This is a genomic window from Acinetobacter sp. UBA2581 (assembly GCF_002339435.1).
Taxonomy (GTDB): Bacteria; Pseudomonadota; Gammaproteobacteria; order Pseudomonadales; family Moraxellaceae; genus Acinetobacter; species Acinetobacter variabilis.
On record NZ_DDLD01000040.1, the window covers coordinates 1 to 57,671 of the forward strand.

The 57,671-nt window shown below is 41.9% G+C and carries 47 protein-coding genes and 1 tRNA gene (1 of these 48 running past the window's edge); 23 read left to right on the top strand and 25 right to left on the bottom strand.

The genetic code is table 11. The annotated features are described in order from the left end of the window. Both B3Q46_RS04410 and B3Q46_RS04415 read left to right on the top strand, forming a co-directional pair. Nucleotides 1-468: hypothetical protein (locus B3Q46_RS04410; protein ID WP_286713674.1), on the top strand; the 468-nt coding region annotated here is incomplete at its 5' end. Nucleotides 469-518: 50 nt separating this feature from the next. After that, on the top strand, nucleotides 519-2,150 hold the full coding sequence (locus tag B3Q46_RS04415) for a flotillin family protein (RefSeq protein ID WP_286713709.1): 1,632 nt from the start codon (nucleotides 519-521) through the stop codon (nucleotides 2,148-2,150). 101 nt (nucleotides 2,151-2,251) lie between these two features. Here the strand turns inward: B3Q46_RS04415 and sucD are convergent, their stop codons facing one another. The 9 genes from sucD to sdhC form a co-directional block, all read right to left on the bottom strand. Next, nucleotides 2,252-3,142, bottom strand: coding sequence for a succinate--CoA ligase subunit alpha (sucD, locus tag B3Q46_RS04420; RefSeq protein ID WP_005234623.1), 891 nt, complete (start codon nucleotides 3,140-3,142; stop codon nucleotides 2,252-2,254). 11 nt (nucleotides 3,143-3,153) lie between these two features. Beyond that, complete coding sequence (gene sucC, locus B3Q46_RS04425; protein WP_175967079.1) at nucleotides 3,154-4,320, bottom strand: ADP-forming succinate--CoA ligase subunit beta; 1,167 nt, start codon at nucleotides 4,318-4,320, stop codon at nucleotides 3,154-3,156. 184 nt (nucleotides 4,321-4,504) lie between these two features. Then, nucleotides 4,505-5,938 (bottom strand): dihydrolipoyl dehydrogenase, encoded by a 1,434-nt coding sequence (gene lpdA / locus B3Q46_RS04430; protein ID WP_004782973.1) that lies wholly within the window; start codon nucleotides 5,936-5,938, stop codon nucleotides 4,505-4,507. A gap of 60 nt (nucleotides 5,939-5,998) precedes the next feature. After that, nucleotides 5,999-7,219, bottom strand: a complete 1,221-nt coding sequence (gene odhB / locus B3Q46_RS04435) for a 2-oxoglutarate dehydrogenase complex dihydrolipoyllysine-residue succinyltransferase (RefSeq protein WP_005234619.1) — start codon at nucleotides 7,217-7,219, stop codon at nucleotides 5,999-6,001. Nucleotides 7,220-7,237: 18 nt separating this feature from the next. Next, complete coding sequence (locus tag B3Q46_RS04440) at nucleotides 7,238-10,060, bottom strand: 2-oxoglutarate dehydrogenase E1 component (RefSeq protein WP_262736158.1); 2,823 nt, start codon at nucleotides 10,058-10,060, stop codon at nucleotides 7,238-7,240. Between the two features lie 822 nt (nucleotides 10,061-10,882). Further along, nucleotides 10,883-11,593 (bottom strand): succinate dehydrogenase iron-sulfur subunit, encoded by a 711-nt coding sequence (locus B3Q46_RS04445; RefSeq protein ID WP_175967077.1) that lies wholly within the window; start codon nucleotides 11,591-11,593, stop codon nucleotides 10,883-10,885. 14 nt (nucleotides 11,594-11,607) lie between these two features. Continuing rightward, entirely contained in the window at nucleotides 11,608-13,506 is a 1,899-nt protein-coding gene (locus B3Q46_RS04450; protein WP_175967075.1) for an FAD-binding protein, read from the bottom strand. 12 nt (nucleotides 13,507-13,518) lie between these two features. Beyond that, entirely contained in the window at nucleotides 13,519-13,884 is a 366-nt protein-coding gene (sdhD, locus tag B3Q46_RS04455; protein ID WP_004782980.1) for a succinate dehydrogenase, hydrophobic membrane anchor protein, read from the bottom strand. Then, complete coding sequence (gene sdhC / locus B3Q46_RS04460; protein WP_034705238.1) at nucleotides 13,884-14,282, bottom strand: succinate dehydrogenase, cytochrome b556 subunit; 399 nt, start codon at nucleotides 14,280-14,282, stop codon at nucleotides 13,884-13,886. Before sdhC ends, sdhD begins: the two co-directional genes overlap by 1 nt. Before the next feature lie 1,004 nt (nucleotides 14,283-15,286). Here sdhC and gltA point away from each other — a divergent pair. The 3 genes from gltA (at nucleotide 15,287) to B3Q46_RS04475 (ending at nucleotide 19,234) form a co-directional block, all read left to right on the top strand. Continuing rightward, nucleotides 15,287-16,561, top strand: coding sequence for a citrate synthase (gltA, locus tag B3Q46_RS04465; protein WP_004782984.1), 1,275 nt, complete (start codon nucleotides 15,287-15,289; stop codon nucleotides 16,559-16,561). A 170-nt stretch (nucleotides 16,562-16,731) separates the two neighbouring features. Further along, nucleotides 16,732-17,235, top strand: a complete 504-nt coding sequence (locus B3Q46_RS04470; RefSeq protein ID WP_175967073.1) for a hypothetical protein — start codon at nucleotides 16,732-16,734, stop codon at nucleotides 17,233-17,235. Nucleotides 17,236-17,608: 373 nt separating this feature from the next. After that, entirely contained in the window at nucleotides 17,609-19,234 is a 1,626-nt protein-coding gene (locus B3Q46_RS04475; RefSeq protein WP_175967071.1) for an NAD+ synthase, read from the top strand. 204 nt (nucleotides 19,235-19,438) lie between these two features. On the opposite strand, the gene B3Q46_RS04480 is transcribed toward B3Q46_RS04475, so the two are convergent. Then, a tRNA-Met gene (locus tag B3Q46_RS04480) sits at nucleotides 19,439-19,515 on the bottom strand. Between the two features lie 325 nt (nucleotides 19,516-19,840). Between B3Q46_RS04480 and B3Q46_RS04485 the strand changes: the two genes are divergently transcribed. Then, nucleotides 19,841-20,254, top strand: a complete 414-nt coding sequence (locus B3Q46_RS04485) for a hypothetical protein (RefSeq protein WP_175967069.1) — start codon at nucleotides 19,841-19,843, stop codon at nucleotides 20,252-20,254. A 417-nt stretch (nucleotides 20,255-20,671) separates the two neighbouring features. Further along, entirely contained in the window at nucleotides 20,672-21,112 is a 441-nt protein-coding gene (locus tag B3Q46_RS04490) for a universal stress protein (RefSeq protein WP_005234607.1), read from the top strand. A 16-nt stretch (nucleotides 21,113-21,128) separates the two neighbouring features. On the opposite strand, the gene B3Q46_RS04495 is transcribed toward B3Q46_RS04490, so the two are convergent. Next, nucleotides 21,129-21,449, bottom strand: coding sequence for an MGMT family protein (locus tag B3Q46_RS04495; protein WP_175968183.1), 321 nt, complete (start codon nucleotides 21,447-21,449; stop codon nucleotides 21,129-21,131). A gap of 65 nt (nucleotides 21,450-21,514) precedes the next feature. Further along, entirely contained in the window at nucleotides 21,515-23,014 is a 1,500-nt protein-coding gene (locus tag B3Q46_RS04500) for a cation:proton antiporter (protein ID WP_034170445.1), read from the bottom strand. 217 nt (nucleotides 23,015-23,231) lie between these two features. On the opposite strand from B3Q46_RS04500, the gene B3Q46_RS04505 reads away from it, so the two are divergent. Beyond that, nucleotides 23,232-23,786 carry a hypothetical protein gene (locus tag B3Q46_RS04505; RefSeq protein WP_175967067.1) on the top strand — a complete coding sequence of 185 codons (555 nt, stop codon included), beginning with the start codon at nucleotides 23,232-23,234 and terminating at the stop codon, nucleotides 23,784-23,786. 49 nt (nucleotides 23,787-23,835) lie between these two features. On the opposite strand, the gene B3Q46_RS04510 is transcribed toward B3Q46_RS04505, so the two are convergent. Together B3Q46_RS04510 and B3Q46_RS04515 are read right to left on the bottom strand one after the other, a co-directional pair. Beyond that, nucleotides 23,836-24,738, bottom strand: a complete 903-nt coding sequence (locus tag B3Q46_RS04510; protein WP_175967065.1) for a KPN_02809 family neutral zinc metallopeptidase — start codon at nucleotides 24,736-24,738, stop codon at nucleotides 23,836-23,838. A 48-nt stretch (nucleotides 24,739-24,786) separates the two neighbouring features. Then, on the bottom strand, nucleotides 24,787-25,713 hold the full coding sequence (locus tag B3Q46_RS04515; protein WP_175967063.1) for a DUF808 domain-containing protein: 927 nt from the start codon (nucleotides 25,711-25,713) through the stop codon (nucleotides 24,787-24,789). Nucleotides 25,714-25,902: 189 nt separating this feature from the next. On the opposite strand from B3Q46_RS04515, the gene trpS reads away from it, so the two are divergent. Further along, nucleotides 25,903-26,916 (top strand): tryptophan--tRNA ligase, encoded by a 1,014-nt coding sequence (trpS, locus tag B3Q46_RS04520; RefSeq protein WP_104426456.1) that lies wholly within the window; start codon nucleotides 25,903-25,905, stop codon nucleotides 26,914-26,916. A 351-nt stretch (nucleotides 26,917-27,267) separates the two neighbouring features. On the opposite strand, the gene B3Q46_RS04525 is transcribed toward trpS, so the two are convergent. Continuing rightward, nucleotides 27,268-28,719, bottom strand: coding sequence for a capsule assembly Wzi family protein (locus B3Q46_RS04525; protein WP_175967061.1), 1,452 nt, complete (start codon nucleotides 28,717-28,719; stop codon nucleotides 27,268-27,270). A 271-nt stretch (nucleotides 28,720-28,990) separates the two neighbouring features. Then, a complete protein-coding gene (gene lysS, locus B3Q46_RS04530; protein ID WP_175967059.1) occupies nucleotides 28,991-30,517 on the bottom strand; it encodes a lysine--tRNA ligase in 1,527 nt (508 codons plus the stop codon). Nucleotides 30,518-30,905: 388 nt separating this feature from the next. Between lysS and B3Q46_RS04535 the strand changes: the two genes are divergently transcribed. Further along, nucleotides 30,906-31,400 (top strand): YqiA/YcfP family alpha/beta fold hydrolase, encoded by a 495-nt coding sequence (locus B3Q46_RS04535; RefSeq protein ID WP_175967057.1) that lies wholly within the window; start codon nucleotides 30,906-30,908, stop codon nucleotides 31,398-31,400. A gap of 39 nt (nucleotides 31,401-31,439) precedes the next feature. On the opposite strand, the gene B3Q46_RS04540 is transcribed toward B3Q46_RS04535, so the two are convergent. Next, entirely contained in the window at nucleotides 31,440-31,982 is a 543-nt protein-coding gene (locus B3Q46_RS04540) for an adenine phosphoribosyltransferase (protein WP_005234592.1), read from the bottom strand. A gap of 478 nt (nucleotides 31,983-32,460) precedes the next feature. Between B3Q46_RS04540 and rubA the strand changes: the two genes are divergently transcribed. The 5 genes from rubA to B3Q46_RS04565 all read left to right on the top strand — a co-directional run bounded on the left by rubA (nucleotide 32,461) and on the right by B3Q46_RS04565 (nucleotide 36,638). Beyond that, a complete protein-coding gene (gene rubA / locus B3Q46_RS04545) occupies nucleotides 32,461-32,625 on the top strand; it encodes a rubredoxin RubA (protein ID WP_004783011.1) in 165 nt (54 codons plus the stop codon). A gap of 88 nt (nucleotides 32,626-32,713) precedes the next feature. Further along, nucleotides 32,714-33,892, top strand: coding sequence for a rubredoxin reductase RubB (gene rubB / locus B3Q46_RS04550; protein ID WP_175967056.1), 1,179 nt, complete (start codon nucleotides 32,714-32,716; stop codon nucleotides 33,890-33,892). 57 nt (nucleotides 33,893-33,949) lie between these two features. Then, nucleotides 33,950-34,888 (top strand): esterase EstB, encoded by a 939-nt coding sequence (gene estB, locus B3Q46_RS04555; RefSeq protein WP_004783015.1) that lies wholly within the window; start codon nucleotides 33,950-33,952, stop codon nucleotides 34,886-34,888. Between the two features lie 13 nt (nucleotides 34,889-34,901). After that, complete coding sequence (gene oxyR / locus B3Q46_RS04560; RefSeq protein ID WP_005234587.1) at nucleotides 34,902-35,810, top strand: LysR family transcriptional regulator OxyR; 909 nt, start codon at nucleotides 34,902-34,904, stop codon at nucleotides 35,808-35,810. Nucleotides 35,811-36,041: 231 nt separating this feature from the next. After that, nucleotides 36,042-36,638 carry a response regulator transcription factor gene (locus B3Q46_RS04565; RefSeq protein ID WP_104426461.1) on the top strand — a complete coding sequence of 199 codons (597 nt, stop codon included), beginning with the start codon at nucleotides 36,042-36,044 and terminating at the stop codon, nucleotides 36,636-36,638. Nucleotides 36,639-36,686: 48 nt separating this feature from the next. On the opposite strand, the gene ppk1 is transcribed toward B3Q46_RS04565, so the two are convergent. Then, entirely contained in the window at nucleotides 36,687-38,768 is a 2,082-nt protein-coding gene (gene ppk1, locus B3Q46_RS04570) for a polyphosphate kinase 1 (RefSeq protein ID WP_104426462.1), read from the bottom strand. A 111-nt stretch (nucleotides 38,769-38,879) separates the two neighbouring features. Next, nucleotides 38,880-39,554 (bottom strand): monofunctional biosynthetic peptidoglycan transglycosylase, encoded by a 675-nt coding sequence (gene mtgA, locus B3Q46_RS04575; RefSeq protein ID WP_175967054.1) that lies wholly within the window; start codon nucleotides 39,552-39,554, stop codon nucleotides 38,880-38,882. 77 nt (nucleotides 39,555-39,631) lie between these two features. Here mtgA and B3Q46_RS04580 point away from each other — a divergent pair, with 77 nt between their 5' ends. Beyond that, nucleotides 39,632-40,462, top strand: a complete 831-nt coding sequence (locus B3Q46_RS04580) for a rhomboid family intramembrane serine protease (RefSeq protein WP_175967052.1) — start codon at nucleotides 39,632-39,634, stop codon at nucleotides 40,460-40,462. A 3-nt stretch (nucleotides 40,463-40,465) separates the two neighbouring features. Here B3Q46_RS04580 and B3Q46_RS04585 read toward each other — a convergent pair whose 3' ends face one another. Both B3Q46_RS04585 and B3Q46_RS04590 read right to left on the bottom strand, forming a co-directional pair. After that, complete coding sequence (locus tag B3Q46_RS04585) at nucleotides 40,466-42,961, bottom strand: ABC transporter permease (RefSeq protein WP_175967050.1); 2,496 nt, start codon at nucleotides 42,959-42,961, stop codon at nucleotides 40,466-40,468. Between the two features lies 1 nt (nucleotide 42,962). Further along, a complete protein-coding gene (locus B3Q46_RS04590; RefSeq protein ID WP_175967048.1) occupies nucleotides 42,963-43,688 on the bottom strand; it encodes an ABC transporter ATP-binding protein in 726 nt (241 codons plus the stop codon). 11 nt (nucleotides 43,689-43,699) lie between these two features. Between B3Q46_RS04590 and B3Q46_RS04595 the strand changes: the two genes are divergently transcribed. Further along, nucleotides 43,700-44,329 carry an arylesterase gene (locus B3Q46_RS04595; RefSeq protein WP_175967046.1) on the top strand — a complete coding sequence of 210 codons (630 nt, stop codon included), beginning with the start codon at nucleotides 43,700-43,702 and terminating at the stop codon, nucleotides 44,327-44,329. Nucleotides 44,330-44,363: 34 nt separating this feature from the next. Here B3Q46_RS04595 and B3Q46_RS04600 read toward each other — a convergent pair whose 3' ends face one another. Then, complete coding sequence (locus tag B3Q46_RS04600) at nucleotides 44,364-44,978, bottom strand: carbonic anhydrase (RefSeq protein WP_175967045.1); 615 nt, start codon at nucleotides 44,976-44,978, stop codon at nucleotides 44,364-44,366. Between the two features lie 309 nt (nucleotides 44,979-45,287). Between B3Q46_RS04600 and B3Q46_RS04605 the strand changes: the two genes are divergently transcribed. Both B3Q46_RS04605 and B3Q46_RS04610 read left to right on the top strand, forming a co-directional pair. After that, on the top strand, nucleotides 45,288-46,325 hold the full coding sequence (locus tag B3Q46_RS04605; protein WP_175967043.1) for an alpha/beta fold hydrolase: 1,038 nt from the start codon (nucleotides 45,288-45,290) through the stop codon (nucleotides 46,323-46,325). 14 nt (nucleotides 46,326-46,339) lie between these two features. Further along, nucleotides 46,340-47,347: a hypothetical protein gene (locus B3Q46_RS04610; protein ID WP_175967041.1), complete on the top strand. Its 1,008-nt coding sequence runs from the start codon at nucleotides 46,340-46,342 to the stop codon at nucleotides 47,345-47,347. Nucleotides 47,348-47,385: 38 nt separating this feature from the next. On the opposite strand, the gene B3Q46_RS04615 is transcribed toward B3Q46_RS04610, so the two are convergent. Together B3Q46_RS04615 and nfuA are read right to left on the bottom strand one after the other, a co-directional pair. Further along, nucleotides 47,386-49,455: a TonB-dependent receptor domain-containing protein gene (locus B3Q46_RS04615; protein ID WP_175967039.1), complete on the bottom strand. Its 2,070-nt coding sequence runs from the start codon at nucleotides 49,453-49,455 to the stop codon at nucleotides 47,386-47,388. Nucleotides 49,456-49,632: 177 nt separating this feature from the next. Next, a complete protein-coding gene (gene nfuA / locus B3Q46_RS04620; RefSeq protein ID WP_004783039.1) occupies nucleotides 49,633-50,271 on the bottom strand; it encodes a Fe-S biogenesis protein NfuA in 639 nt (212 codons plus the stop codon). A 158-nt stretch (nucleotides 50,272-50,429) separates the two neighbouring features. On the opposite strand from nfuA, the gene B3Q46_RS04625 reads away from it, so the two are divergent. The 3 genes from B3Q46_RS04625 to B3Q46_RS04635 all read left to right on the top strand — a co-directional run bounded on the left by B3Q46_RS04625 (nucleotide 50,430) and on the right by B3Q46_RS04635 (nucleotide 53,814). Next, on the top strand, nucleotides 50,430-51,047 hold the full coding sequence (locus B3Q46_RS04625; RefSeq protein WP_004783040.1) for a rhomboid family intramembrane serine protease: 618 nt from the start codon (nucleotides 50,430-50,432) through the stop codon (nucleotides 51,045-51,047). A 113-nt stretch (nucleotides 51,048-51,160) separates the two neighbouring features. Further along, nucleotides 51,161-52,105: an ABC transporter substrate-binding protein gene (locus B3Q46_RS04630; RefSeq protein ID WP_175967037.1), complete on the top strand. Its 945-nt coding sequence runs from the start codon at nucleotides 51,161-51,163 to the stop codon at nucleotides 52,103-52,105. A 167-nt stretch (nucleotides 52,106-52,272) separates the two neighbouring features. Next, on the top strand, nucleotides 52,273-53,814 hold the full coding sequence (locus B3Q46_RS04635) for a hypothetical protein (protein ID WP_175967035.1): 1,542 nt from the start codon (nucleotides 52,273-52,275) through the stop codon (nucleotides 53,812-53,814). 451 nt (nucleotides 53,815-54,265) lie between these two features. Here the strand turns inward: B3Q46_RS04635 and B3Q46_RS04640 are convergent, their stop codons facing one another. Further along, entirely contained in the window at nucleotides 54,266-55,885 is a 1,620-nt protein-coding gene (locus B3Q46_RS04640) for an inorganic phosphate transporter (RefSeq protein WP_104426473.1), read from the bottom strand. Between the two features lie 516 nt (nucleotides 55,886-56,401). Between B3Q46_RS04640 and metH the strand changes: the two genes are divergently transcribed. Continuing rightward, nucleotides 56,402-57,671 carry the start of a methionine synthase gene (gene metH, locus B3Q46_RS04645; protein ID WP_175967033.1) on the top strand. Its footprint extends 2,417 nt past the window's final position, so only the first 1,270 of its 3,687 coding nucleotides appear in the window; its start codon is at nucleotides 56,402-56,404; its stop codon lies beyond the right edge, outside the window.

Below are 57,671 nucleotides of genomic sequence, written 5' to 3' on the forward strand. Positions count from 1 at the left end.
CAATGTTCAACACGCCCTAATAAAGATTTTATTAAGAACAGAAATAACGATATCCCTTTTTATTGTATTCACATAAAAGCAAGTTCTCAACTAAAACGTATCTTTGGATATATTGAATATTTTGGAGCATTTAGAGTTGTACTTTCTCTTGCTAGTAACTATGAAGGAGACTCAAAGGAACAAACTTATATCATTGACCCAATTAACAATCAATGCATTGATTTAGAAGTAGAAGTTGATACTAATGATGATGAAATTCAACAAATATATAATTATGAAATTTATGATTTAAAGGTATATGAAGAAGTGATAGGAAGCCTTTTAAGTAAAGTAGTAAAAAAATCTCAAGAAAATAATGTAATAAACAGAATGAATGAAGTAATCAAAAGATGGGATGAAAAGAAAACGTATGATCAAAATATGGCAGAAGCATTGACATATTTGAAACCTTTTTTTAATAACTCTTAGCCTAATTTTTCTAAAAAATGTTAAAAAATTTGTTAAATTGCACATTTTCAATATTATTCAATAAAAACAAATCATTAACATTAATACTAACAAAACGATATGACATTAAAGTCGTTTTAGGCGGCGGAGCTTTGGTGCTACCGGTACTACATGAAATCATTCCAGTGAATATGAATACCCTACGTCTGGAAGTCCGTCGTGCCGATGATCAGGCGCTGATTACCCGTGATCGCATGCGTGTCGATGTGATGGCTGAATTCTATGTGCGCGTAAAGCCAACTGCCGATTCGATTGCTACGGCAGCACAAACTCTTGGCCAAAAGACAATGTCACCAAATGAACTGAAAAATCTTGTGGAAGGTAAATTTGTCGACTCTTTACGTGCGGTTGCTGCTGAAATGGCGATGGAAGAGTTACATGAAAAGCGAGTCGACTTCGTACAAAAAGTACAGCAAGTGGTATCTGAAGATCTGCACAAAAATGGTCTGGAACTGGAAACTGTTTCTTTAACTGGCTTAGATCAAACTGGCTTTAAATACTTCAAGCCACAAAATGCGTTCGATGCTGAAGGTTTGACCAAACTCACTGAAACGATTGAAGATCGTCGCCGTAAGCGTAATCATATTGAACAGGATACGGATCTGGCCATTAAAGCCAAAAATCTGGAAGCCGAGCAAGCGCGTCTACAAATTATCCGTGAAGAAGAATATGCCAAATTGCAACAGGAACGTGAAATTTCGATTCGCCGTGCTGAACAGTTAGCTGAAATTGCAGCTCAGGAAGCTGCAAAAAAACGTGAAGCGGAAGAAGCCCGTATTGCTGCTGAACGTGAAGTAGAACTGAAACGCATTCTGGCAGCTCGTGATGTCGAAAATGAAAACATTCAGAAAGCTCAGCTTATTCAAAAAGCCCAAGTTGAACAGAAGAAAACGATTGAACTAGCTGAACAGGATCGTGCGATTGCAATTGCAGAAAAATCCCGTGCTGAATCTGAAGCCAAAGCTTTAGCTGATCAGGCACGTGCTCAAGCGGTTAAAGCGGAAGAAGAAGTCATCACTGTCCGTCAGATCCAGCAAGCTGAACGTCAAAAAGCGGTTGAACTGGTGGCAGCGAAAGAACAGGCTGAGAAAGATGCAATTGCCATTACCGTTGCAGCAGAGGCTGGCAAACAGGCAGCAGCCGACGATGCAGAAGCGGTTCGTATAGCCGCTGAAGCCGAAGCTGAAAAAGTTCGCCTAAAAGCTAAAGGTGAAGCGGATGCCAAAGTATTACTTGCTCAAGCAATGGAGAAACAGTATCAGGTCGATGCTGAAGGTACCCGTGCAGTGAATGAAGCAAATAATGTACTGTCATCTGAACAGGTGGAAATGCAAATCCGCCTAGCAATGCTGAAATACCTGCCTGAAATCATTCGTGAAAGTGTTAAGCCTATGGAAAACATTGATGACATCAAGATTTTGCAAGTCAATGGTTTACATGGCACACATGCGGGTTCTTGTCAGGCAGATGCCCATCATGAAGGCAGCAATGTTGCCCTCTCCGATCAGGTGGTGAATAGTGCTTTACGTTATCGTAGCCAGGCACCTTTAATTGATAGTCTGATGAATGAATTAGGCATTCAGGGCGGTGACATCAATGGGCTGACCCAAAGCCTGAAAGCTAAAGCTGGTGTAGATAGCTAAATACTCAATTTTCGAATTATCATTTAGTTAGACTTTAATTTTCTTTTACAGCAATTATAAAAAAGCCCTCAAGAGTGAGGGCTTTTTATCAGCTTAATAAATTAAGCTAAACCTTTTTCTTTCAAGACCTGAAGCATGGTTGAACCCAGCTCAGCAGGACTACGTGTATACGCCATTCCCGCGCGTTCAAAGGCTGCAAACTTCTCTTCAGCAGTTCCTTTACCGCCAGAAATGATGGCACCTGCGTGACCCATACGCTTACCTTTCGGCGCTGTGACACCGGCGATATAACCTACCACTGGCTTGGTCACATGTGACTGAATATACTCAGCTGCTTCTTCCTCAGCAGTACCGCCAATTTCACCAATCATGATAATGGCTTCAGTTTGTGGATCTTCCTGGAACAGTTTCAAGCAATCAATCTGGTTCATGCCTGGAATCGGATCACCACCGATCCCGATACATGTAGACTGTCCAAGACCTAATTTAGTGGTTTGTGCAACCGCTTCATAAGTCAAAGTACCTGAACGTGAGATAATGCCGATCTTACCTGGCTGGTGAATATGACCCGGCATAATCCCGATCTTACACTCGCCTGGCGTAATGATACCCGGACAGTTTGGACCAATCAGACGCGTGCCATTACCATTGGTTTCCAAATAACGTTTGGCTTTCAGCATATCCAGTGTTGGTACACCTTCAGTAATCACAACGATCAGCTCAATACCTGAGTCAACAGCTTCTACAATAGAATCAAGTACAAAAGGTGCAGGCACATAAATCACAGAAGCATCAGCTTGAGTTTCTTGCACCGCTTCACGCATAGTATTAAATACTGGCAGATCCAGATGTGATTGACCACCTTTACCCGGTGTTACTCCACCAACAACTTTAGTGCCGTAGGCAATAGCCTGTTCAGAGTGGAATGTACCGTTCTTGCCTGTAAAGCCTTGGACTAAAACTTTGGTGTCTTTATTAATTAATACGCTCATTGTGATACTCCTTAAGCTTTTACTGCAGCAACAATTTTTTCTGCAGCATCGGCCAAGCCATTTGCAGAAATCAATTTCAAACCAGATTCATCCAGTAACTTGGCACCAAGCTCTGCATTATTCCCTTCAAGACGAACAACTACAGGCACAGTGACATTTACTTCCTGAACCGCTGCAATAATTGCCTCAGCAATCATGTCACAACGTACAATTCCACCAAAAATATTAATCAAAACACCTTGTACAGAAGAATCTGCCAAGATAATTTTAAACGCTTCAATTACTCGCTCTTTGGTCGCACCACCGCCCACATCGAGGAAGTTAGCTGGTTGACCACCATAAAGCTTGATAATGTCCATGGTTGCCATCGCAAGACCGGCACCATTGACCATACAACCAATATTGCCCTCTAAAGCAACATAGTTCAGGTCAAATTCAGACGCTTTTAGCTCACGCTCATTTTCTTGTGATTTATCACGTAAAGCTGCGACTTCAGGCAGGCGGTACAGTGCATTCGAATCAATGCCGACTTTGGCATCGACACACAGAATATCTCCATTTTCACGAACAGAGAGCGGATTAATTTCAAACAGTGCAAAATCATTTTCGACAAAAGCTTGGTAAGCAGCTGTCATGACTTTGACAAATTGATTGATCTGGTTATCTTTTAACTTAAGTGCAAACGCCACTTCACGCGCCTGAAATGGCAATAATCCCACTAAAGGATCAACTTCCACTTTAATGATTTTTTCAGGCGTTTCTTCTGCCACTTTTTCAATTTCGACACCGCCTTCAGTCGATGCCATAAAGGTAATGCGGCGAGTTGAACGGTCTACCACAGCACCCAGATAAAGTTCACGCTCTACCGGATAAACATCTTCAGAGACCAGAATACTGTTGACTGGCTGACCATTGGCATCGGTTTGATAGGTCACTAAACGTGAACCAATAATCTGATTGGCATATTCAGCTGCTTCTTCAGCCGACTTTACCACTTTTACCCCACCCGCTTTGCCACGACCACCTGCGTGAACCTGCGCTTTTAATACTGCAAACTTCCCACCAAGCTGCTCAAAAGCATGTACTGTTTCTTCAGCATTAGTAGCAAGAATACCTTCTTGTACAGGCATCCCATATTTTTTTAATAACGCTTTTGCTTGATATTCATGTAAATTCATTGATTAACCTTTTACTACTTATTTGACTTTGTTATTACACGTATTCCCAATATTTCTTGGTTCACATCAATCAATATTGGTATTTTTGGATCTTAAATTTTACTTATCTTTATTTTTAGATGATTATTCATTCAAAAACAACCACCAAATGTAAAAAGAGCGGCCGAAGCCGCTCTTTGAAGAATTACTTACGCTTGCGTTGGATCGCGTGAATCGCACGACCATCAACTGCAAGAGCAGCTTCATGTACGACTTCAGAGAACGTTGGGTGACCAAACGTCATCAACTGTAGATCTTCAACTGAAGATACAAATTCAAGTGCAATCATACCTTGGTGAACGATATCAGACGCAGCAGGTCCAATCACGTGCATACCAAGTAGACGGTCAGTTTTTGCATCAGCAACAAACTTCACGAAACCAGCACCTTCACCAGCAGCCAAAGCACGACCATTTACAGCAAAACCGAATTGACCAGTTTTCACTTCATGACCTTTTTCTTTGGCTTGCTCTTCTGTTAAACCTACCCAAGCCGCTTCCGGATGAGTGTAGATGACAGAAATGATGGTGTCGTAGTTCACTTGAGCAGCATGACCGTGGATACGTTCAACAGCCATTACGCCTTCTTCCATTGCTTTATGTGCAAGCATTGGACCACGTACCAAGTCACCGATTGCGTATACGCCTTCAACAGAAGTTGCACACCAGTCGTTTACTTCAACCAGACCACGCTCAGTCAGTTTGATACCTGAATCTTCAGCCAATAGGCCTTCAGCATAAGCACGACGACCCACACAAACGATCAGCTTATCGAAAGTTTGTTCTTTGTCTTCGCCGCCTTGGCTGTATTTAACAGTCACTTCACGACCATTAACTTCAGTACCAGAAACTTTTGCACCGATACGGATATCAAGGCCTTGTTTAGTCAACAGTTTTTGGTAGTCTTTTGCTAATGCTTTGTCAGCCATTGGCAAGAATGCGTCCATTGCTTCAAATACAACAACTTCCGCACCTAGACGACGCCATACTGAACCAAGTTCAAGACCGATTACACCAGCACCGATCACACCAAGACGTTTAGGCACTTCTGGGAATTCAAGCGCACCAGTTGAGTCCACGATCAGGTCTTGATCTACAGGAGCAACAGGAATATTTACTGGTACAGAACCAGATGCAAGAATGACATATTTAGGCTCTAAAACCTGAGTTTCGCCTTCATGCGGTACGAACTCAACTTTTTTACCAGCAAGTAATTTACCAGTACCCTGTAACCATTCGATGCCATTACCTTTAAGTAACTGTGCAACGCCACCAGTCAATTGCTCAACGACTTTGTCTTTACGCGCCAGCATTTTAGACAAATCGAAAGCAACTTCACCCGTTGTAATACCGTGGTCATCTAAATGCTTAACAGTATCTTCATAACGGTGAGAAGAATCTAGAAGTGCTTTAGAAGGAATACAACCGACGTTTAAGCAAGTACCGCCTAAAGAAGGTTTACCTTTATGAATACGTTTTTCGATACATGCAACTTTAAAACCAAGCTGTGCAGCACGAATTGCAGCTTCGTAGCCACCTGGGCCACCACCAATTACAACTAAATCGAATTGTTGAGACATTATTCTCTCCAAAAATGGGCCTAGAGGATCACCCTAAACCCATGGATTTATTCTTTAGAATTAAAGATCAAGGATCAGACGAGCTGGTTCTTCTAACAATTCTTTGATTGTTACAAGGAAACCTACAGCTTCTTTACCATCAATGAGACGGTGGTCATAAGAAAGCGCTAGGTACATCATTGGCAAGATTTCAACCTGACCATTCACTGCCATAGGACGTTCCTGGATTTTATGCATACCCAAGATCGCAGTTTGTGGAGTGTTCAAGATTGGAGTTGAAAGTAATGAACCGAAAGTACCACCGTTGGTAATAGTGAAAGTACCACCAGTCATGTCTTCGATTGCAAGTTTACCTTCACGCGCTTTACCAGCGTATGCACGGATGCCGTTTTCAACTTCAGCATAGTTCATGCGGTCTGTATCACGAAGAACAGGAACCACTAGACCACGGTCAGAAGAAACCGCTACACCAATGTCATAGTAACCATGGTAAACAATGTCGTCGCCATCGATCGATGCATTCACTGCTGGATAGCGTTTCAGTGCTTCAGTCGCAGCTTTAACGAAGAATGACATGAAGCCTAGACGCGCACCATGACGTTTTTCAAACGCTTCTTTGTACTGGTTACGCATTTCCATGATTGGTTTCATGTTAACTTCGTTGAACGTAGTCAACATTGCAGTTTCTTGAGTTGCAGCAAGCAGACGTTCAGCAACACGTTTACGCAGACGAGTCATTGGAACGCGTTTTTCGATACGTTCACCAACCGCAACGCTTAACGGTGCAGCAGCAGGCGCTGCAGGTTTAGACTGATGGTTCGCAACATCTTCTTTAGTGATGCGACCGCCACGACCTGTACCAGATACGTCAGCAGCATTGATACCAGATTCGGTTAATGCTTTACGTACTGCTGGAGCTTGGTCTTGAACCTGTTGACGCTCAACGATCGGTGCATTACCCGCTTCAGTTTTTGCAGCAGCTTGCTCTACTGATGCTTCAGTTTCAGATTGAACTGCTTGAGTTTGAGTTGCGCCAGATACAGCACCTTCTTCAAACTGTGCAATCACTTCAGCAGAAAGCACTGTATCGCCTTCATTTTTAACGATTGATGCAATTGTACCGTCTGCAGGAGCAACAACTTCTAAAACAACTTTATCAGTTTCAATATCACAGATCACTTCATCACGTGATACTGCTTCACCTGGTTGTTTGTGCCAAGTTGCGATCGTACCGTCCGCAACTGACTCTGGAAATACCGGTGCTTTAATTTCGGTTGCCATTATTTAGAATCTCCTGGATTATTCAGCATCGATCGCTAGAGCGTCGTTAACGAGCTGAGCTTGTTGTTTTGCATGCAAGTATGGTGAACCACACGCCGGTGCAGCTGAAGCTTCACGGCCTGCGTAACTAATACGGATTTGTTTGCCCGCTTTCATCACATCGTCATATAAACGAGGCGCGATGAACAACCAAGCACCTTGGTTTTTCGGTTCTTCTTGTGCCCAAATCAGTTCTTTCACGTTTGGATACTGAGCAAGAACTTCTGCAAGACGTGCTTCTGGGTACGGATACAATTGTTCAATACGTACAATTGCAGTGTTGTTCAATTCTTTTTCACGACGTTTTTCAACCAGATCGTAGTAAACCTTACCACCACACAATACCAGACGGGTTACGTCTGCTTTGTTAATGTTATCTACTTCGTCGATCACAGTCTGGAATGTACCGTTAGCCAGTTCTTCCAGATTAGACACCGCTAATTTATGACGAAGCAATGATTTAGGTGACATGATGATCATTGGTTTACGGATCGGGCGGATTGCCTGACGACGTAACGCGTGGAAGATCTGTGCAGGTGTAGTTGGAGTCATCACTTGCATGTTATCTTCAGCACATAGTTGCAAGAAACGTTCCAGACGTGCAGATGAGTGCTCAGGGCCTTGGCCTTCGAAACCGTGTGGCAGAAGCATAGTCAGACCACATACACGTTCCCATTTGGTTTCACCAGATGAGATGAACTGGTCAATCACCACCTGCGCACAGTTTGCAAAGTCACCGAACTGAGCTTCCCAGATGATCAGACTCTTAGGAAGAGTCGTCGCATAACCATATTCAAATGCCAGTACTGCCATTTCAGACAATAAAGAGTCATAGATCGCAACGCGCGGTTGGTTCTCTTTGATGTGGCAAAGTGGAATATAAGTTGAGCCATCTACCTGGTTATGCAGTTTTGCATGACGGTGTGAGAATGTACCACGACCCACGTCTTCACCAGTTAAACGGACCAGATAACCATCATCTAGCAGTGATGCATAGGCTAGAGTTTCAGCAGCACCCCAGTTCAGCGGCATTTCACCAGTTTGCATTTTCAGACGGTCGTCAATCACTTTAGATACCTGACGCTGCATCACGAAGCCTTCTGGAAGCTCACGCATTTTGCGACCAAGCTCTTTAAGACGTTCTAGATCACATGTAGTATCCCACTCGTCTGTGTATTCATGGCCCAGGTAAGGTGTCCAGTCTACGAACATTTTCTTGTTCGGCTCTAGAACCAGTGCATTGGCTACATGTTTACCGGCTTCAAGATCAGAACGGTATTGTTCAACCATTTGATCTGCAGTTGCGCGATCAAGTACACCTTCTTGAACCAGTTTGTCAGCATAAAGCGTACGAGTGGTCGCTTTTTTGTTGATCACCTGGTACATCATTGGCTGAGTTGCAGCTGGTTCGTCCGCTTCATTATGACCACGACGACGGTAACAGAACATATCGATCACGACGTCTTTACGGAAAGTATGACGGAAGTCATGTGCAAGCTGAGCAACAAATAATACAGCTTCCGGATCATCACCATTTACATGGAAGATCGGTGCCTGGATCATTTTCGCGATATCAGTACAGTATTCTGTAGAACGCGCATCACGTGGATCAGATGTGGTGAAACCAACCTGGTTGTTCACTACGATATGAACTGTACCACCTACTGTGTAACCACGAGTCTGTGACATCTGGAAGGTTTCTTGGTTTACGCCTTGACCTGCAAATGCAGCATCACCGTGAACAATCACTGGTAACACGTCATCGCCGCCAATGTCTTTACGACGGACTTGACGTGCACGTACAGAACCTTCAACTACAGGTCCAACGATTTCAAGGTGAGATGGGTTAAACGCCAATGCCAAGTGAACTTCACCACCTGGAGTCATCACGTTAGAAGAGAAACCTTGGTGATACTTAACATCACCAGAACCTTTCTTGTGTAGTGATTTGCCTTCGAACTCACCGAACAGGTCAGCCGGGTTTTTACCCATGATGTTAACCAGAAGGTTCAGACGACCACGATGTGGCATACCGATTACAACTTCTTTACAGCCTACAGAACCGGCACGCTGGATCAATTCATTCACCATAGGAATGAAAGACTCACCACCTTCAACACCAAAACGTTTTGCACCCACGAATTTATTACCGAGGTATTTTTCCAGACCTTCAGCCGCAGTTAAACGTTCAAGAACATGTTTTTTCTGATCAGCACTCAGGCCATATTGACCACGTGCGCTTTCAAGACGTTGCTGGATCCAGCGTTTTTCTTTGGTATCCACGATATGCATGTATTCAGCACCGATAGAGCTACAGTAAGTCGCTTCCATCGCTTGGACCATTTCGCCCAAAGTCGCTGCTTCCTTACCAATCGCAAGGTTACCGGTATTGAATATAGTGTCCAGATCAGACTGAGTTAAACCGTGCGCAGAAAGATCAAGATCTGGCACAACTTCGCGTTTAGCCAGACCTAATGGATCCAGTTTTGCTTTTTGGTGGCCACGGTTACGGTACGCAGCAATCAGCTGTAAAACGCCAATTTGACGACGTTCATGCTCTGAACTTACTGTCGATTGGATAACAGGCTGAATACGGCTTGAATTGCGACCTAAAAGTAGGAATTGCTCACGTACATTGCTGTGTGGTTGATCACCTTTTGGGAATTTATCGAAGTACGCTCTCCAGTCAGCACCCACTGAGTCTGGAGCAGTGAGGTACTGCTCATAAAGTTCTTCAATATACGCTGCACTATCAGCGGAAAGTTCAGTGTCAAGACGCAGAGCGTCAGCAACTTCTTGCATTTGTGGACCCATTTCCTATTGCAAAAACATTTTCAGGATGCTTTTTAAGCAAAACCCAGGATTAGTAATGTCAAATTGATAATTCAACATTAGTCCCCCATAAGGCATAAGCCATGAGGCGTTATCACCACACCAAGAAAATTCTTGATATGTTTAATGAACAATAACGCCCCTCAGCGGCATCATCACTCATTGAATACCCGATCGTGACCGAGCAATTTTTTGCAAATCGACTTAGAAAAAACAAAGATTTAAACTATATTTTTTCTAAAGCGACTTTGACTTACATTTATATACCAGTCTCTACTTTTTCCGTGTTTAAAAAATGTACACCGGCCCACACATTTTTTAAATATGGTCTTGTGCTAAATGCTATCACGATCTCGACTAATCAATTGATTTTTTTGACGAGAAACGCATGTTTTTTAGTCAAATACTTCCGTCAGAAATTACTCTAACATAGGGAGCTTTAAATGAAAAACACATTCAGCGTAGACTAAAGTCCTACATCTTTTTGATAAACAAAAAGAGAGTAAATCTTCCAATCCACTCCCTTTACAACTTTGCGTTATATAATAACATTATTGAAAACCTTTTTCAGTCCAGAATTACATCTAAAAATCATAAATACCTTAGACAACATCATAATAGTGCATAAATCCGACCAAAATGCTCTGCAATGATTCATCACCCGATTTGATCATATGAGATACAGTACCAATAACAGCTGTTTTCACTACTACTGTTCATTTATGGAGCCCTATAAAGCAAAAAGCACACCAAGTGGTGTGCTTTTTGAAAAACTGTTGATTGCAGTCTAAATTAGCCAGCCATATCTAGAAGCATGTTACGGATGTGACCGATTGCTTTAGTAGGGTTCAAGCCTTTAGGACATACAGATACACAGTTCATGATGCCTTTACAACGGAACAGCGAGAATGGGTCGTCAAGACGAGCCAAACGCTCTTGAGTTGCTGTATCACGTGAGTCAATGATGAAGCGGTAAGCATTCAACAATGCTGAAGGACCCAAGAACTTATCAGGATTCCACCAGAATGACGGACATGAAGTTGAACAGCATGCACAAAGAATACATTCGTACAGACCATCAAGATGTTCACGTTCTTCAGGAGACTGTAGACGCTCTTTAGGCGGTGCAGGCTGATTATTAATCAAGAACGGATGAATTTTGTTGTACTGATCGTAGAACTGATTCATGTCTACAACAAGGTCTTTAACTACTGGAAGACCTGGCAGTGGACGGATTGTGATTGTTTCTGGTAAATCATTCAGGTTCCACAGACATGCAAGACCGTTTTTACCATTGATGTTTACACCATCAGAACCACAAATACCTTCACGACATGAGCGACGGAACGTTAAAGATTCGTCTTGTACTTTTAATGCCAGAAGTGCATCAAGCAACATACGGTGCTTATCAGTCAGTTCAAGCTTAAAAGTTTGCATATACGGTGCTTTATCCTTATCAGGATCGTAGCGGTAGATATGAAATGTACGAGTACCTCTACTCATCTTTAATCTCCTGATTAGAATGTACGTGGTTTAGGTGGAATCGCATCAACCGACAATGGACGGTAACGCACTGGCTTATACTCAAGACGGTTGTCCGCAGAGAACCATAATGTGTGCTTCATCCACTCATCATCACGACGACCGTATGGGTATGCAGGATGGTCAGGAGACTCTTCAAAGTCTACCACCGTATGCGCACCACGGCATTCTTTACGCGCTGCAGCTGAAATTAGAGTCGCTTTAGCAACTTCATACAAGTTTTCAACTTCAAGTGCTTCAATACGTGCTGTGTTGAATACTTTAGATTTGTCTTTCAAGTGAATGTTGCGCACGCGCGGTTCAATTGCAAGAATCTGTTTCACACCTTCTTCAAGAAGTGCAGATGTACGGAATACACCAGCGTGGTCTTGAACGATGTCACGAATCGCATCAGCAACTTCTTGAGCATTTTCACCTGTAGTTGATTCGTCAAGTTTACGAATACGGGCAACAGTTTGCTCAAGTACAGTTGTAGGAAGCGGTTCATATTCATCACCGTGGTGTTTAGTCACATAATCGATTATGTGCTGACCGGCAGCCTTACCAAATACAACCAAGTCAAGCAGTGAGTTTGTACCTAGACGGTTTGCACCATGTACAGATACACAAGAACATTCACCAATCGCATAGAAACCTTTCACTGGTTTAGTGAAGTTACGGCCTTCTTGGTTAGTAGAGTATGTATCAGTATTTTTATCGTAGTGAGTAACCAGTGCTTCAGTTTCTGGAGACTCTGGAACAACAACCTGACCATGAATATTCGTAGGAATACCACCCATTTGATAATGGATTGTTGGCACTACTGGAATTGGCTCTTTGGTGATATCAACGTTCGCGAATTTCTTACCAATCTCAAATACAGATGGCAGACGTTTCATGATGGTGTCAGCACCCAGGTGCGTCATATCAAGAAGGATATAATCACCTTTAGGACCACAGCCACGACCTTCTTTGATCTCTTGATCCATAGAACGTGATACGAAGTCACGAGGAGCCAAGTCTTTCAGAGTCGGTGCATAACGTTCCATAAACGGTTCGCCGTCTTTGTTACGAAGGATTGCACCTTCACCACGACAACCTTCAGTCAACAGTACGCCTGCGCCCGCAACACCTGTAGGGTGGAATTGCCAGAATTCCATATCTTGCAAGGGAATGCCTGCACGAGCTGCCATACCAAGACCGTCACCAGTGTTGATATATGCGTTAGTAGATGCACGGTAAACACGCCCAGCGCCACCTGTAGCGAACAATGTAGCTTTCGCCTGGAATACGGCAATTTTACCAGTTTCCTGGTCAATTGCTGTTACACCTAGTACATCACCAGCTTCGTTACGGATCAGGTCAAGCGCGATCCATTCAACGAAGAACTGAGTACCCATTTTCACATTGCTTTGATAAAGCGTATGAAGAAGCGCGTGACCTGTACGGTCGGCTGCAGCACATGCACGTGGAACTGCTTTTTCACCGTAGTTTGCAGAGTGACCACCAAATGGACGTTGGTAAATCGTACCGTCTGCGTTACGGTCAAATGGCATACCTAAATGTTCTAATTCGTATACCACTTGCGGTGCTTCGCGAGTCATAAACTCGATCGCGTCTTGGTCACCTAACCAGTCAGAACCTTTAACTGTGTCGTAGAAGTGGTAATGCCAGTTATCTTCTTGCATGTTACCAAGAGATGCACCGATACCACCCTGCGCTGCTACAGTGTGAGAACGTGTTGGGAATACTTTAGTCAGTACCGCAACTTTCAAACCTGCTTGAGCAAGTTGGTAAGAAGCGCGCATACCAGAACCACCACCACCAACGATAACTGCATCGAAAGTTTCGTGTGGAATATTTGTGTAATCTTCTTTAGGGGTTATAGCGCCCATGATTGTTTCCTATCAATTCGCCCAAAAAATCTGGATTGCCCAGATCGCATATGCAAATACAGCAATAATCACTGCTGAAGTCAGTACAAGGCGTAAACCTGATGCTGATGGACCCATTTGACGAGTAGTCACATAGTCAGTGAATACCTGCCACATACCGATCCATGCATGCGCAACAAGAGATAAGACTGCCAACAAAGACATGATCTTCATTGGAACTGTCATCATAAAGCCGTACCATTGCTCGTAGTTGAAGCCACCATTCAGTAGGATCCAACCAAACACCACAACGGTATAAACAGCTAGAACTACAGCACTAATGCGTTGGACAAACCAATCACGAGAACCTGAACCTGTTAAACCAGTAGCACTTTTCATTAGAGTACGATCCATACAAATGCTGCAACAATACCGATTGCAGACAAGATTAATGAAATAGTAGCTGCAGTACGACCGCTTTGCAGTTCTTCTGCAACGCCGATATCTGCAAGTAAGTGCTTAATACCAGTGAATAAATGATAAATTAAGCCGGCTACAAATACCCATACGATAAAGCGAACAAAGAAACCGTTAAAGATTTCCTGCACTTCAGCAAAACCTTCTGCTGAAGACAATGATTTATCCAACAGCCACAAAAGGACCGGTACGAGTAAAAATACGATGACACCTGAAAGACGGTGTAGAATTGATGCAATAGCCACGGGTGATTTTAAGTTTACTTCTAAAACTTGACCCATGGACAAATTGACAGGTCTGTTGCTTTTCACAGCGGGCATCCTGTAGTTAAAAACTCCATCCGGAGTTTGTTGGAATTAATTCGAAGGAAAGCTGGCATTATCAGGCAAATACATGCCTAAACATAAAACGACACTGAATTATAAAACGTGAACTATTAAAATACAAACAACTGTATTTGACTTTTTAAACAAAAAACCTTTAAATAAGAATCATTAACAACAACTTTAAGTTCTCCCTTACTTGCTTTATCTTCATATTTTCATTCTAGATATTTGTTTTTTAATAATTAACTTGATTAATTTAGTCTGCTATTCAGCCGAGCTTAGACTATGTAGATTTAGACTAAAGATGAACGGTAAAAATGTAATTTTGTCCCTAAGTCCTTATTAATCCCAAGTAAAATCATAAGGATATATTTCACAAATAAATAATGGCTATTTATATAAAGGTATCTCAATTTAGAATTTTTGTACCAAAACCCATTTATCTCTTTGTAGATCATAGTTTTTTTGATGTTTTTAGACATTTTAGATTCAAAAAAACACTTATTTATTTTTGTTTAAGTTGTATTAAACAAAGTGAAGCAAATTTGCGAACTATTTTTTAGCCGATTGAAGACAGCTAAAAAGAAAATTTATTGCTTTTATTTATAATTCAAGTTTGAAGTAAAAACTTAAGGAAATCGATGTAAGTTACGAGATTTATATAATTTTAAGTTGCAGCCTTAAAATATTTTCTCAATTTCTCCTTTATTTTTTGCTAGGAAAAAACGCTTACAAATACGGCAAAGACTATATTTTTTTCTGCACCTTCTGTTCAATTTGACTTATTATAAAGGTTTGGTACTGTGATTTTATTAAACTTTTTATACCAAGATAAATGACTAAACCACTATGAGAATGTCATTTTTCATCCATAAGTATAATTGACAAAATTTCAGTAGCCACTAATCTTATAGCAAATTTTTGATCCGTCCGTTTTGTGCATTAAAAGATTGATAGGCAACTCGGATATACATTCACCAGGACAGGAGATCTATTGAATGTCTGAAGCAACTGGCAAGAAAGCCGTTTTACAGCTTGATGGCAAAGAAATTGAATTACCAATTTACAGCGGCACATTGGGCCCAGATGTAATCGACGTTAAAGATGTATTGGCTGCAGGTCACTTTACTTTTGATCCTGGTTTTATGGCAACAGCTGCATGCGAGTCTAAAATCACTTTCATCGATGGTAATAAAGGTGTTCTTTTACACCGTGGCTACCCAATTGACCAGTTAGCAACTAAAGCTGATTACCTAGAAACTTGCTACTTACTTCTTAATGGCGAGCTTCCAACAGCTGAGCAAAAAGAAGAATTCGACGCTAAAGTTCGTAACCACACTATGGTTCACGATCAAGTAAGCCGCTTCTATAACGGTTTCCGCCGTGATGCTCACCCTATGGCAATCATGGTTGGTGTTGTTGGTGCGTTGTCTGCGTTCTATCATAACAATTTGGACATCGAAGATGTTAACCATCGTGAAATCACTGCGATTCGTTTAATCGCTAAGATTCCTACTTTGGCGGCTTGGAGCTACAAATATACTGTTGGTCAACCATTCGTTTACCCACGTAACGATTTGACTTACGCTGAAAACTTCCTGTACATGATGTTTGCTACTCCAGCAGACCGTGACTACAAAGTAGATCCAATTCTTGCGAAAGCAATGGACCGTATCTTCACACTTCACGCTGACCACGAACAAAATGCTTCTACATCTACAGTACGTTTAGCTGGTTCTACTGGCGCTAACCCATATGCATGTATCGCTGCTGGTATTTCTGCACTTTGGGGTCCTGCTCACGGTGGTGCGAACGAAGCTGTTCTTAAGATGCTTGATGAAATCGGCACTGTAGAAAACGTTGCTGGCTTCATGGAAAAAGTGAAAACTAAAGAAGTTAAACTCATGGGCTTCGGTCACCGTGTGTACAAAAACTTCGATCCACGTGCGAAAGTAATGAAAGAAACTTGTGACGAAGTTCTTGGTGCTCTTGGCATCAACGATCCACAGCTTGCTCTTGCTATGGAACTTGAACGTATTGCACTTTCTGACGAATACTTCATCAAACGTAACCTTTACCCTAACGTAGACTTCTACTCAGGTATCATCCTTAAAGCAATTGGTATCCCAACAGAAATGTTTACTGTGATCTTCGCGCTTGCTCGTACAGTTGGTTGGATCAGCCACTGGTTAGAAATGCACAGCGGTCCTTACAAGATCGGTCGTCCTCGTCAGCTTTACACTGGCGAAGTTCAACGCGACATCAACCGTTAATTCGGTTAGCGTTGAAAGACGTAAAAAACCACCCTTCTGGGTGGTTTTTTTATGACTGACAAAAACCAACACAACCAAGATGTGAAAAACTTAAAATAGTAAACCTGAAGAATTTTCAATTTCTGCAAATTTCTAGAAATTACTCTTATATCGTTAAGGATTGAGTTTTAATGCTGCTTTACCTGCTTCCCTTCATCCTGAAAATGATTCGTTTTGATCAGTTTAAAAGCCGGAACTTAACTTCAGGTGAAATCAAGCTTTGCCAACAAGTCTTTGCTGACCTGATTGACTATTCAGCAGTCCGTGTCATGAATCACCCTTTCCTACCCTGGCAATCCAAGCATGTGATTATGGCACCAAGTGGTTATATTCACGTCCGCAACCTGAATTATAGGGACGATTATTCTAAAGAAAGCCGTTCTTATCAGGCGCTTTTCATTCATGAAATGGCGCATATTTATCAATATCAGCAGAATATTAATGTGTTGTTTCAGGGTGCTTTTTTGCAAGCCGCTTATTTTTTAAGTATGGGAAAATATAATCCTTACAAATATCAATTTAATCCCAACAAATCCTTTTTAGACTATAACATTGAACAACAGGGAGATATTGCACGCGATATTTTTCTAAAAAAAATCCCTAATATTATTTTAAAAAATCAGTTAAGCAGATGATATTGAATATTTTTCACTCAAGTATTCTGTTGATTTCTATTTTTGGAAAATAAACTCATTTAAATCCAATTGAGTATTTTTTTGCATTTACCAGAATAAAAAAGCACCATAATAAGTCATTTCTGATCATAACTTTGTATATCTGTTTCAATTCTCCTGAAACAGCTCTAGCATCTGCCTCAAATTTCGATAAAATAAGCCAAGTATGATATTTTTAGCTCGCAAATCAAGATTTAATGATCATTCGGTCATGACTTTTTTAATTTTGGCCATTTGGCATTTTGTTCGTATCAAACTGCACTCAGCTGGATAATTAGAATTTTAAAAATCAGTGATTTAGTGTATTCACCTATAGGAATAGGACTTAATTGGAATGAAAAGTTTTAAAATTGCGATTGCTCAATTCTCTCCACATGTGGGCAATTTAGATGCAAATACGCAGACAATGATAGATTTGGCAAATCAGGCCAAAAAAGATAATGCTGATCTTATTATTTTCCCTGAACTTTCAACTTTAGGTTATCCGGCTGAAGATTTATTAATTCGTCCAAGTCTGGCTAAACGTACAAAACTGGCGTTTGAGAAACTGACTGAAGTAAAAGATATCGTCATGGTCTTCGGGTTTGTCAATCAAACCGAAGATGGTGAACGCTATAACTCAGCAGCCGTCATGAAAGATGGTGAAGTTTTAGGGGTTTATAATAAGCAAACTCTGCCAAACTATGGTGTATTTGATGAGAAACGCTATTTTGGTGAAGGACATCAGCATCTGGTCTTCGAATATCTGGGACACAAGTTTGGTGTTCTGATCTGTGAAGATGTCTGGTCATTATCTACCGTTCAACAGCTGGCTCAATTAAATATTGATACTGCGCTGGTTCTAAATGCTTCTCCATACGAAGTTGGCAAACCGCAACACCGTATCGATACCATGGCTGCACTGGTCAAACAGTTGAATATCAATTTGGTGTACTGTAACCAGGTAGGTGGCCAAGATGACCTCATTTTTGACGGCACCAGCTTTGTACTCAATAAATCAGGCGAAGTGGCTCTACAAGCGCCTAGCTTTGAAAAAGGCTTGTATATCGCTGAATATGATGCAGAAAAATTAGAGTTTAGCAAAGGCACGATTACTCCAGCCCTAGAAACCATGGCTGAGATTTATCAAAGTCTGGTGATGGCAACTCGTGACTATGTACAGCGTTCAGGTTTCCCAGGCGTGATTCTGGGTCTGTCTGGTGGTATTGACTCTGCCCTGACTCTTGCCATCGCAGCAGATGCGATTGGCCCTGACAAAGTCCAAGCAGTGATGATGCCTTATACCTATACTGCTCAGATTAGTGTAGAAGATGCCACTGAACAGGCGAAAACGATGGGTGTAACTTTCGGTATTGCCGAGATTAACCCGATTGTAAATGGCTTTCTGCAAACTCTATATCCGTTCTTTGGTAATGCCCCTGTAGATGCTACTGAAGAAAACCTGCAAGCGCGCGCACGCGGTACGTTATTAATGGCGCTTTCTAACAAGTTCGGCAATCTGGTTCTGGCAACCGGTAATAAATCCGAACTTGCCGTTGGTTACTGCACACTATATGGCGATATGGTCGGCGGCTTCGCGGTATTAAAAGATGTTTATAAAACCATTGTGTTTGAACTGGCAAAATACCGTAACAGCATCGCAGAAACTCCAGTAATTCCTGAGCGTGTCATTACTCGTCCACCATCAGCAGAACTTCGTCCAGATCAGGTCGATCAGGATTCATTACCGGCTTATGAAGTGCTTGATGCGATTCTTTATGCTTATATTGAAGAAGATCTGAGCCAAGATGACATCATTGCCAAAGGCTTTGAAGCTGAAGTCGTGAAAAAAGTGATTCGTCTAGTTGATATTAACGAATACAAACGTCGTCAAGGGGCAATTGGTCCACGTATCAGCTCGCGTTCTTATGGTCGTGAACGTCGCTATCCGATCGTTAATGGTTGGAAAGCAGGTATCTAAGTTTTAACAAAACTAGATTAGCCATAATGCCCAAGTAAATGCTTGGGCATTTTTTTATCTTTAAGCAATAAATAGGGTTAAGAAATTAAAAGAAGATTCAAAAATTTAAACAGACAGAAATTTAGAAGAACTTTCTCTTAATTTTTTATTAATATTTTTATGGTACAAAAAAAGAGACCAAGCTGAGAGCTTGGTCTTTAAAAATGGTGGCTATGACGGGACTTGAACCTGTGACCCCCGCATTATGAGTGCGGTGCTCTAACCAACTGAGCTACATAGCCGTAAACTGTGTGCGCATTATCGTAATTTCAGGTTGTATCGTCAAGCATTTTAAACCACAAATGTTCAGTCTTTATGCAAATTAATCATAAACTCTTAAACTTTGTACAAATCATGCTTTAATTCGAAACCTATTAGCAAATACTATGAAAATTAGTATCTTTTTTTAAAGCCAAATCTGAATCGAAGTCGTATCAAATAATATTTAATCTTAAGAATAACTTGCTGAAGAAACAAAATAAAAAGTGAATCTACTACCTTTTCCTATCGCTATAATGCTTTTCCAAATATGACCAATAGTATCTCTGGATTAAAGCAAAACTGAAGATGACGAAATTCAAAATATACCTAAGCCTGCTCCTATTGAATTTTACAAGTTTAGCCACTGCAACTGTTATTCATCCAAGCAGCAGATTTTTAGGATGTGAAGATGTAAAGGATCTGGCTCAAGAAGTCATGCTTTTTAGACTCAAAGGTGCACCTCAGAAATGGATGATTCAGCAAATAAAGCAGCACTACGGTACAGCGAATGATATCCATGCTCTGATTGGTATAAAACTTACTGAAAAAGCGTTTAAATATGAAATACCACATGATCAGTTTGAACGTTCAGCCTTAATTAAAAACTTTGCAATTGATCACTATAATGAATGTGAGAAATCCATTTCAGATCATGATAAATCTAAACAAGAAAATAACGGTATTACCCTACCCTCGGAAAGGGAAATTTTAGAACACTAAAATTATGCTGATAGAAGCTTACTATTAGAAATAGCAGGCTATCTTTATGCAGTTTGATAGATTTTTTATTATTAAAATCTCAATTTTAAACCTGTCCCTACAGTTTTATATAACAGGGATTTTTTGAATCTAAAATTACAGGTAATAATACATTATTAAAATTAGATGGCTTTCTTAACCTAGTTCATTAATATTCTAAAATCATATTATTTTTATCTTAAAATATAATTATAAATCAAAAACTTATAAAACACACCAACCATTAAAAATTATTGCTTTGTTAAACATAATACTGAGGTATTTACTTGGTTTTATTTTTATAAAATACGCGCTATGATCAAAGTATAAACAACAATTCGTACACGATTTTAACGCGTCATATTTTTATAAAACTTATTTCCGATAAGGAGAATTCTAATGTCATTTGAACATATTTTAGTACCCGTTGACGGTTCAGAAACTTCCTACGCTGCAGTCGATAAAGCCGTCGAAATTGCCAAAGCATTTAATAGTAAAGTGACAGTGGTTCAGGTGCTGGCACTTGATCCCTATATTGCTGCTGAATACATTACAGCAGCTCAAACCAATGATCTGGTTGAACGTGCCCGTACCGCGATTTTAAAAACACTTGACGAAGCAAAAGCAAAATTTGCTGCGGCAGGTATTGAGGCAGAGACTCAGTTACTTGAAGGTCAGGTGATTTATAGCGAAATTGTCAAGGCAGCTGAATCCTTGAATACTGATCTGATTGTAATTGGTTCACATGGCCGTACTGGATTTAAGAAACTGTTCCTGGGAAGTGTTGCGCAAAGCATCTTGGGACAGGCCAATGTTCCTGTAATGGTCATCCGTAAGTAATAAAAAAATCCCCACTTCAATTAAGTGGGGATTTTTCTTTTAAAACAAATCCATCCCATTGAAACTGCTTTAAGCTGACCCGATTTCCAGCACATAGAATCCCTTCTGCGCCTAATTTTTGCTGTTGAATATTATGTCCATATTCATCCAGTTTATTGAGACTGATCTTACCTTGAGCATTCAGGACACGATGCCAAGGCAAATCGGTTTCTGTATCAAGCTGACTTAAAACCCTACCTACCAGACGTGCATGTTTAGGCAAGCCAGCCAGCTTAGCGATCTGTCCATAGGTCGCTACCTTTGCATAAGGAATTTGGCTAACCACACTCAGAATCATTTGTGCCATTTCCTGGCTTGCACTTGATGTCATAGGCTTTCAATCTTGATAGAAACTTCTAACAATTAGAAATTCTCCGGATTCTCTAAACGCTTCACTTCCTGTACTTTGTCAGGATGATGCACTGTTGCTACTCCATCTGCATCTTTCTTATCAATCAGCATTTCTGGCTGGAAGATGGTGATGGTTTCATTTCCATTTGCATCCTCCCCTACAATATACTGAAAACCGCGACGGTTCATTTTGTGGCACATCCGCTGATACCAGCCTTTAAAACCTTGGGTTTCTTCATTCGGGTTGTAATAAAAGGCATTCATTACGGCTGGCAAACCTAGGCCACAAACCACCCCTGAAAGAAGCACCACAATAAAGGTATATCCAATCAGAATACTGCTATATGCTTCCAGTTGTGGAATATTGGCCACTGCCAGAATCAGGGCTAAGGAAATCCCGCCACGTACACCGCCCCAAGACAGAATGGTTAAACTGCCGTTATAACTCTTCTTGCGCATTCTAGGGAATAATGCAAAAGACAGATGGTTGGCCAGGAAGCGTGCCAAATGCAGAATTATGAAAGCGACAATCCCACCTAGAACCAGACTGGTGCTTAGATCAATAATGAACAATTCCAGACCGATCAAGGTAAACAGGAAGGAATTGATAATCCCCTCTACCGTATGCCAGAAATGGTTTACATCACCGATATCTGCATCAGCCAGAATTTCTTTCCATTTATTACCGACGATCAAGCCGCCGATTACACAGGCAATTGGTGCAGAAGCATGCGCCAGTAAAGCAACCAGATATGAACCACAAGCCAACAGTGCAGTAGTTAATATCAGTGATTCCATTTCATGCTTACCGCGCAGAATACGTAAAATCGCCAAACCAAACCCAATTCCGATCAAGACTGCCACGACAATTTCATAAAGCAATGTTTGCAGGACGGCGAGTACGGTAAAGTTTTCACCTTGCAGTACATTTAATAAGGTCATAAATAATGCAATACACATGGCATCATTAAACAGCGACTCACCTTCCAGCTTCACGATCAAATGATGGGGTGCGCGTACCGAACTGAGTACACCTTTAATCCCAATGGGATCCGTTGCTCCGAGCGCAGCACCGAGTAATAGTAGAACCAATATATCGACGTGGTTACCAATCAGAAACTGATAACAGTACAGCGCAATACCAAAGAAAACTGCACAGAAAACCAATGCCAGACTGGCCAGAATACCAATCGGCCGCCAGTGATTGCGTAAATCTGAAACCTTAAACTTCAATGCGGATGAAGTCAGAATAAAACAAATCACACCATTAATCAGGAAGTCATAAAAATCGACATGGCGAACTGCTTTCTCAATATTATCAATATTGATGCTAAAAAATGGATTACCCTGTAACAGGCTGGCACACCATTGCAGGATAAATACAAAAATAGCGGAAACAATCGGCACACCAATGGCTTGAGGAAAACTTAGAACACGTTTGTTGAACATGGTAGTGGCAATTGACAGAGCAAAGACCACCGTCAACAGTTGTAAAAAAAAGAAACTTCCCATTAGGTTTCCTAAGATTTGGCAATTTGCAGCCGTGAGCTGAAAGATTTACTTAAAATATAAGTTTAAAAAAACAGTATATTTTAGCGGATCAAGTTTAGTCCCATTTTTTTCGAATTAAGTTAAGTTTCTTTTCTATATTCACAACTGATGATTTAACATACAGTCTTAAAGCACTTTATTGCTCATCCCTCTTCTTTCTATTTAGAAATTTTCTCCTATGCATCAAACTGTCAAAACCATATTCCGTCTATGTCTCGCTGCTGTCATTTTTTCAATCACACTTTCCTTGATGTTCACCTGTGTTGCCAAAATTCAGGAAATCCTGAAAGCAGATCAATATTATCAGCAAGCTGTGAGCATTCCTTTAAAAAGCAATACCAAAGCGCAATATGTACTGGTGTCCAATAATCAACGTCCAGACAATGCGCTGTTTATCCTGATTGCGGGAAATGGTTATGTAGCAAAAATCAGCTGTGAGCATTATGCTGCCCTATGTACTGATGACTACAATCAGTCACATACCCGGCAGATTCAGAATATTAATTTAGTAAAAGTGAGAAATTATTTTTATATTGAAAATATTCAGTTCCAAGATAGTCGAACTGGTCAGATCACTAAACTTAGCTATTCCAAAAATGAATTGAAGCAATTTTATAATGATGACATCAGCAATTTAAAATATATTCTCTTTGCGATTTCGCTATTTGCCTTGGCTGCCTTATTTGTCAGTATCAAGATTTTGAAAAACTTCCGTCGTTTTCTGGAAAAATAACTATTCAATCATTAGGGGAGCATTTGCTCCCCTTTTTTGATCTTTAATTTTAGATATTTTGATTAAAAGTATCGCAAGCAGACATCTGACCTGATTTCAGGCCGGTATTAAACCATTTTACCCGCTGTGCACTGGTACCATGCGTAAAGCTGTCCGGTACGACACGGCCTTGTGCCTTTTTCTGCAGATAGTCATCACCGATCTTGTGTGCCGCATCCATTGCTTCCTGCACATCACCCTGCTCCAGGAACTGCGTACGCTCATGGTTATGATAAGCCCATACCCCAGCCAGACAATCGGCCTGTAGTTCTTGTCGTACAGAAAGCTGATTGCCCTGTGCTTGAGTAGCTTGTTGACGTGCCTGCTGTACCTGTGAAGAAATACCTAAAATGGTCTGGATATGATGACCTACCTCATGCGCTACCACATAGGCTTGAGCAAAATCACCTGCCTGATCATTGCGAGATAACTCGGTTGAGTTCTGTTCCCCGCTGATTCCCATCTGAGTACGCATATCTTTAAAGAATGCTGTATCAATATAAACTTTCTGGTCTGCCGGACAATAGAAAGGTCCCATGGCCGATTGCGCTGTACCACAACCAGAATTTACCACACCACTAAATAAAACCAATTTGGGTGCAGTATATTGCTGGTTCAGCTGCTGCTGAAATATTTGAGACCAGGTATCTTCTGTATCGGCAAGCACAGTTCCTACAAAATCGATTGCTTCTTGCTGCTCTGGCGTTGGATTTTCCAGACCCCGTGTTTCTGCACTAGAAACACCTTGCGTGACCTGCTTGGTGGTTTGATAGGCTTGCTGTGGATCAACGCCAAAAAACTTCCAGGCCACGAAAGCAATAATCAACCCGAGAATACTGATTCCACCGGCTTTGGCACCACCGCCACGACGGTCTTCTACATTGCTACTAACACGACGTCCTTTCCAGCGCATAGTGAGATTCCTTATAGTTTAAAGTCAGCTTATTTTAACGGGCCTAATTTATGCCTGCTTTGGTTTCGATCTGATTTTTTGAATAAAGCCAATCAATATAAATACGATTAACCCTGCCACAAAACCAATCACCAGATTAATTAATGTAGGCGTAACAGCCCCTACGATACTTCCTAGGTTAGGAATATGCTCTACATACTCAACTGAATCTTCAGTGAAATGATGAAACCATGGAATGGTATGGGCGATAATCCCGCCACCGACCAAGAACATCGCAATCGTACCTACAATCGTCAGGGTTTTCATCAACTTAGGGGCAAAAGCCAGTAATCCACGGCCTATACTTTGCTTGAAGCTAGATACTTGTTTAGTCAGGTACAAACCTAAATCATCAATTTTAACAATCATGGCAACGAAGCCGTACACCCCGACTGTCATTAATATGGCGATCCCTGCCAGTACGATGACCTTGGTGGTAAAAGCTGCGGCTGCCACGGTGCCCAAAGAAATCACTACAATTTCCGCAGACAAAATAAAGTCAGTTCGGATCGCACCCTTAATTTTCTCTTTTTCAAGTGTGGCCAAATCGGTTTCGATCGTAGTGAATTCAGCCTCAGCATCTTCTTCAGTCTTGGCTTTTTTATGCTTTAAGCTATGCAGAACTTTTTCTACGCCTTCATAACAGAGAAACAAACCGCCAATCATCAGTAAAGGATTAATTAACCAGGGCGCAACCACACTAATAAGTAAAGCCAAAGGAACAAGAATCAGTTTATTAATAAAAGAACCTTTCGCTACTCCCCACACTACAGGAAGTTCACGTTCTGCCCGTACACCACTGACTTGCTGGGCATTTAATGCCAAGTCATCTCCTAAGACACCTGCTGTCTTTTTTGCAGCCATCTTGCTCATCACTGCAACATCGTCTAAAACAGTCGCAATATCATCCAATAATATTAATAAGCTGCTCGCCATTCTTGTTATCCTTATCATCTTTAGACATATTTTAATGAAAATATTTAAAAAATATTGTATTCACTTGTTTAATTAATAAGATTTTTTTACTACGACTTTTTTTCTGGCTGACATTCAAAAACAGAATGCCGTACAATGTGGCCATTCGTTAAAATATAGATGTAGTACAGACTACTTTTGGAATAGATAATGAGTAATCAAGATAATCGTCCAGTAATTTTGACTGGCGACCGTCCTACCGGACAGCTTCACCTTGGCCATTTTGTCGGTTCATTACGCTCTCGCGTAGGTTTACAAGATTCTCACCATCAACATTTGTTACTCGCTGATGCTCAAGCCCTGACAGATAATGCAGATAACTTTGAAAAAGTACGTCGCAATATTATTGAAGTGGCGACAGATTATCTGGCTGTCGGCATTGATCCAACCAAAACTACAATCTGTGTTCAGTCTTGCCTGCCAGCCTTAAACGAATTGACTATGCTCTATCTGAACTTTGTGACAGTTTCACGTCTAGAGCGCAACCCGACCATTAAATCTGAAATTCAGATGCGTGGTTTCGAGCGTGATATTCCGGCAGGTTTCTTATGCTATCCAGTGGCTCAAGCAGCAGATATCACAGCCTTTAAAGCCACTGTAGTTCCGGTGGGCGAAGACCAGATTCCAATGATCGAACAGACCAATGAGATTGTACGTCGCCTTAACCGTCAGATTGGCCGTGAATTACTGCCTGAATGTAAGGCGCTGCTTTCTAATGTGGGACGCTTACCAGGTTTTGACGGCAAAGCGAAAATGTCTAAATCATTAGGTAATACCATTGTTCTAGATGCTTCTGATAAAGATATCAAAAAAGCTGTCAATGCGATGTATACCGATCCGAATCACCTGCGTATTGAAGATCCAGGCCAGGTTGAAGGCAATGTGGTATTTACTTACCTGGATGCTTTCGACACCAATAAAGAAGAACTGGAAGAATTGAAAGCACATTATCGCCGTGGTGGTTTAGGTGATGGTACAGTAAAAAAACGTCTGGAAGGTATTCTAAAAGAGCTGATCGGTCCGATTCGTGAACGTCGTATGGAACTGGCTAAAGACCCGGATTACATCATGGATATTTTGAAAACGGGCACAGATAAATGCCGTGATATTACACAGACCACTTTAGATGAAGTAAAAACAGGCTTAGGTGTTTTCCATTTCTAAAATAGACAATATTTAAAAAAAAGCCCTTCATATGAAGGGCTTTTTTTATTTAAGTCCAAAATGCGCAAAAATAAGGCAAGTTTCCACACAGATTCTTCATAGTTTTAACCTTACTTAACATCTATTAACATGAATACTGATGAGTCACATGAGAATGAGTCCTAATATACTTACATACAGTAAGCAATCAAATTTAACTCTCTCCACAGTTAATCTTGATTTAGTTTTGAAAGAAACTTCCTTTTTCTACGCAATGACAACCCCAATCATTGCGTTTTTTTTGTCTGTAATTTTTGAAAATATAAAAAAATCCTGCCAGATGAGCAGGATTTTGTTGTTGGCTCTTGAATATTAATATTTGAACAAGCCTTTTTCTAATGGAATTTCAATTCCAATAGAAGCACCGCCATCTTGACCATTTACATCTGAGTCACTTATCCAAGCATTAATTTTAAGTGGCATTTCTGGACGAATATAATGCGACCAGGTGACATCTAATGCTTTAATTTCATCATCAAAAGCAAAAGCAGCATTATTTGCACTTGCACGTGCAGACTGATTGACTTCAGCAAACAATACCCGGCCTGATAAGCGGTTCATCGGATCAACACGGATATCACCACCTACTGAAACCATCTGCGCATCACCACCTAAAGCATGTGCCAGCGGATAACCATGCTGATAAAAGCCATCAGTATAATTGGTATGGTTATAAGAAATACCGCGCACCTTGCCGTTAGTCCGTGTATCTGCCCATTCTGTATAAAGTTGATATGGCATATTTCTTACAGTTGCAGAATAGTCTATCCCAGCCAGATACATTTTCTTCGCAGGGAGACCACCTGCTTCATCTTCACCAACATATTGCCCATAGAAGCCCATAGGCACCTGTGTCAAAGGAAACAGATTCAGACGTGCATCAAAACCAGCGATCTGGTTCGATGGGTCAGGTTCATCCGTACCACCATTATCTTTATTCCCGACAAAAGCATCCCATAGTGAACTTAAGCTTTCAGGACGTCCTTCCCCACCCCACTGAATCGCACGAGAAGCACCTAGCTCCAAGTAAGATAAAGGTTGGGCAGTTACACGAAGCCCAATAAGTTTGGCATCTGGAACAGCAGTATAATCATCCAATTGGCCCGCAAAAGCCTGATATTGCCACGGCCCAATCCAGGACAGCCATTTAGTTTCAAAAGCGGTTTGTTCTGCACGTTGTGCCATAAATCCATATACTGGGCGGCTAGCATCGCCACGAATCAAGCTGCCATCATGTCCCGGACCCCAATAGGTCGGAATTTGGCCAGCAATCAGCCATTGATTCCAGAGTTTCCCTGCAAGATAAGATCCTTCCAGATTCACATCCTGATCATTCTCAATTTGTCTATCTTTTTCGGCATTAACTCGGAGCTTGGCATCCCAGTTTTCGCCACCTGCATTAAACTCTAAAGCTGCCTGAAATTGTGCCTTTTGCTGATCGCCAAAGGCTTGAGGAATATCTTTTGGATCACTTTCCGCAAATAAGCCTACTTTGAGCTGCTGATTGTCTGCTGTTAATTTTGCCAGAACTGAATCAATAACACGTTGTTGTACTTTGTTACTCACTTGTGCATTGGATAGAGCACGTTGAATTTCATCCCCACTGAGCGGCCAGGTCGAGGTACTGATCTGGATCACCCCTTGCTGGTTTAACCAGTTCAAGTCAGTACGAAGATTTGCATCATTCAGAACCAGCCCTTGAGCAAAAACAGGAAGCGAAAGCGTCGTAAGAAGTGCACTTAATAATGGTTTTTTTAGAAACATGGGATCAATATTCTCAAGTTTATTTTTGCCTAACCATAGATATTTCAAAAACAATATTCAATGGCGAAACTGTATCAGTATAATATGAAACCCTAGATTTAATTGACTTTTAAAATAAAAAATCGCTTCAAGAAATGAGATAGAAATACAAAAATGAAATCACAAATGTAAAAAATAGAATGAAATAATGCTGGTTTTTAATTTTATTTAAAATAAATACTGAACACATAAAAAAGGCAGTTTTAAAAACTGCCTTTTTTCGAATAAGTCATTAGTGTTTATGACGCATATGCGGGAATAAGATTACATCACGGATACTTGGAGCATTCGCAAAGATCATCACCAGACGGTCAATACCGATTCCTTCACCTGCTGTAGGAGGCAGACCATATTCCAAGGCTTCAATGAAGTCAGCATCATAGTGCATTGCTTCATCATCACCCGCATCTTTCTCAGCGACCTGCGCCTGGAAGCGTTCAGCCTGATCAATCGGGTCATTTAATTCCGAGAAACCATTTGCCAGTTCACGACCACCGATAAAGAATTCAAAACGGTCTGTAATATGCGGGTTTTGATCATTACGGCGTGCTAATGGTGAAGTTTCTGCTGGATATTCAGTCACGAATGTAGGCTGACGTAGTTGAGTTTCTACCGTTTCTTCAAACACAATTGTTTGCAGTTTACCCAGACCAAAACCTGGTTTTACCTGTTCTTTCAGTTCGTCCTGAATAAATTTTGCCAGGAACTCACTGTCATTGACATTTTCTGGAGTGAACTGTGGATTGTGCTCAAGAATGGCATCAAACATTGAAATTTTCTTGAATGGCCCTTTGAAGCTAAAGACTTCATCGCCATAAGGCACATCAGTGGTACCTAGAATATCAATTGCCAGTTTTTCCAGCATTTGTTCAGTCAATTCCATCAGGTCTTTGTAATCTGCATAAGCCTGATAGAATTCAATCATAGTGAATTCAGGGTTATGACGAGTAGAAACACCTTCGTTACGGAAGTTACGGTTAATTTCGAATACGCGCTCGAAACCACCCACAACCAGACGTTTCAAATAAAGCTCAGGTGCAATACGCAGGAACAATGGCATATCCAGCGCATTATGATGCGTTTCAAATGGACGCGCAGATGCTCCACCTGGAATCACGTGCATCATCGGGGTTTCAACTTCCATAAAACGTTTGTCATTCAGAAAACTACGAATACCGGCAACAACTTTGGCACGAACTTCAAAAGTTTTACGGGTTTCTTCATTCACGATCAGATCAAGATAACGTTTACGATACTTCACTTCAGTATCAGTCAAACCGTGGAACTTGTCTGGAAGTGGACGTAATGATTTTGTCAGTAATTCAAAATGTTCGATATGAACATACAGGTCACCTTTACCAGAACGACCGATATAACCTTCAACTGCAATGATATCGCCAAGATCCAGGCCTTTGATCGTTGCAAGTACTTCTGGCTCAAGCTCTTTGCGTGGAACATAAAGCTGAATACGACCGGTCATATCCTGAATCACGATGAATGAACCGCGGTTCAACATCACACGACCTGCTACTTTTACATGAACGTGTTCGCCAGCTTCAATTTCTTCTTTAGATTTATCAGCAAACTGGTCTTGTAAGTCTTGCGCATAATGTTCACGTTTAAATGTGTTTGGCCATGGGCTAACACCAGTTTCTTTTGCGTGGTCTTGAATCTGCTTTAACTTGGCATGACGCTGTGCAATTAAATCGTTTTCGGAAATGATTTGTTCAGAAGTCGATTGAGCGTTATTTTGCGTCATCTCTGCCTCGGATAAGATTAGTTAAAAAATAGAAGTTGCATAGAATAGCAGAAATCTGCATCAAATCGTAGCGTAAAGACTTCCCACACGCGGCTTTTCTTGAGAAAAATTTCTGGATATATGAAATTCTTAAAGGCAAATGATTTGCATTATTTTCAGTTTCGAATTTTATGATTGGTTTTTTAAAAATATTGCCAAACTTTTATTAGATGAAAGTCCAAGATCCCAAACCTTCTGCACAAATTATGCCTTTATATCCAGTATCAGCTTAGACCAATAGCTAACTGCTTCCTCAAAATAGACGTTTTACAATAATGACCATATTAGAAGGTGGTGTTTTAACACCCTGACCACGACTTTGCCATGTCCGATAAAAATGAGTAAAAATATGTCTAAAATATTGTTTTTTCATGGCTTGGATTCGTCAAAACAGTCCACGAAATTTCATGCAATTGATTCAATGCATAAATATTGTATAGATGTGGATTATCGCAATCTGAGTTACCAGTCGGTAGCCGATTTCTACCACGAAATGGTTGAAACCATTAAACCGGATATTCTGGTCGGACACAGTCTGGGCGGTTATTGGGCGCTAAAAATGTCACAAGCTCATCAGATCCCTTGTGTGATCGCGAATCCTAGCTTGCAACCGAATTTCCGCGATGATTATCCTGCGATTTGTGACAGTGATTTGCAGCATGATATTCCGCAAATGGGCTATCTGGAATTAGGTGATGAAATTCTGGATATGCATGCAGCACAGGCACAGCTTGAAGATTATATGCAAATTCATGCCATTGAAGGTGGTCATCATCGTCTGGAATATCCCGAACAGATTAACGACCTGATTCAGGAAATTGAATATCATTTTATCCGGCAATAAAAAAGCCCCAATAGTTGGGGCTTTTTTGATCATCCAGACTTAAGCAACTGCAGCTTCAGGCTGAGATTTATCATCAAGTACTGACCAGATGTCCAAGCCTAATTCACCATGTAAATCTGGCAGATCAAGGAAGATGCTCGCACCTAGAACCTGATGCTGACATTTTTCAACCAACTCATGTACTGCTTTTAATGTACCGCCAGTTGCCAGAACATCATCTACAATAATCACTTTTTGTCCCTGAACTTCTGCAGACATTTCCAGACGGTCCAGACCATATTCAAGGCTATAACCTACACCTACCACTGGAGGCGGCAATTTACCTGCTTTACGAACCAGTAATAAGCCTTTGCCCGTACGCTGCGCCAACAGGCTTGCCAGCACAAAACCACGTGCTTCTACTGCCACAAAGCTATCTACTTCAGCTAGCTTTTCTTCAGGAATGCTGGCAATCAAAGCATCAGTTAATGGACCCAGATTATTCATGAATAATGGAGTCAAATCGAAGAAACAAATGCCTGTTTTTGGGAAATTCTGGACAGTACGAATGTGAGACCACAGAGTAGTAGACAAATTGCTCATGGGAGATCTTTAAACAAGGAAGGGAATAGGTGAATTTTAAACTAAATTAACAATGTGTAACAACAACGACTGTGCAATAATAAAGCAGAAAATAATAATAAGAAATTGATTTACATAACTAAATTTATTTTAAAAAATATTTAATAAAGACTTTGCTGAGTCTAAGTTATCTGATTTTAATCATATTTTCTGCCCGACTTTGGTCTACAACTTAAAATCTAAGCCAGAAGCGTGTTTTATAAAACTAAAAATACAACTCTTTGCCTAACCTTAAATATATTTCTAGTAATGAAATACCTAGGGACTGCCCTTTATGCTGTTAATTTCACTGATTAAACTTTTATTCGCTTTACTTTATGAATAGAACTGCGTAAAAATTTAGCCAAATATGTTTACTATTAAAAGTCATATTCTTTAGGGTCTTGCCATTTGTGGATTTTAAGCTGACAGCTACAGTTGGTCAGTTTTGGAGAGTTATATGAAAAAATATCAATGCATCGTTTGTGGATGGATTTATGACGAGGCAGAAGGTTGGCCTCAGGACGGAATCGTTCCTGGAACCAAATGGGAAGATATTCCTGATGACTGGACTTGTCCGGATTGTGGTGTTTCTAAAGTCGATTTTGAAATGATTGAAATCTAATCATGTTCTTTTAAAGGCCATATTGAATGGTCTTTTTTATGTCCTTTATACCTGAAAAAAACTAATTTAAAAAAGCATGGAGAATCGTATGCATCCTATCGTCATCATTGGTTCGGGCATGGCGGGTTATGCTGTTGCCCGTGAGTTTCGCAAACTCAACCCAGACCATGAACTTGTCATGATTTGTGCTGATGATGCGACTAATTATGCAAAACCTACGCTTTCTAATGCTTTAGCAGGAAACAAAGCACCAGAACATATCCCTTTGGGTGATGCAGAAAAAATGTCAGCGCAGCTGAAAATGCGCATCGAAAAAAACACTTGGGTCAAAGTGATTCATCCTGAACAACATCAGCTAACTTTAGAAAAAGACGGTCAGGAAAGCACACAGGATTATTCTAAATTGGTGCTGGCTGTGGGTGCCAATCCAGTACGCCTGGCCATTGCTGGTGATGCGAGCGACGATATTCATATGGTGAATAACCTGACTGACTATAAAGCTTTCCGTCATAATCTGGCAGCCCGTGAAGATAAACGTGTGGTGATTCTAGGCGCAGGCCTGATCGGTTGTGAATTTGCCAATGACTTGCAGCATACTAATCATCAGGTCACCGTGATTGATCTGGCACCCCAGCCTTTAGGTCGCTTATTACCAGCTCATGTCGCAGATGCTTTCCAGCAAAATCTTGAAGAGACGGGCATTCATTTTGTACTGGGTACAACAGTCGAAAAAGTCTCTAAAGTTGAAAATGGTGATTATCTGGTCACACTTGCCAATGGCCAGTCGGTAGTTGCTGATGTGGTGCTGTCTGCTGTGGGCTTACAGCCGAATATTTCTGTCGCAAAAGAAGCCGATATTCATACCAGTCGCGGGATTCTGACAAATACAAAACTAGAAACCAATCAACCGGACATTTATGCAGTAGGCGACTGTGCGGAAGTAAACGGAATGCTTTTACCATATGTCATGCCAATCATGCAGCAGGCCCGTGCCCTGTCTAAAACATTGAATGGCGAACATACTGCAGTTCATTATCCAGCGATGCCAGTTGCGGTCAAAACACCAGCTGCGCCATTGACTGTCCTTCCCGCTCCGGTTGATGTCGAAGTAACTTGGGAAAATGAAGAGTTTGATGACGGTATGCTGGCCAAAGCCTTTGATGCCAGCGGTACTTTACGTGGTTTTGTCCTGCTTGGTGCCACTGCTGCCAAACAACGCCTGGCATTGACCAAGCAGGTTCCTGACTTGATTCCAGCTACAGTTTAGATGTTTAATACAAAGGACATTTTTTAAGCGAAATGTCCTTTAATCAGGAAATATATCATGCATAGTGCCCTGCAGTTCAATCATTCTCCGTATACCGCTTTCATGCGTGAAACCAAGGTCGATCTTGGCAATGGCATCGAATTGCACGTAGAAGTCGGAGGAAATCCTGAACACCCGACCATTCTGCTGATTATGGGACTTGGGGCACAGATGCTGTACTGGCCCGATTTCTTCTGTAAATCCCTCATTGATCAGGGCTATCATCTGGTTCGTTTTGACAACCGGGATATTGGTTTATCTTCCAAGATTCACCATAAAGGACCTCGCTTAAACACCTTAAAAATGATGAGCCGTTTTGTACTGGGTTTAGGCAATCAGGGCGCGCCTTATACGCTGTATGATATGGCAGATGATGTAAATCTTCTGATTGAAAAAATGGGGCTGGGTCAGGTCTATGTGCTCGGTGCCTCTATGGGCGGCATGATTGCCCAGATTCTGGCCGCACGTTATCCTGATAAAGTTAAAAAAATGGGCTTACTGTTTACCAGTAATAACCAGCCACTGTTACCCCCGCCTTTTCCAAAGCAACTTTTTAGTTTAATTGACAAACCCGCTTCCACAGATGAAGATGGCATTGTTGATCATAGCTTGAAACTGTTTAACATTATTGGCTCGCCGGGTTATGTGAATCATCTTGAAGCGATTCAGACCGCCCGTAAGCTATATAAACGAAGTTACCATCCAGCGGGTGTACTTCAACAGTTTTTAGCAATATTATGTACGGGTTCATTGCTGCAACTGGACAAGCAAATCCAACAAGAGACCCTGGTGGTTCATGGTGCTCGTGACAGATTGCTGCCTCCTAGTCATGGTAAGGCTGTTGCAAAAGCAATTTCAGGGGCTAAATTTGAATTAATTGATGGAATGGGGCATGATATCCCTCCACATTTTATTCCATATCTTAGCGAATTATTTGCTGATCATTTTAAATCATAAACATTAGGACACTATGGCTGCATTACCATCCCTAAGACAGCTGTCATACCTCGTAACACTGTCTGAGACGCTGCATTTTACAGAAGCTGCTCGCCGCTCATTTGTTACCCAGTCAACTTTGTCTGGCGGTATTATGGAGCTGGAGCGTTTACTCGGTGGCGTTCTTGTTGAACGCGATCGCCAGAATGTACGTTTAACGCCGCTTGGTGAACAAGTGGTTGCACGTGCCCGTGTTCTACTGGCTGATGCTCAGGACTTAATGCGTTTAAGTCGTGAAATGAGTGAACCATTAACCGGTGATCTGCATCTTGGCGTTATTCCAACCATTGCACCTTTCATCCTGTCGCAATTTCTGGATGAAGTGCATCAGCAGCTACCGAAAATCCAGCTACATTTACATGAAGCTCAAAGTGAGAAAATTGTAGAGAAACTGGAGCATGGTAATCTGGATATGGTAGTGCTAGCGCTGCCTTTCGATACCCGTAGCCTGAAAGTTGCTGAAATTGCCAAAGAGAATCTGTATCTGGTACATCACAAATCTGACCAGAATGCGGCTCAAGCCAAATCTCTGGAAGATCTGGACCTGTCTCGCCTGATGCTTCTGGAAGAAGGCCACTGCTTGCGTGATCATGCATTGAGTGCCTGTCCAATTGGTGAGCGCAAAAATGATCATCGCCTGAAAGCAAGTTCATTACCAACGTTGATTGAAATGGTGTCTGCTGATCTTGGTTTTACCCTGTTGCCAGAAATTGCACTGCATACCAATATGATCAAAGCCAATCCGGATCTGCGTATTAATCCAATCAATGCTGCACCAAGCCGTACTCTGGCGTTGGTCACTCGTAAGAGCACACCGCTACAAAGCGAATTCGATGTGTTATTACAAATTTTGCAAAAAATCACTGCCCACGATGCAGCTTAATTAAGTCCTAATAAAAAAGGAGCACTTAGATTGCTCCTTTTTTCTTGCCTGCGTCTTCTGATACAGTAAATTTTTATACATTTAGTCAATTAAAATGATCCAAAAACTAATTTTTAAACTTTAACTATTTATAATATATAAAAATTAAATTCCTATTTCTTGGGATTGGCAGTTAGAATAATTTAAGCCAAAATACATCTGTATATTAATTACTCTCAGGATAAGATTTCTTTGACCTCATTTTTGCCCGCACCCGTATTATTGGTGCAACCTTATCCACCACCGCTCTCTTCCAATCTTGATCTTGCATTGCTACAGCTCGGTTATCAACCGGATATGCTGTCCTATACCGATCATCTGTCTACTCAATCCCATATTGAACAGTATCTCCCCAATCTAGTGCTATATGAAATTCATGAGCAAGCCCAACTCAATCATCTGTATACGGTTCAAACCCGGATCCAGATTCCTCATCTGATTGCAGTTTTAGCTGATGATTCACTTGAAATGATCAATTTATTCTTGTCATCTGGCGTGGATCGATATCTGATTGCATCGCATCCTGTTTCAAAAATAGTAGCGAGCCTGAAAATTATCCTACGAGGTGGTTCCGATTTACATCCTGAATTAGCCCGTTATTTAGTGAGTCAGGAAACAAAAATACATTTTTTAAATCAGACTGAATTACAGATTTTAAAGTATTTCAGCCAAGACCTGACTTTGGCCGAAATTCAAAACAGATTAAGTCTGCATGATTACCAGATTTATGCTGCTATTCGTAAAATCTATCAAAAACTCGCGAATCCATTTATCCATTCTCAAAATTAACAAAATATAAAAAAGGCTGAATTATCAGCCTTTTTAGTTTGCATAGAGTTATTTAAAGGTTTCCAGCAAGGTACGCTGTGCATTATGCGGTTGTTCACCTTCTGCAACTTGGGCACGCACCCAGGTTCCATCTCCTTGTAACAACCAGGCCTGCTGATTGTCTTTCAGGTAATTTAATAAACCTTGCTGGTAAATGCGTTTCTTCAATGTTTCATCTTCAATTGGGAAACAGGCTTCTACGCGATTAAACAGGTTGCGATCCATCCAATCTGCGCTTGAACAATAAATGCGGGAATTGCCATTATTGCTAAAATAAAACACGCGTGTATGTTCAAGGAAACGGCCGACGATTGAACGTACCCGGATATTCTCTGAAAGTCCCGGCAAGCCTGGACGCAGACAACAGATCGAGCGGATAATTAGGTCAATCTGTACGCCCGCTTGTGAAGCCTCATAAAGTTTATTGATTAGTTGCAGCTCAGTTAAAGCATTCACCTTCACGATAATCTGAGCTTTCTTGCCCGCTTTGGCATTGGCAATTTCATTATCAATATAGTTGATGAGCTGGGCATGCAAGGTAAATGGAGCATGGAGCAGCTTTTTCAGCTTGGCCATTTTCCCCATTCCCGTCAATTCCTGGAAGATACGATGCACATCTTCACACAGATCCTTGTCTGTGGTTAACAAGCCATAATCGGTATAAATCCGTGCATTGCCCGCATGATAATTTCCGGTTCCTAAATGCACATAACGCACCAGCTTGTTATTTTCTCGGCGTACCACCAGAATCATTTTAGCATGGGTTTTATAGCCAACAATGCCATAGACCACGACAGCCCCCGCCTCTTGCAGTACGTTGGCAACTGCAATATTGGATTCTTCATCAAAACGTGCACGTAGCTCGATGACTGCAGTCACTTCCTTACCGTTACGGGCCGCTTCTGCTAGCACCTGCACGATCTCGGAATCTGGACCACTGCGGTACAGTGTCTGCTTGATCGCCAGTACCTGAGGGTCTCGTGCCGCTTCACGTAACAGCGTAATCACTGGAGCAAAAGATTCAAATGGATGATGTAGCAAAATATCCTGCTTCTGCATTGCACTGAAAACATTTTCAGATTTTTTTAGTACTTTAGGCAGAATTGGCGTATGTGAATCATAACGTAAATGTGGACGTTTGAAGTTAGACAGTAATCGCGCCAGATTAACCGGTCCTGCCACTTTATAGAGCTGGTCTTCATCCAGATCAAATTCTTCCAGCAAATATTCATAAATATGCTGCGGACAATTTTCAGTCACTTCCAGACGGACTGCACGACCAAAACGGCGCGAACTTAGCTCGCCTTTTAAGGCTTTGGCCAGGTCTTCAACATCTTCATTTAAGGCCAGATCGGCATTCCGGGTAACACGGAATTGGTAACATCCCGTCGCGGTCATGCCCGGGAACAGGTCAGACACATGTTCATGAATGATGGCGGATAACATCACATGATGTTCTTTACCATCAGTCAGTTCATCCGGTAAACGCACCACACGCGGCAATGAACGTGGCGCAGGAACAACCGCAAGATCAATCTGACGGCCAAAGGCATCTTTCCCTTCTAGCGTCACAATAAAGTTTAAAGATTTGTTGACCAATCGTGGGAATGGATGTGCCGGATCAAGGCTAATGGGCGTTAAAACTGGCGCAACCTGCTCCTGAAAATATTTTTTCACCCAGGTCGATTGTGCCGGTGTTAGCTCTCCACGACGCAGAAAACAGATATCTTCCTCACGCAGTTTCGGCAAAATCTCTTCATTTAAAATACGGTACTGACGTTCAATGGCGGCATGCGCAGTTTCGGCAATCTGTTCTAATACTTGTTTTGGCGTCAAACCATCCGGACTGCGACTTTCATTGCCCAAATCCAGTTGTTCCATGACGCCAGCCACACGAATTTCAAAAAACTCATCCAGATTACGTGAAAAAATCAAAAGAAAGTTCATGCGTTCCAGCAAAGGATGCAGAGGATCGACCGCCTGTTCCAGCACTCGCAAATGGAAATCCAGAATAGACAGTTCACGATTAATGTAACGATCATTATAAGTATATTCGGTTGGTGCCGAAGTCGTACTGGCTGCCGTATTCATATCAAACCTACGCTATTTTCAAGTCTTACTTATTGCTTTTAGTATGCTTCAAATTAATGACATTTTCATAAAAAAAGCCCAAATATTTGGGCTTTATCTTGATATTTTTATTTAAGGGATTTCAGCATAGCGCATATAACGCTGAATCATACGTTTACGTGCTTTTAGGGCTGATGCATTACGATGATCTTCAAAATATTTTGGATTGGTGAGAATCGCTGCCAGGAAGATGGCCTGATCACGCGTCAGGCTCTCTGCAGTCTTACCGAAATAATGTTTGGCTGCAGCTTCTGCCCCGTAGATATTGTCTCCAAACTCAATCGAGTTAAGATACACTTCCAGAATACGCTCTTTAGACCACATGCGTTCCATCATCCAGGTCGCAACAGCTTCCTGACCTTTACGCAGGAATGAACGCTTGTTGACGAGGAACAGATTTTTAGCCAGCTGCTGGGAAATGGTTGACCCACCGGCTACGACACGGCCTTCATTCTTGTTACGGCTGAGCGCAGTCTGAATACCATCCCAGTCAAAGCCATGATGGTGCATGAATTTTCCATCTTCTGCTGTCACTACCGCCCGTTTCAGATTGGTACTGATTTCATCATAAGGGCGCCACTGATGTTGAATGGGCTTGGAGGGCTCAGTCCAATAATCAATCCGCATCATCATGGTGGTATTCACCGGATTGGTTCGCCACCAGGCTAAACTTGCAAAAATCCACAGTTGAACAAGTAGAATCACACTGACAATCACGAGAAAGGTGCGGGTCAGAAAGGCTTTCATGTCAGCGCGTTACTCCTGAAAATTCAATTTTTCGTGTTAAGCTTATTCGAAATATACAATCACAGCAAAAAAATAGCATGCCTGAAAATTCTCCCCCAACAACACATCGCAAACTTGAAATGCAGCTCTGGTGGATGACCGCACTCTTGATCTGCATCAATGTCGGCCTGTTTGGCTGGCAGGTTCTGAATGGTATGGATATCACACAGCCCAGTTCTCCAGATGCCATTCGCTGGGGAGCAGATTATGCACCTTTAACGTATTTAGCGGAACCCATACGCCTGTTTAGTAGCATGTTTTTTCATTTTGGCTTAATTCACCTGATGTTAAATATGTGGGCACTGTATATTTTTGGTAGTGTCGCTGAACAAATTTTTGGCCGGGTCTATTTTACAGGTCTTTATATTTGTGCCGGCCTGATGGGCAGTTTACTCAGTGGTTATATGAGCATCCAGGACAGCTATGCCTTAATCGAAGGCGGTGTAGCCAATCCTGGCTTATTGCCGGGTGTTAGTGCGGGTGCTTCGGGTGCAGTCATGGGTCTCGGTGCCTCACTGACTGTTCTGTCTTTACTGCCGATGTTGCCCCGTCAGCCTTTTATTCTGGATAAAAAGACACTGGTAATGATCATAGGCCTTAACTTGGTGATGGGCTTTATGATTAGCGGAATTAACAATGCCGCACATATTGGCGGCATGATCATGGGGGCCGGACTAACAGCGCTCTGGTATCTCGGTCAGAAAATGCAGCGTGGCCGTTTGGTCAGTCTGGTTGCCTTACTGCTCGGCGTCGCTGCCTTTGTCGTGCTGTATCAATATAATCTGGCCCTGCTTGAACCGATCCGCCCACTCTGGCAGGAAATTTTACAAATGCTACAACAGCAGTTGGCGGATCAGCCCGCAAGATAAATCTTATTGATTCATCTCACGCAGGCTTTGCAAGGGCGGAATCTCGGAAAGATAACTCAGACGATAACGCCCGATCAGGGTACACAAAACTGTCATAAACACAGGCAGGATAATCCAGATTTCCCAATGGGGCTCGATGATCAGATCCATCTTATAGCTGGCAATGGCGCTGATCACTTCTGCAAACAGACATGAAACAATACCTGCGAATAGTCCGATAAAACCGATTTCCAGACTCATCATGGTTTTCAGCTTCTGTTTGGAACTACCAAAAGACCGGAGCAAAGCCACTTCACGTTTACGTTCATCCATGAGCAGGTTTAGACAGGCCATCAGTACTAGAAAACCGGATACGCTGACCAGCACAGCCAGAATGGTAATGATCTGCACCAGTACATTCACAATCCGTTTGATTTCTTCCAGAATCAGGCTGACATCAATAAATACCGTATTGGAAAACCGCTGAACCAGATTCACCAGTTTATCTTTATCTGTTTCCGGTACATAGAAGCTGCCCAGATAACTGCCAGCATTAGCATCCATGGTATTTGGTGCAAAGATAAAGAAGAAGTTTGGACTAAAACTTTCCCACTCTACCGTTCTGAGATTCACCACTTTGGCTTCGAGTATGCCTTCAGGCAAGCTAAAACTGAGCTTATCCCCCAGTTTGATGCCCAGCTCTTGTGCAGTATTGGCTTCGACCGAAACTTCACCCGGCTGTTTCAATCCTGCCTCCCCCTGCACAATGACATTATCCTGAGGATAGCGGTCCGATTGAGTCAGATTCAGTTCACGTCTTAAGGTATTACTCTGCTTGACCAGTTCAGCAGCAAAAGGATGATCATTTTTCGCCACCAGACGCCCGCGAATATTGGGATACAAGGGTGTACTTTTCCAGCCATTCTGTTCTAACTGAGCTTTTAAGTCAGGCATGTCAAAAGGCGGCAGACCATAGACAAACTGGTTGGGTGTCCCTTCCGGCAACTGTTGCTGCCAGCGATCAAGCAGGTCGGTACGTAGCACAGCCAGCACACTGATCAAGCTGAGTCCAAGGGCTAAAGCAGTAATTTGTAAAGCGGTCTGATACGGTGTCCGCACATACGCAGACAGGTTGGATTTCAGATTACGCAGCAGTTTTAAGATACTCCAGACCGTGAAATACAGTACGGCACAGAGCAGGATAATGGCCCCGATCACCCAAGCTGTCAGCAGAATATTTTCCGTTAAAATCACACTGAAAATAATCAGACTTAAGGTTCCGGTCAGTAACATCCACAACATCGAATGGACGGATTTTTCCTGCTGACGAATGACCCGAATCGGAGGGGTATTCAAGAGCTGAAACAGACTTGGCATGACAAAGCCCAATAACACCACAGCACTGGTCAGCATGGCAATTGGCAATGGTCCCAGCAGCATCGCCGTAGCAGAAAACTCAAGCTGCAAGTTTGGAATCAGCTGTAGCATAAGTTGCAATAAGCCATAACCCAATGCTACACCTATTACGCTACCAATCAGCATGGCGATTAAAAGCACTAAACCTAGCAAAGCCAGATAAGCGGCCAGAATCTGATTTTTGGTCGCGCCAATACAGCGCATCAGGGCAATATGATCCTGATTCTGCTGCACATAACGCTGCGCAGTTAAAGCAATGGCAATCCCGCATAACAAAATGGTAAGAATATTGGCCAGTTGCAGAAAAGTATCCAGATTGGCAATCGGCTTCATTAAACGGGTATTGCCTTCGCTGGCATTACGTAAGCGTAGGCTGCCCTGCTGTTCCAGTTCTTGCCCCTCAACCCCAGCATCTGCTTCATCTGAAGTTCCATTTTCAGATTTTATCTTCTGCTTGAACCAGGCTTCATATTGCCGGGTATCGGCTGGATTACCCGCCATTAATAAACGGTAATCAATCCGGCTACCGACCTGAATCGCATTGGTGCGCGCCACTTCTGACTGAGCAATAATTACAGTCGGCGAAAAGCCAGAAAAGCCGAGCTCCTGATTCGAATCCCGCTCGATTTTTGCAGTAACCTTAAATTTGGCATCGGCAATATTCAGTTCATCACCCAGTTTGACCTTGAGTAGATCCATGGCCCGTGAACTCAGCCAGATTTCCCCCGCTTGGATTTTGTCTGCTGCAGGTTGAACCTGTAGCCCTCCTCGTAAAGGAAAAGTCTGATCAATAGCCTTAACATTGACCATGACAAACTGATCATTGGTATAAGCCATCGTACTGAAAAATGTGACTTCAGACTGCTGTAAATCGAGCTGCCTGGCCTGATCACGCCATTCCTGAGCTAGCGGCTCATTATCAGAAAGTACCAAATCTCCCGCCAGCATTTCAGCTGCCTGTAAAGCAACGGCGTTCTGAATCTGTTCATTACTGAACTTTAGTGCCGTTGTGGCACTAATCGCTAAGGTCAGCGCGATGATTAGCAGATAAATTCCTGTCGTATTAAAACTTTGTCTGAGTAAAGGACGAAACAGATGCTGCATATCAGCCTCCACTCGCATGTTCAATCAGCTGACCATTGACCAGTTCAAAATGACGCTGGCATTGTCGGGCCAGATCAGGATCATGAGTAACCAGAACCAGCGTGGTGCCTAATTCACGATTTAACTGAAAGAGCAGCTGTTCGATTTCTTGAGCAGTTTCCCCGTCCAGATTACCTGTCGGTTCATCAGCAAAAATGATTTTGGGCTCACTGACCAGTGCGCGGGCAATGGCCACCCGTTGCTGTTCTCCACCCGAGAGCACTTTCGGTGTTTGCTGAGCTTGACGGTCTAATCCGACTTTTTGTAGCAATGCTAGCGCCTTCTGCTCAGCTTCACCATATTTAAAATATGGCTGTAAACGTAAAGGCAGCATGACATTTTCAAGTGCCGTAAGATGAGGCAAAAGTTGGAAAGACTGAAACACAAAGCCAATATTTTTTAGCCGGACTAAAGCGCGCTGTTCTTCATTCAAGTCTGATACCAGCTCCCCACAGACCGTTAACTGCCCGGCACTGGCCTGATCCAAAGTGGCCAAAATGCCCAGTAAAGTCGACTTTCCTGAACCGGAACGTCCGGTAATGGCGACCTGTTCTCCAGTCAAAATTTCCAGCGAAAGATCTTCAAAAATAGTCAGTTGTTTTTGTGAAAGTTGTATCTTTTGTGTCAATTTCTGGGCAGAAATAATCGCTTGTGGCATGATGGTCGAATCGTTGCTGCTTTGAATCATACGTGTCCTATATGAAAGATCTAAATCAGAAAAATCGTGTATTGCCTTGCCTGGTATTCTTTGGACTGTGCCTGATTCCTTTTAGTCTGTCGGCAAAGACCATTATGATTGTGGGTGACAGTATAAGTGCTGGTTATGGCATGCAACCACAGCAAGGTTGGGTACATTTATTACAAAAACGTTTGGACCAACACTATCCGAAACAGCATAAAGTGGTCAATGCAAGTGTGAGCGGTGAAACCACCAGTGGTGCCCTGGCGAGATTACCAAAACTATTGCAGACTCACCGTCCAGATGTTGTGGTGATTGAGCTTGGCGGGAATGATGGCCTGCGTGGGCAGCCACCCCAAATGATTCAAAAAAATTTAGCAGCTCTGGTACAGCAGAGCCAGAAAGCCAAGGCGAATGTCATTGTTTTTGGAATGAAAATGCCACCAAATTATGGTCAGGCATATAGCAAGGCTTTTGAAAATAACTATAAGGTGGTCAGTCAGCAGTATAAGGTCAAATTACTACCCTTCTTTATGCAAGGTGTCGCTGGCAATAAAGGCCTAATGCAACAGGATCAGATTCATCCCAATGCCAAAGCCCAAACTATTTTATTAAATAATGCTTATCCTTATATTAAAGGCGCCCTCTAAGGCGCCTTTAACTGGATCAAATCTTAAAATTTTCTTAGAAGTCAAAGAAAGTTACTTCACCGGTTTCAAGTGAATATTCTGCACCAACCACCTGTAACTTACCTTTAGCAATCAGGCTTTCCAGAACTGCAGAACCATGACGTAATTGATTTACTGAAGCAAATACATTGGAACGGACTGCATGTTTAGACAGTTTATTCAGGTCATCTTTCAGTTCAGTCTGCATTAGAATTTCAACTGATGGACGTACACGGTTCACAATCGACATCAGATTTGCAGATGGCGGCGTTGCTGGATTGGTTAATGCTTCAATTGTTGAATGAATAGCGCCACAATGTGTATGACCCAAGACAATTACAATCGGACAGCCAAAACTTTCTGCTGCGAATTCGACACTGCCGACTTGAGACGGTGCAACAATATTACCTGCTACCCGAATGACAAACAGATCACCTAACCCTTGGTCAAAGACCATTTCTGCGGGTACACGTGAATCTGAACATCCTAAAACAATAGCAAATGGTTCCTGACTTTCTGCCATTTCAGCACGTTGCTGATGCGATAATAATTTTAAATGCTGCGTTTCACCATTGACAAAGCGCTGGTTACCCTTTTTAAGACGATCTATAGCTTCCTGAGCTGTGAGCATTCTTTTTTACCATCGATGTTTTTAGTGGGAATATCTTACTGCTAGATTTTTTGAATGTCACTTGCAAAAAAAATTAGCTGTAAAATTTTTAGCGCTTTGATTATTTCTTGTTCTGGGAATTTTTCTGTGAAGTTCATCACGTTTTTTGGACAGTTTTTCTGCTTCAGCTAATAATTAACAGATGTACAATATTAAGGAATGCTTTAAAATAAGTGAAAGATTACGATTTGATTCATCTATAAATTGCAAATCGATAACACGGAAGTATTTTGAGCGTTTTTGCTCAGTTTTTTTCAGGGGACAGTGCTAATGAAGAAAATAATAAAATTGCGCTCAAAAATTATCTATTCCACTTTAGTCGCTCTAGGTCTTAGCCTATCTAGCCTGAGCCATAGCCAATATCTGCTTACGCCGCCGAAAGCCAAGTCTGCCGAAGTTTTACAGCTTTATCTGAGCCAGCAACGCATTCAGGCGGGTCTACAATCCAAAACCTTGAAAGTCGGTGATGTGACCTGGAGTTATAGCGAAGGTGGTGCAAAAAACAAACCCTCGATTATCCTGATTCATGGTCTGGCAGGCACACGCGACAACTGGAACCGCGTCGCCCAGTTTTTGACACCCTATTATCATGTCATCATTCCAGATTTGCCGAGCAATGGCGATACCCGGGTTCCAGCAGATTTTGATTTGTCTGTACCCAATGTCACTTCGCAATTACGTACCTTTGTCGAAACCCTGAAGATTGAAAAAAATCTGCATGTCGCCGGTCATTCTCTAGGCGGCTCAATTGCGACAGTCTATGCGTCACAATACCCTTTCGATACCCAAAGCCTGTTTCTAGTGAATAGTGCCGGCATCTATAAAATGGGAAATACGCCTTATACCAAAGACCCGCATGCACTCAAAGACCTGATTGTCAGTAAACCTGGTGATCTGGAAGATGTCTCCAAACAGCTAATGCAGAATCCGCCAGCGATGCCTTACCAGTTAAGACATGCGCAGGAAAAACTGTTGATTGCCCGTTCCGAACAAACCAGCAAATCGATTGATCAGGTGGTAATGCTTAACCGGTTGTATACGCCTGATACCTTTGCCCGTCTGACCCGTACAGTGGAAGCGCCTACCTTGATTCTATGGGGAAAACAGGACCGGATTATTAATGTCGAAGTGGTGAAAGAGTTATATTCTTTATTAAAACGTGCTGAAACTCCGGTGATTTTAAATAATGTTGGTCATATGCCGATTCTGGAAGCAGAAAAACAGGTCGCCCAACATTATTTGCCTTTCCTGGCCAAGACACAGACCCTAAAAAATCCACTAGCTGATAAACTCATTCCTTTTAATTAAGTTTCAGAGAAGTTATGCAGAAACATCCGATGATTGAGCAGTTGATTGATGCTCAACTTGATTTTCTTGATCAGGTATTTTCTCAATCTGAAACCATTCAAAGCGAGTTTCACGAGTTTTATATCTGGTTGCGCAAGCAGACGCTTAAAGATCTGTGGAGCTGTGAACTGATCAATCAGCTACTACAAAAGCAGATTCTTGATACTGCTGCCAGTTCTTTTCTGATTGAGCAGATTGCCGAACATATCCGGTTCGCACTGGTTCATCCAGCCAATGATACGACCAAAATTGCAGATGTCATTCCGGTACTGACCATTGATAAAATTGCACAATATGTGGCCAGTAAAAGTGGTCATCGTCAGCGCCTGATCAAAGCGGTGGTGAATAATCCTGCTTTTTCAGCCATGATTACGCAACTGATCCAGCATTCGATTCAGGATTATCTGGATAATTCTGTGATTGCCAAGAGTGTTCCGGGCGTTTCCCGCTTCATGAAAATGGGAAAATCTGTTCTGGAAAATGTTACAGATTCCAGTCTGGACAATACAGTTGCCCGTTATTTGCAAAAAAATATTTTAAAACTTAGCCAAATGAGTGAGCATGTGCTGAACCAGCACTTTGATGATGACAAGCTTTATCATTTTCAGGCCAATCTTTGGCATAAGATCAAAGACATGCCGCTGTCCGTGCTCAAGAACTATATTGAAACCCAGGATCTGAACCAGACGGTAAGTTTGGGGCACGAAATCTGGGATCATATGCGCCAGACGGAATATATACAGCAGGAACTGCATGACGGGATTTATACCTGGTATGTACGCAATCAGGAACATACATTTGATCAGTTATTACGAGATCTGAATATTGATGAATCGTTGATTCAATATGAGCTGAATGAATTGCTAACACCGATAATTCAGCAGATGATTCATCAGGGCTATTTGCGTGAACGTGCCCGTGCCTATCTAGAAAAATTCTATTATGCTGAAAATACCTTAAAAATTTTAAAGATTGAAGACTAAAAAAAGCCGCTCGAGAGCGGCTTTTTCATATCTATGAATTAGAATTTGATATTCATACCCACGGTGTATCTACGACCATCAAGTACAATGTCATAATCGCCATTGGTAATTTCTTTATTGGCAATGTTATAAATACCAGCAGTCAAACTTAAGTTATCTGTCGCTTTAAAGACTGCACCGGCATCAAAAGTACCATATCCCGGTGTCCCATTATCCATAGAAGTACGGCTTAAATAATCACTGGTTTTGCCACGGTAATTATAGTCCAGCCAGGTCGTCCAGGTATCTGAAACATCATAATTCAGACCGACATTCAGCATATGTTTTGGCATTTTATTCAAAGGCTGGCCTTTAAATTCGCCACTTTTTTGCTCAGTTTTTGTATAAGTATAACTTGTACTCGCGTGAAGATTATCCAGTACATCATAGTCTAATGTGAATTCAGCACCTTTCATTTCTGCATCGGAAACGTTTTTCATTTGGCTAACAAATCGATATGGCTTGCCATTTGCCGAACATTTCCATTCTTCTACAGGAGAACTATTTGTTGTCCCTGGCGTGTCACATAAACGATCTTCAACAATTTTATCTTTAAAATCAGATTTAAAGACCATTAAACTGCTTGTTAAGCCAAGTTCAGGAGCCGAATAGTTAAATCCGAATTCATAGCTCGTGCTTTTTTCTGGAGACAAATCAGGGTTACCAATGATGACAGCACTGCCTTTTCCTGTTCTGCTACCAAAACCTTCTGAAATTTGGCTAATCGTTGCTTGCTTATAGCCTGTACTTACACCACCTTTCAAAGTTATAGCATCTGTTAAATGATAAACACCATAGACACGCGGTGTAATTTCACCACCAAAGTATTCATCTTTATTGTAGCGGGCGCCCACAGTTAAAGCGAAATCATCGGTAATGCTCCACTCATTTTCTGCATATAAAGCAAATAACCAACGGTCGAGTGAAGTGACCCCAGTAATATCGGCTAGACCATTTGTGGTATCAGTGATTTTTTCTTTTTGATATTGACCACCCACTGTTAATGCATGGTTACCCAAAAAGAATGAGCCTTGTGTATTAAAGACTTTTAATTCTTCATTTTTTTCGTCAGCAACGGCACCACTATAAACTTTTTTAGTTGTTTCATCTTGATAGTATGAATCAAGGGTAAAATTATCGTAACGTGCTTTATGCGTTAAGGTATATAGATTTTTCTCATTTTCATTGATAGAGGCTTGAGTGGCAACATCCACACTTTTACCCAGTGTTGTGGTGTACTGCTGCCCTGTAAAATCATATCTCAAACCAATATCGTTATGTTCATCGACATTCCAAACCAGTTCAGTACCGAGCTTTCTAACTTTCTTCTCAGACTCACTTGAACCAGATTTTTGCCCTTCTCCACCGACAAAGTCACTTTCGTCATTCCCCTGGAAGTTACCATCTATACTTAAAGATAATTTATCTTGAATTAATGGGCCTGTGACATACATGCTGACGCCATAACTATCATTTGCATAATCATTATCAGACTTCGTATATTCAGGAGAAATACTTCCATGCCAATTACTAGCAGACGCTTTTTTAGTAATAATGTTAATTACCCCCCCCATAGCATCTGAACCATAAAGTGATGACATTGGACCACGTACGACTTCGATCCGTTCAATCATGTCAATTGGTGGTAAATATGCACCAATTTTCCCACCATCTGTACCATTACCATTCACTGCTCTACCGGCACTAATTGGTCTGCCATCAACAAGGTATTTCGTGTAGGTTGCACCCATACCTCGGATTGTAATCTCTTTATTATTGCCACCGCCTTGTACAGAAACACCTGGCATATTTTTTACAGCATCAATTACATCTGTATATGATTTTTTTTGTAATTCTTCCGCGGTAATGACTGAAATAGAAGCAGGTGCATCTGCAATATTTTGTTCAAAACCGCCCGCTGTGGTTACCACAATGGTCTGCAATTTAGTAGCTTCAGTCTGTAATGCTGCTTTTTGTTCTTCAGTTACCTGGTCTTGTGCTTGTACTGAAACAGCTAATGCTGAAAGCACTGCAAAGGCCAAAGTTGATTTCATAAACAGCTTACTCATATTCGAAGGTGCCCCAAAAGTTGATTTATGAAGAAATATTGCTGGAATTGTGACGCATTGTAACAAAATTAATTACAAATACAATCAATATTGATAATTATTATCACTATCAAATACAAATAAAAAAATACCCCGATCATTCGAGGTATTTCTTACAAGCTAAATTTTATTAGAAACTTATTTGAAATAAGCACCTTCAGCTTGGGTATGGTCAGTCTGGTCAACGACACGTGCCAACTCAGGAATGTGCTGTTTCAAGGTTGTTTCAACGCCTTGTTTTAAAGTCACATCAATTGCTGAACAGCCTTGGCAACCACCACCGAATTTAAGAACCGCAGTTAAGCCATGCTCAGGATCTTCAACCACTTCAACCAGTGCACAGTTACCACCATGACCTGCCAGACCTGGGTTAATTTCTGACTGAAGCACATAAGTAATACGTTCTTCTACAGAGGCATCAGGACCCACACGTGGCACTTTAGAATTTGGTGCACGGAAAGTCAGCTGACCACCAAAACGGTCTTTATTGTAGTCAATAACTGCATCTAGCAAGTATGGAATTGACGGAGAGTCTATATAGGCCGGAAAATCTGGATATTCCTGCTTATAGTCTGTAGGTACAACCTCATCAGGTGCACTATAAGCCATGCAACATTCAGCGCGCGGTGTACCCGGATTTTCTACAAACACACGTACGCCAATACCTGGTGTATTCTGTTTGTCCAATAGATCCTTTAAATACTCTTGTGCTGTCGGTGTAATCAAAAGATTTGGAATTTCTTCTGCAACCGGAGTGTTGCTGTTCTCAGTCGACATAACAATAATTTCCTCAAGCTGAAGCTGCTATTTTAACTGAAGATGCGGGGTAATTATAAAAATTCAACCAAAATTGTCGGATTTATTATAAAAGTCGCACTTTAGATTTGTTTTAATGGCATGATCATTGTCAAATAGATAGAACCAGAATTACTTATATGCTTGATTTACCTTTTAATCATACCGTCACTATTATTCTGATCACCTGTATTGTTTCTTTTATTGCTTTTTCAAAAGAAACGGTAATGAATCGTCTGATTTTCTGGCCGCCTGCGATGCAACGTGGTCAATATGACCGTTTCATTACCCATGGTTTTATCCATGCAGATGGCACGCATTTACTGTTCAATATGATCACGCTGTTCTTTTTTGGCAGCATTATTGAAAGTTTTTATCGCCAGTATTTATATGATCTGGGCTTTATTCTGTTTTATCTTGGTGGTCTGGTTGCAGCGATTTTGCCAAGTTATCTGAAACATAAAAATGATGCGCGCTGGGCCAGCTTGGGTGCTTCCGGTGCAGTATCCGCGGTTCTGTTCGCTTATATTCTGTTTGAACCATGGAAGCTGATTTTCGTGTTCTTTATTCCAGTCCCTGCGATTATTTTTGCTGTTTTATATGTGGCCTATAGTATCTGGTCGGGCAAACGCGGCAACAGCAATATCAATCACAGTGCCCATCTGTGGGGTGCGGCTTATGGTGTGGTGATGACGATTATTCTGGAACCACGACTTATTCCGCATTTCCTGAATAAACTGACTCAAATTCCCTTCTAAAGTTTTGAATGATTAAGGGATAGCCATTATCCCTTTTTTAATTATTCACATATGTAAATGATTTTCATTTCTATAAATTATGCTAATCTTGTCGCGAATTTAAAGGAATAAACATGAAATTTAAGACTTTAGCACTTGCCACAATATTAGGACTGACAACTTCTTTTACAGTTTCTGCACAGGTCACTTTCGACTATAAAGACCAAAATATTCAACTTAAAAAAGCTCCGAAAAAGATCGCAGTATATGACCTATCTGCACTGGATATCTTGAATGCACTAGGGCTTGAAGCTCAGCTGGTGCCTGCAGCAAGCTTTGCAGGCAATTTAAGCAAATACCAGCAGGGCAAATTCACCAAAGCTGGTTCACTGTTCGAACCGGATCTCAATGTACTAAAAACTGCTAAACCTGACCTGATTATTGTCGGTGGCCGTTCGGCTTCTAAAGCAGAGGCTGTTAAAGGTATTGCTCCGACTTTAGATCTTTCTCCAGATACTAGCCAATATATTGCCGATCTGACGGAACGTGCCCATGTCTTGGCACGTGCATTTGGTAAAGAGAACATTGCTACTGAAAAGCTTAGTAAAATCGCAACGCTGCAGCAACAACTGAAAAAGCAGACTGAAGGCAAAACTGCACTGATGCTGTTTGCAGTCGGTGAAAATTTTATGCCACATGCAGAAAATGACCGTTTTGGCTTTGTTTATGAATTAGCAGGTTTTAAACCGGTATTGGACCCCTCTGAACAGTCAAATGCACCCCGTCCAGAAGTAGGCTCTCCGGAAGCATTGAAAGCAGCGGAGAAAAATGTTCAGCGTATTACAACAGCCGTTGAGAAGAATCCGGATTACATCATTGTCCTGGATCGTGGTGCAGTGAATACCCAGAAATACACCGCTCAGGATAATATTCAGAAACACCCTGCCCTAAAAAATGCCAAAGCCTTGGCAGAGAAAAAAGTGATCTATGTGAATGCTGATGCTTGGTATATCACTGGTGCGGGTTTGGACAATACCGCTTTCATGTTGAAAGAACTGATCAAAGGCACAGCGAATTAATTTTTAATCCATTACTAAAAAGGAAGTTTCGAGCTTCCTTTTTCCTTGAAACATCTCGTAATAAATTAACGCTCAAGACTGGAATTTAATGCCAACCCAAGAAGCAACTTAGCAGCGATAATGTATACATCTGTATATTAATTGCTGTAAGTCGCGAGATATTTTGCATGTCCACTTCCCTAGACGGTCTTCAATTTCCCATTTCTGCTTCACAACAAAAACCAAGCACATCGAAAATCGGCCGTAACATTATTTCTGAAGCCTTAGGCGCAGTCGATCCTGTACATGCTACTGCAGCACAACAAGAAAAGAACTGGCGTAAGCAATATCCACTACACTTTAAACATCTGGTTGAAGGTGGATTACGCTCTGCGGGTGCAGCATTGAGTATTGCCAAGCAAGGTCTGGAAACCGCACATGCTAGCTTTGAGTTTTATCGTGATGGCCAGAAGCATCTACTAAAAGATGTGATGTCTCTGCCTGCGCAGAACCTGAATACTTTCCAGCTGAAAGGCCAGTCTGAAAAAGCTCCAGAATGGTATGTGCCTTACCATGGCAAAAAGCTGCAAGGACAAGCATTACTGGATCAAATCCAGTCTTGGGAAAATCGTGGTATCGTCGAACCTAGTCATGCCAATGTGCTACGTGAATGTATTGCCCATCCGGAATGGTTTGACCTATCCGATCGTACCACTGTTCTATTAGGTGCCGCTTCTGAAGCAGGTCCATTGATCTGGCTGTCGAAATGGAAAGCCAATATCGTCGCGATCGATCTACCGAATACCCGGGTGTGGGGCAAGATTTTAGATACGGTTAGTCAAGGCAACGCCACTTTATATGCACCATCAGTTGAAGCGCTGCCAACTGATACTTCACTGGAAGTTTTAAAAGAAAAACTAGGGGCTAACCTGCTCACCCAGATTCCTGAAATTGCCCAATGGCTGATTCAGTTCAAACAGGATCTGGATCTCGCGGCAATTGCTTATCTGGACGGTGAAAAGCACGTCCGTGTTTCTATGGCAATGGATGCCATTATGAAATATGTCAGTGAGCAGAAAGCCAATACCAGCCTGATGTATATGTGCACCCCGACGGATGTATATGCAGTTCCAGAAGAAGTGATTCAGGCTTCACAAAGCAAATACCAGCAGTTATCGAAACTGGAAAGTACTTTAACCAAAGGCATTTCACTGATTTCACGCAAGCATTTTTTCCAGAAAAATAAGCAGGATCTGTTTAAGGTTGGCGACAAGTCCTATGGTGTTTGCGACTGTCTGGTCGTTGAGCAAGGTCCAAACTATGCACTGGCTAAACGCATCCAGCAATGGCGTGCAACATTGGCTCGTGCCAGCGGGCAGCAAGTGAGCATCAATATCGCTCCTTCAACAACGACTTATTCAGTGACCAAGAATCCACTGCTGAAAGCTGCGTTTAATGGTGCCAGCCTGTTTGATGTAGAAGCGTTTGCACCTGAAACCACTAATGCGATTATGGCAGCCCTGTGGATTCATGACTTACGCAACTCTGAGTCTGTTGCAAATCCTGATGTACAACTCAATCACCCACTTGAATTGATGATGTCAGGCGCAAATCATGGCGGTTTATGGCGTGTGGCTTATCTGGCACGTACTGCTCTACCATTTGCCGCGCTTTATGGTTTTGCAACGGATAAACTGCCGAAGGGATTGTTGGGTAAGTTGAAGAAGTAATTTTTTCTGAAATAAAGATGAAATCAATTTTATTGGTCAGGCGACATGGATGTCGCCGTTAGGCTGTCTTGCGTATCTTTCACAAGCAGTGCTTGTAAAGATACTCAGGAAGTATCATCAGCCTAACAAAAGAGTTTTGTTACCTTGCGAAGTGCACTTCTCATCTTTCAAAAGTAAGGCTAAGAAATACTCATTTTTTACATTTAGTTGAAATTAGCTATTAATCTCTCTATTGAAAGTACTTTTACCCTTCTGATTACCCTCACCCCCTTGCGCAGCAATGCTACTCATCCCATAGGGAGAGGGAGCATCATCCCTTATATTTCTAAAAGCCATGAGATAATAAAAAGTCTCTTATTTTCAGAAAGAAAATCGCTATTTCTTAAGGCTAAAACTTTTCTAGCACCCATAAAAAAACGCTGCCTAAGCAGCGTTTTTTACATCGAATTTCTTAGAACACTTTCAATAGAATCCAGTACAAACCACCTGATAAACAGATCGTTGCTGGCAAGGTGAATACCCAAGCAGACAGAATCGATTTCACCATTTTGAAGTTCAAGCCAGACTTATTCGCCACCATGGTACCTGCAACCGCAGAGTTCAGAACGTGAGTAGTAGAAACCGGCATACCAAAGCCATCAGCAGCTGCAATTGTAGACATGGCAACCAACTCAGCAGACATGCCCTGACCATAAGTCATATGTTCTTTACCGATCCGTTCACCAACCGTCACGACAATTCGTTTCCAGCCGACCATCGTTCCCAGACCAAGTGCCAAGGCTGTTGCGACTTTTACCCAGGTCGGAATGTATTGCAGGAATGAATCCAGATTGTCACGGTATTCGTCGACGGTTTTTTCCTGAGCCTCGCTCATTGCCGGTAAAGCTTCTGCTTTATCCAGACGTTTAAACGCTGTGGTGCTCAGGTACATATCATTACGGAATTCTGAAACTTGCGTTTCTGGGACATCTTTAATATTGCTGTAGCTACCGACTTTATCACCCAAGTGATCCGTCAAGCTTGCCAGTGCAGGAACAACCTCAGCATTCAATTCTTTAGTTTGAATGTATGTGGTAATGATGGCACGAGCCTTCTCATCCGGAATATCTTCATGCTGCGGATAAATCGCATCAGCCGTTTGCGCAGACAACTGGCCAAAAGACTGGATATGAGCTGCATCCAGATTTTTGTTCAGTGAATATGCCAAAGGTACACAGCCGATCAGGATCAGCATGATCAGACCCATACCTTTTTGACCATCGTTTGAACCGTGCGCGAAGCTTACACCTGTACAGGTAAAGATCAGAATGGCACGAATCAGCGGTGGCGGTGGCTTGTTCCCTTCAGGTGGCTTGAACAGTTCAAGCTGCTTTCTGAAGATCTTTTTCACCAGCAGAAATAGCACTCCAGCAAAAGCAAAACCGATCAAAGGTGAGAACAGCAATGCTTTACCGACTTTCAGCACCTGCTCCATATCCACACCGGAAGCACCACCACCTGAATTTAGCAGGTAGTTCATGATGCCTACACCCAGAATCGAACCGATCAGGGTATGTGAACTGGAAGCAGGAATGCCAAGAAACCAGGTGCCCAGATTCCAGAGAATCGCAGCGATCAGCATGGCAAAGACCATGGCAAAACCGGCACCTGTGCCGACATTCATGATCAGTTCGACAGGCAATAATGCAATGATTCCGTATGCAACAGCACCACTGGCCACCATTACCCCAAGGAAATTACAGAAACCTGCCCACATGACTGCAACCGGTGCAGATAATGCATTGGTATAAATCACGGTGGCAACCGCATTGGCCGTGTCGTGGAAACCGTTGACGAATTCAAAGCCCAGCGCAATGAATAACGCCGTGCCTAAAAGAATCATTGAATACAGACCGATCGGTGGAATATGAGCTAAATCTGAGGTCAATTGGAAGCCGATATAGATCAGCGTGGAGATAATTAGAGTCAGAAACACCGGCATAAAAAATTTCGGTGTTGGCACATGAACATTGGCCGGCTTATCAGAAGGCGACTGTTGTGCTGAACCTAAGGGAGTTTGATTAGAATTCATGCAAGCAGGAATAGAGGATTCAAGAATCCCCATATTGTTCAATTAAATTGTGACAATTATATGACAAAGTGCTGTCATATAAACCAGTTTTTTAGACTTTCTCGTTGCCGTTTATCCTGTAACCACATGCTCTAAATTTTAAAAATATACAAATATAATCAATTATTTATTAAAAATAAAACGCTTGAATCGCCCAGCTTTATTCATGTTTTGCAATATATCTGATCATTCCTACCCGGCTGTCATATTTCCGAGCCTGTCATATTTGATTAAAGATTAGCTTTGTTATATGACACTCTGATGAAAGCTGCTTACATTTTATTTTCCAGTCGCACGCTTTTATCAAGAACTTTAATTTCCAGATTTCCATCTGTTTTCAACTTTCTATACCGGCTTGAGTTTCTTTATCAAATTTTCATATCAAGCATATCCAGCATTCTGTATAAGCGTTACAGAAAACTGCGCACTAATCTGTTAAGATTATTGCCGTTTTTGATGCTTACTGAGAAAGTTTGAATGTCCACACTTGCCACCCTAAAAGAACTTCTTGCCAAGAGAATTTTAATTATCGATGGTGCGATGGGTACCATGATCCAACGCCATAAATTGGAAGAAGCCGATTATCGTGGTGAGCGTTTTGCTGATTGGGCATACGACCTTAAAGGCAATAACGACTTACTTGTGCTGACTCAGCCTCAGATTATTCAAGGCATTCATGAAGCATATCTTGAAGCTGGTGCCGATATTATTGAAACCAATACCTTTAATGGTACCCGTGTTTCAATGTCTGACTATCACATGGAAGATCTGGTTCCTGAGATCAACCGTGAAGCGGCGCGTCTGGCTAAAGAAGCTTGTGCAAAATATTCAACGCCGGAAAAACCACGTTTTGTTGCAGGTGTGATTGGACCGACATCACGAACCACTTCTATTTCTCCAAATGTAAATGACCCTGCCTTCCGTAATATCACTTTTGACGAATTGAAAGTGAATTACATCGAATCAACCAAGGCCTTGATTGAGGGTGGTGTCGATATCATCCTGATCGAAACTGTGTTCGATACTTTAAATGCCAAAGCTGCGATCTTTGCAGTGCAGGAAGTGTTTAAAGAACTTGGCACTGAATTGCCAATCATGATTTCCGGTACGATTACCGATGCGTCTGGTCGTACCCTGACTGGTCAAACTGCAGAAGCGTTCTGGAACTCGATGCGTCATGCAGAACCAATTTCGATTGGTTTTAACTGTGCTCTAGGTGCAGATGCCATGCGTCCACACGTAAAAACTGTATCTGACGTTGCTGATACCTTTGTTTCAGCACATCCGAATGCCGGCTTACCAAATGCTTTCGGTGGTTATGATGAAACTCCAGAAGAAACTGCAGCTTTCATTAAAGAATTTGCGGAAAGTGGTCTGATCAACATCACTGGTGGTTGTTGTGGTACGACACCAGATCACATCCGTGCGATTGCTCAAGCCGTTGAAGGTATTGCGCCGCGTAAAGTGCCAGAAATTGAGCCTGCATGCCGTTTAAGTGGTTTGGAACCATTTAACATCACTAAAGATTCATTGTTCGTTAACGTCGGTGAACGTACCAACGTCACTGGTTCGAAAAAATTCCTGCGTCTGATCAAAGAAGAGAACTTTGCCGAAGCTTTAGATGTTGCGCGTCAACAGGTTGAAGCCGGTGCACAGATCATCGACATCAACATGGATGAAGGCATGTTGGATTCAGAAGGTGCGATGGTGCACTTCCTGAATCTGGTCGCATCTGAACCTGATATCT

Bases quoted from the DNA above. Each gene is read 5' to 3' on its own strand.
- sucC (WP_175967079.1), bottom strand. From the start codon at position 4,320: ATGAATTTACATGAATATCAAGCAAAAGCGTTATTAAAAAAATATGGG.
- oxyR (WP_005234587.1), top strand. From the start codon at position 34,902: ATGGCTGCATTACCATCCCTAAGACAGCTGTCATACCTCGTAACACTG.
- gltA (WP_004782984.1), top strand. From the start codon at position 15,287: ATGTCTGAAGCAACTGGCAAGAAAGCCGTTTTACAGCTTGATGGCAAA.
- B3Q46_RS04605 (WP_175967043.1), top strand. From the start codon at position 45,288: ATGAAGAAAATAATAAAATTGCGCTCAAAAATTATCTATTCCACTTTA.
- B3Q46_RS04500 (WP_034170445.1), bottom strand. From the start codon at position 23,014: ATGGGAAGTTTCTTTTTTTTACAACTGTTGACGGTGGTCTTTGCTCTG.
- B3Q46_RS04590 (WP_175967048.1), bottom strand. From the start codon at position 43,688: ATGATTCAAAGCAGCAACGATTCGACCATCATGCCACAAGCGATTATT.
- B3Q46_RS04440 (WP_262736158.1), bottom strand. From the start codon at position 10,060: ATGCAAGAAGTTGCTGACGCTCTGCGTCTTGACACTGAACTTTCCGCT.
- B3Q46_RS04595 (WP_175967046.1), top strand. From the start codon at position 43,700: ATGAAAGATCTAAATCAGAAAAATCGTGTATTGCCTTGCCTGGTATTC.
- B3Q46_RS04630 (WP_175967037.1), top strand. From the start codon at position 51,161: ATGAAATTTAAGACTTTAGCACTTGCCACAATATTAGGACTGACAACT.
- trpS (WP_104426456.1), top strand. From the start codon at position 25,903: ATGAGTAATCAAGATAATCGTCCAGTAATTTTGACTGGCGACCGTCCT.
- B3Q46_RS04470 (WP_175967073.1), top strand. From the start codon at position 16,732: ATGCTGCTTTACCTGCTTCCCTTCATCCTGAAAATGATTCGTTTTGAT.
- B3Q46_RS04600 (WP_175967045.1), bottom strand. From the start codon at position 44,978: ATGCTCACAGCTCAGGAAGCTATAGATCGTCTTAAAAAGGGTAACCAG.
- lysS (WP_175967059.1), bottom strand. From the start codon at position 30,517: ATGACGCAAAATAACGCTCAATCGACTTCTGAACAAATCATTTCCGAA.
- B3Q46_RS04535 (WP_175967057.1), top strand. From the start codon at position 30,906: ATGTCTAAAATATTGTTTTTTCATGGCTTGGATTCGTCAAAACAGTCC.
- rubA (WP_004783011.1), top strand. From the start codon at position 32,461: ATGAAAAAATATCAATGCATCGTTTGTGGATGGATTTATGACGAGGCA.
- lpdA (WP_004782973.1), bottom strand. From the start codon at position 5,938: ATGTCTCAACAATTCGATTTAGTTGTAATTGGTGGTGGCCCAGGTGGC.
- B3Q46_RS04585 (WP_175967050.1), bottom strand. From the start codon at position 42,961: ATGCAGCATCTGTTTCGTCCTTTACTCAGACAAAGTTTTAATACGACA.
- sdhD (WP_004782980.1), bottom strand. From the start codon at position 13,884: ATGAAAAGTGCTACTGGTTTAACAGGTTCAGGTTCTCGTGATTGGTTT.
- rubB (WP_175967056.1), top strand. From the start codon at position 32,714: ATGCATCCTATCGTCATCATTGGTTCGGGCATGGCGGGTTATGCTGTT.
- B3Q46_RS04475 (WP_175967071.1), top strand. From the start codon at position 17,609: ATGAAAAGTTTTAAAATTGCGATTGCTCAATTCTCTCCACATGTGGGC.
- B3Q46_RS04640 (WP_104426473.1), bottom strand. From the start codon at position 55,885: ATGAATTCTAATCAAACTCCCTTAGGTTCAGCACAACAGTCGCCTTCT.
- B3Q46_RS04490 (WP_005234607.1), top strand. From the start codon at position 20,672: ATGTCATTTGAACATATTTTAGTACCCGTTGACGGTTCAGAAACTTCC.
- B3Q46_RS04515 (WP_175967063.1), bottom strand. From the start codon at position 25,713: ATGGCGAGCAGCTTATTAATATTATTGGATGATATTGCGACTGTTTTA.
- B3Q46_RS04495 (WP_175968183.1), bottom strand. From the start codon at position 21,449: ATGATTCTGAGTGTGGTTAGCCAAATTCCTTATGCAAAGGTAGCGACC.
- B3Q46_RS04540 (WP_005234592.1), bottom strand. From the start codon at position 31,982: ATGAGCAATTTGTCTACTACTCTGTGGTCTCACATTCGTACTGTCCAG.
- B3Q46_RS04525 (WP_175967061.1), bottom strand. From the start codon at position 28,719: ATGTTTCTAAAAAAACCATTATTAAGTGCACTTCTTACGACGCTTTCG.
- B3Q46_RS04580 (WP_175967052.1), top strand. From the start codon at position 39,632: ATGCCTGAAAATTCTCCCCCAACAACACATCGCAAACTTGAAATGCAG.
- nfuA (WP_004783039.1), bottom strand. From the start codon at position 50,271: ATGTCGACTGAGAACAGCAACACTCCGGTTGCAGAAGAAATTCCAAAT.
- B3Q46_RS04615 (WP_175967039.1), bottom strand. From the start codon at position 49,455: ATGAGTAAGCTGTTTATGAAATCAACTTTGGCCTTTGCAGTGCTTTCA.
- B3Q46_RS04505 (WP_175967067.1), top strand. From the start codon at position 23,232: ATGCATCAAACTGTCAAAACCATATTCCGTCTATGTCTCGCTGCTGTC.
- B3Q46_RS04635 (WP_175967035.1), top strand. From the start codon at position 52,273: ATGTCCACTTCCCTAGACGGTCTTCAATTTCCCATTTCTGCTTCACAA.
- B3Q46_RS04610 (WP_175967041.1), top strand. From the start codon at position 46,340: ATGCAGAAACATCCGATGATTGAGCAGTTGATTGATGCTCAACTTGAT.
- estB (WP_004783015.1), top strand. From the start codon at position 33,950: ATGCATAGTGCCCTGCAGTTCAATCATTCTCCGTATACCGCTTTCATG.
- B3Q46_RS04510 (WP_175967065.1), bottom strand. From the start codon at position 24,738: ATGCGCTGGAAAGGACGTCGTGTTAGTAGCAATGTAGAAGACCGTCGT.
- B3Q46_RS04445 (WP_175967077.1), bottom strand. From the start codon at position 11,593: ATGAGTAGAGGTACTCGTACATTTCATATCTACCGCTACGATCCTGAT.
- B3Q46_RS04625 (WP_004783040.1), top strand. From the start codon at position 50,430: ATGCTTGATTTACCTTTTAATCATACCGTCACTATTATTCTGATCACC.
- sucD (WP_005234623.1), bottom strand. From the start codon at position 3,142: ATGAGCGTATTAATTAATAAAGACACCAAAGTTTTAGTCCAAGGCTTT.
- sdhC (WP_034705238.1), bottom strand. From the start codon at position 14,282: ATGCCCGCTGTGAAAAGCAACAGACCTGTCAATTTGTCCATGGGTCAA.
- odhB (WP_005234619.1), bottom strand. From the start codon at position 7,219: ATGGCAACCGAAATTAAAGCACCGGTATTTCCAGAGTCAGTTGCGGAC.
- B3Q46_RS04485 (WP_175967069.1), top strand. From the start codon at position 19,841: ATGACGAAATTCAAAATATACCTAAGCCTGCTCCTATTGAATTTTACA.
- B3Q46_RS04450 (WP_175967075.1), bottom strand. From the start codon at position 13,506: ATGGGCGCTATAACCCCTAAAGAAGATTACACAAATATTCCACACGAA.
- ppk1 (WP_104426462.1), bottom strand. From the start codon at position 38,768: ATGAATACGGCAGCCAGTACGACTTCGGCACCAACCGAATATACTTAT.
- mtgA (WP_175967054.1), bottom strand. From the start codon at position 39,554: ATGAAAGCCTTTCTGACCCGCACCTTTCTCGTGATTGTCAGTGTGATT.